47 protein-coding genes and 2 pseudogenes (2 of these 49 running past the window's edge) are annotated in these 57671 nt (G+C 64.9%); 16 read left to right on the forward strand and 33 right to left on the reverse strand.

The window, feature by feature from the left end; translation table 11 throughout:
• Together J2W94_RS10795 and J2W94_RS10800 are read right to left on the reverse strand one after the other, a co-directional pair.
• A protein-coding gene (locus J2W94_RS10795; RefSeq protein ID WP_430540600.1) for a YdcF family protein crosses the window boundary here: on the reverse strand, nt 1–521 show its 5' portion. The gene continues 106 nt to the left of window position 1, outside the view; only the first 521 of its 627 coding nucleotides appear in the window; it begins with the start codon at nt 519–521; the stop codon falls past the left edge of the window.
• Nucleotides 506–1465 (reverse strand): pyridoxal-phosphate dependent enzyme, encoded by a 960-nt coding sequence (locus tag J2W94_RS10800; protein WP_310093056.1) that lies wholly within the window; start codon nt 1463–1465, stop codon nt 506–508. Before J2W94_RS10800 ends, J2W94_RS10795 begins: the two co-directional genes overlap by 16 nt.
• 167 nt (nt 1466–1632) lie before the next feature.
• Here J2W94_RS10800 and J2W94_RS10805 point away from each other — a divergent pair, with 167 nt between their 5' ends.
• Entirely contained in the window at nt 1633–2244 is a 612-nt protein-coding gene (locus tag J2W94_RS10805; protein WP_310093058.1) for a hypothetical protein, read from the forward strand.
• 412 nt (nt 2245–2656) lie between these two features.
• Complete coding sequence (mnmG, locus tag J2W94_RS10810; RefSeq protein WP_310093060.1) at nt 2657–4546, forward strand: tRNA uridine-5-carboxymethylaminomethyl(34) synthesis enzyme MnmG; 1890 nt, start codon at nt 2657–2659, stop codon at nt 4544–4546.
• Nucleotides 4547–4670: 124 nt separating this feature from the next.
• On the opposite strand, the gene J2W94_RS10815 is transcribed toward mnmG, so the two are convergent.
• On the reverse strand, nt 4671–7022 hold the full coding sequence (locus tag J2W94_RS10815; RefSeq protein WP_310093061.1) for a Tex family protein: 2352 nt from the start codon (nt 7020–7022) through the stop codon (nt 4671–4673).
• Between the two features lie 264 nt (nt 7023–7286).
• Between J2W94_RS10815 and J2W94_RS10820 the strand changes: the two genes are divergently transcribed.
• Complete coding sequence (locus J2W94_RS10820; protein WP_310093063.1) at nt 7287–8579, forward strand: sialidase family protein; 1293 nt, start codon at nt 7287–7289, stop codon at nt 8577–8579.
• Between the two features lie 195 nt (nt 8580–8774).
• On the opposite strand, the gene J2W94_RS10825 is transcribed toward J2W94_RS10820, so the two are convergent.
• From J2W94_RS10825 to glyQ, 8 genes and pseudogenes are all read right to left on the reverse strand, one after another.
• Nucleotides 8775–9872: a winged helix DNA-binding domain-containing protein gene (locus tag J2W94_RS10825; RefSeq protein ID WP_310093066.1), complete on the reverse strand. Its 1098-nt coding sequence runs from the start codon at nt 9870–9872 to the stop codon at nt 8775–8777.
• Between the two features lie 18 nt (nt 9873–9890).
• Nucleotides 9891–13697, reverse strand: coding sequence for a translocation/assembly module TamB domain-containing protein (locus J2W94_RS10830; protein WP_430540601.1), 3807 nt, complete (start codon nt 13695–13697; stop codon nt 9891–9893).
• Between the two features lie 92 nt (nt 13698–13789).
• On the reverse strand, nt 13790–15601 hold the full coding sequence (locus J2W94_RS10835; RefSeq protein WP_310093070.1) for an autotransporter assembly complex protein TamA: 1812 nt from the start codon (nt 15599–15601) through the stop codon (nt 13790–13792).
• A 264-nt stretch (nt 15602–15865) separates the two neighbouring features.
• Nucleotides 15866–16276: pseudogene (locus tag J2W94_RS18180) on the reverse strand (DALR anticodon-binding domain-containing protein); the annotation flags it as partial.
• A gap of 12 nt (nt 16277–16288) precedes the next feature.
• A pseudogene (glyS, locus tag J2W94_RS10840) lies at nt 16289–18100 on the reverse strand (glycine--tRNA ligase subunit beta); the annotation flags it as partial.
• A 112-nt stretch (nt 18101–18212) separates the two neighbouring features.
• Nucleotides 18213–18578 carry a cupin domain-containing protein gene (locus J2W94_RS10845; protein ID WP_310093074.1) on the reverse strand — a complete coding sequence of 122 codons (366 nt, stop codon included), beginning with the start codon at nt 18576–18578 and terminating at the stop codon, nt 18213–18215.
• Complete coding sequence (locus tag J2W94_RS10850; RefSeq protein ID WP_310093077.1) at nt 18575–19216, reverse strand: glutathione S-transferase family protein; 642 nt, start codon at nt 19214–19216, stop codon at nt 18575–18577. The genes J2W94_RS10845 and J2W94_RS10850 overlap by 4 nt, the downstream gene beginning before the upstream one ends.
• Nucleotides 19213–20121 (reverse strand): glycine--tRNA ligase subunit alpha, encoded by a 909-nt coding sequence (gene glyQ, locus J2W94_RS10855; protein ID WP_310093079.1) that lies wholly within the window; start codon nt 20119–20121, stop codon nt 19213–19215. Before glyQ ends, J2W94_RS10850 begins: the two co-directional genes overlap by 4 nt.
• Before the next feature lie 86 nt (nt 20122–20207).
• On the opposite strand from glyQ, the gene J2W94_RS10860 reads away from it, so the two are divergent.
• Together J2W94_RS10860 and J2W94_RS10865 are read left to right on the forward strand one after the other, a co-directional pair.
• Nucleotides 20208–20933, forward strand: coding sequence for a glutamine amidotransferase (locus tag J2W94_RS10860; protein WP_310093081.1), 726 nt, complete (start codon nt 20208–20210; stop codon nt 20931–20933).
• Between the two features lie 51 nt (nt 20934–20984).
• Nucleotides 20985–21863 (forward strand): BPSS1780 family membrane protein, encoded by an 879-nt coding sequence (locus J2W94_RS10865; RefSeq protein WP_310093083.1) that lies wholly within the window; start codon nt 20985–20987, stop codon nt 21861–21863.
• A gap of 3 nt (nt 21864–21866) precedes the next feature.
• Here J2W94_RS10865 and tatC read toward each other — a convergent pair whose 3' ends face one another.
• From tatC to J2W94_RS10885, 4 genes are all read right to left on the reverse strand, one after another.
• Complete coding sequence (tatC, locus tag J2W94_RS10870) at nt 21867–22619, reverse strand: twin-arginine translocase subunit TatC (protein ID WP_310093085.1); 753 nt, start codon at nt 22617–22619, stop codon at nt 21867–21869.
• Nucleotides 22600–22995 carry a Sec-independent protein translocase protein TatB gene (tatB, locus tag J2W94_RS10875; RefSeq protein ID WP_310093087.1) on the reverse strand — a complete coding sequence of 132 codons (396 nt, stop codon included), beginning with the start codon at nt 22993–22995 and terminating at the stop codon, nt 22600–22602. Before tatB ends, tatC begins: the two co-directional genes overlap by 20 nt.
• Nucleotides 22996–23032: 37 nt before the next feature.
• Nucleotides 23033–23269, reverse strand: a complete 237-nt coding sequence (gene tatA, locus J2W94_RS10880) for a Sec-independent protein translocase subunit TatA (RefSeq protein ID WP_310093089.1) — start codon at nt 23267–23269, stop codon at nt 23033–23035.
• Nucleotides 23270–23363: 94 nt separating this feature from the next.
• Nucleotides 23364–24254, reverse strand: coding sequence for a lipid-binding SYLF domain-containing protein (locus tag J2W94_RS10885; protein WP_310093091.1), 891 nt, complete (start codon nt 24252–24254; stop codon nt 23364–23366).
• Between the two features lie 175 nt (nt 24255–24429).
• On the opposite strand from J2W94_RS10885, the gene hemH reads away from it, so the two are divergent.
• Together hemH and J2W94_RS10895 are read left to right on the forward strand one after the other, a co-directional pair.
• A complete protein-coding gene (hemH, locus tag J2W94_RS10890) occupies nt 24430–25410 on the forward strand; it encodes a ferrochelatase (RefSeq protein ID WP_310093093.1) in 981 nt (326 codons plus the stop codon).
• Nucleotides 25411–25420: 10 nt separating this feature from the next.
• Nucleotides 25421–26269, forward strand: a complete 849-nt coding sequence (locus J2W94_RS10895) for an alpha/beta fold hydrolase (protein WP_310093097.1) — start codon at nt 25421–25423, stop codon at nt 26267–26269.
• An 86-nt stretch (nt 26270–26355) separates the two neighbouring features.
• On the opposite strand, the gene J2W94_RS10900 is transcribed toward J2W94_RS10895, so the two are convergent.
• The 4 genes from J2W94_RS10900 to ttcA all read right to left on the reverse strand — a co-directional run bounded on the left by J2W94_RS10900 (nt 26356) and on the right by ttcA (nt 29660).
• Entirely contained in the window at nt 26356–26937 is a 582-nt protein-coding gene (locus J2W94_RS10900) for a hypothetical protein (RefSeq protein ID WP_310093099.1), read from the reverse strand.
• A gap of 83 nt (nt 26938–27020) precedes the next feature.
• On the reverse strand, nt 27021–27824 hold the full coding sequence (locus tag J2W94_RS10905) for a SprT family zinc-dependent metalloprotease (protein ID WP_310093101.1): 804 nt from the start codon (nt 27822–27824) through the stop codon (nt 27021–27023).
• A 40-nt stretch (nt 27825–27864) separates the two neighbouring features.
• Entirely contained in the window at nt 27865–28770 is a 906-nt protein-coding gene (locus J2W94_RS10910) for a recombination-associated protein RdgC (protein ID WP_310093103.1), read from the reverse strand.
• Nucleotides 28771–28826: 56 nt separating this feature from the next.
• Nucleotides 28827–29660 carry a tRNA 2-thiocytidine(32) synthetase TtcA gene (ttcA, locus tag J2W94_RS10915; protein WP_310093105.1) on the reverse strand — a complete coding sequence of 278 codons (834 nt, stop codon included), beginning with the start codon at nt 29658–29660 and terminating at the stop codon, nt 28827–28829.
• A gap of 67 nt (nt 29661–29727) precedes the next feature.
• On the opposite strand from ttcA, the gene J2W94_RS10920 reads away from it, so the two are divergent.
• Together J2W94_RS10920 and J2W94_RS10925 are read left to right on the forward strand one after the other, a co-directional pair.
• Complete coding sequence (locus J2W94_RS10920) at nt 29728–29934, forward strand: YdcH family protein (protein ID WP_310093107.1); 207 nt, start codon at nt 29728–29730, stop codon at nt 29932–29934.
• Between the two features lie 343 nt (nt 29935–30277).
• Nucleotides 30278–31012, forward strand: a complete 735-nt coding sequence (locus tag J2W94_RS10925; protein ID WP_310093109.1) for an N-acyl amino acid synthase FeeM domain-containing protein — start codon at nt 30278–30280, stop codon at nt 31010–31012.
• A gap of 174 nt (nt 31013–31186) precedes the next feature.
• Here the strand turns inward: J2W94_RS10925 and plsB are convergent, their stop codons facing one another.
• The 4 genes from plsB to J2W94_RS10945 all read right to left on the reverse strand — a co-directional run bounded on the left by plsB (nt 31187) and on the right by J2W94_RS10945 (nt 36847).
• Nucleotides 31187–33826 (reverse strand): glycerol-3-phosphate 1-O-acyltransferase PlsB, encoded by a 2640-nt coding sequence (gene plsB / locus J2W94_RS10930; RefSeq protein ID WP_430540586.1) that lies wholly within the window; start codon nt 33824–33826, stop codon nt 31187–31189.
• Between the two features lie 88 nt (nt 33827–33914).
• Nucleotides 33915–34901, reverse strand: a complete 987-nt coding sequence (locus J2W94_RS10935) for a hypothetical protein (protein ID WP_310093112.1) — start codon at nt 34899–34901, stop codon at nt 33915–33917.
• A gap of 309 nt (nt 34902–35210) precedes the next feature.
• Nucleotides 35211–35927 carry an orotidine-5'-phosphate decarboxylase gene (pyrF, locus tag J2W94_RS10940; RefSeq protein WP_310093114.1) on the reverse strand — a complete coding sequence of 239 codons (717 nt, stop codon included), beginning with the start codon at nt 35925–35927 and terminating at the stop codon, nt 35211–35213.
• Nucleotides 35924–36847: a 5'-nucleotidase, lipoprotein e(P4) family gene (locus tag J2W94_RS10945; protein WP_310093116.1), complete on the reverse strand. Its 924-nt coding sequence runs from the start codon at nt 36845–36847 to the stop codon at nt 35924–35926. The genes pyrF and J2W94_RS10945 overlap by 4 nt, the downstream gene beginning before the upstream one ends.
• A gap of 223 nt (nt 36848–37070) precedes the next feature.
• Between J2W94_RS10945 and J2W94_RS10950 the strand changes: the two genes are divergently transcribed.
• Entirely contained in the window at nt 37071–37739 is a 669-nt protein-coding gene (locus J2W94_RS10950) for a YceH family protein (RefSeq protein WP_310093118.1), read from the forward strand.
• Here J2W94_RS10950 and J2W94_RS10955 read toward each other — a convergent pair.
• From J2W94_RS10955 to J2W94_RS10965, 3 genes are read right to left on the reverse strand one after another with little or no spacing between them, the layout of a single operon-like run.
• Entirely contained in the window at nt 37736–38272 is a 537-nt protein-coding gene (locus J2W94_RS10955; protein WP_310093119.1) for a DinB family protein, read from the reverse strand. The two genes, J2W94_RS10950 and J2W94_RS10955, sit on opposite strands and share 4 nt — an antisense overlap.
• A 13-nt stretch (nt 38273–38285) precedes the next feature.
• The gene (locus tag J2W94_RS10960) at nt 38286–38672 is read right to left on the reverse strand and encodes a hypothetical protein (RefSeq protein ID WP_310093121.1); all 387 of its coding nucleotides are present in this window, start codon (nt 38670–38672) and stop codon (nt 38286–38288) included.
• A gap of 53 nt (nt 38673–38725) precedes the next feature.
• Nucleotides 38726–40711 (reverse strand): UvrD-helicase domain-containing protein, encoded by a 1986-nt coding sequence (locus J2W94_RS10965; protein ID WP_310093123.1) that lies wholly within the window; start codon nt 40709–40711, stop codon nt 38726–38728.
• 244 nt (nt 40712–40955) lie between these two features.
• On the opposite strand from J2W94_RS10965, the gene J2W94_RS10970 reads away from it, so the two are divergent.
• On the forward strand, nt 40956–41585 hold the full coding sequence (locus tag J2W94_RS10970; RefSeq protein WP_310093125.1) for a thymidine kinase: 630 nt from the start codon (nt 40956–40958) through the stop codon (nt 41583–41585).
• Between the two features lie 9 nt (nt 41586–41594).
• Here the strand turns inward: J2W94_RS10970 and J2W94_RS10975 are convergent, their stop codons facing one another.
• The 4 genes from J2W94_RS10975 to J2W94_RS10990 form a co-directional block, all read right to left on the reverse strand.
• Complete coding sequence (locus J2W94_RS10975; protein ID WP_310093127.1) at nt 41595–44390, reverse strand: serine/threonine-protein kinase; 2796 nt, start codon at nt 44388–44390, stop codon at nt 41595–41597.
• A gap of 24 nt (nt 44391–44414) precedes the next feature.
• A complete protein-coding gene (locus tag J2W94_RS10980; protein WP_310093129.1) occupies nt 44415–44981 on the reverse strand; it encodes an ECF-type sigma factor in 567 nt (188 codons plus the stop codon).
• Between the two features lie 68 nt (nt 44982–45049).
• Nucleotides 45050–45862 carry a bifunctional DNA-formamidopyrimidine glycosylase/DNA-(apurinic or apyrimidinic site) lyase gene (gene mutM, locus J2W94_RS10985; protein ID WP_310093131.1) on the reverse strand — a complete coding sequence of 271 codons (813 nt, stop codon included), beginning with the start codon at nt 45860–45862 and terminating at the stop codon, nt 45050–45052.
• Between the two features lie 159 nt (nt 45863–46021).
• The gene (locus J2W94_RS10990; protein WP_310093133.1) at nt 46022–46852 is read right to left on the reverse strand and encodes an ABC transporter ATP-binding protein; all 831 of its coding nucleotides are present in this window, start codon (nt 46850–46852) and stop codon (nt 46022–46024) included.
• Between the two features lie 148 nt (nt 46853–47000).
• On the opposite strand from J2W94_RS10990, the gene J2W94_RS10995 reads away from it, so the two are divergent.
• Nucleotides 47001–48203 carry a DesA family fatty acid desaturase gene (locus J2W94_RS10995; RefSeq protein ID WP_310093136.1) on the forward strand — a complete coding sequence of 401 codons (1203 nt, stop codon included), beginning with the start codon at nt 47001–47003 and terminating at the stop codon, nt 48201–48203.
• Nucleotides 48203–48532, forward strand: coding sequence for a hypothetical protein (locus J2W94_RS11000; RefSeq protein WP_310093138.1), 330 nt, complete (start codon nt 48203–48205; stop codon nt 48530–48532). The genes J2W94_RS10995 and J2W94_RS11000 overlap by 1 nt, the downstream gene beginning before the upstream one ends.
• A 221-nt stretch (nt 48533–48753) precedes the next feature.
• On the opposite strand, the gene J2W94_RS11005 is transcribed toward J2W94_RS11000, so the two are convergent.
• Both J2W94_RS11005 and J2W94_RS11010 read right to left on the reverse strand, forming a co-directional pair.
• Entirely contained in the window at nt 48754–50418 is a 1665-nt protein-coding gene (locus tag J2W94_RS11005) for an MFS transporter (protein ID WP_310093140.1), read from the reverse strand.
• Nucleotides 50419–50430: 12 nt separating this feature from the next.
• On the reverse strand, nt 50431–51807 hold the full coding sequence (locus tag J2W94_RS11010; protein WP_310093142.1) for a DcaP family trimeric outer membrane transporter: 1377 nt from the start codon (nt 51805–51807) through the stop codon (nt 50431–50433).
• Between the two features lie 265 nt (nt 51808–52072).
• Between J2W94_RS11010 and acs the strand changes: the two genes are divergently transcribed.
• The 3 genes from acs to J2W94_RS11025 all read left to right on the forward strand — a co-directional run bounded on the left by acs (nt 52073) and on the right by J2W94_RS11025 (nt 56089).
• Nucleotides 52073–54016: an acetate--CoA ligase gene (gene acs / locus J2W94_RS11015; protein WP_310093144.1), complete on the forward strand. Its 1944-nt coding sequence runs from the start codon at nt 52073–52075 to the stop codon at nt 54014–54016.
• Between the two features lie 170 nt (nt 54017–54186).
• Entirely contained in the window at nt 54187–54855 is a 669-nt protein-coding gene (locus J2W94_RS11020) for a response regulator transcription factor (RefSeq protein ID WP_310093146.1), read from the forward strand.
• Nucleotides 54856–55003: 148 nt separating this feature from the next.
• Nucleotides 55004–56089: a diguanylate cyclase gene (locus J2W94_RS11025; RefSeq protein WP_310093147.1), complete on the forward strand. Its 1086-nt coding sequence runs from the start codon at nt 55004–55006 to the stop codon at nt 56087–56089.
• A gap of 10 nt (nt 56090–56099) precedes the next feature.
• Here J2W94_RS11025 and J2W94_RS11030 read toward each other — a convergent pair whose 3' ends face one another.
• A protein-coding gene (locus tag J2W94_RS11030; RefSeq protein WP_310093149.1) for a PAS domain-containing hybrid sensor histidine kinase/response regulator crosses the window boundary here: on the reverse strand, nt 56100–57671 show its final stretch. The gene runs 1872 nt beyond the window's last position; 1572 of the gene's 3444 nt are visible here — the last part of the coding sequence; the start codon falls outside the window, past its right edge — the gene reads right to left on this strand; the stop codon is at nt 56100–56102.

Here is a 57671-nt window from a genome sequence, read left to right on the forward strand (position 1 = left end):
CCCAGCGCGTCGATGCCCATTTCGCGCGCCAACCGCAGCGCGCGCGCCATATGCAGTGGATCGCTGACGATGAGGGCGCGTTTGAATTTGTGCGCCTTCATCAGCGCCGCCGCCTGCTGCAGGTTTTGGCGGGTGGTGCGCGATTCGGTTTCGATCAGGATGGCCTGTGGCGGCACACCCCGTTTAAGAGCGTAGCTGCGCGCGACCTGCGATTCGGAAAAGCGGGCGCCGTTGCCGAAACCACCGGTGAAGATGAGCTGCTTGGCCAGGCCGCGCTGATACAGATCGATGCCGTGCCGGATCCGTTCCTTGAACACGGGCGAAGGATTCTTGTCGTAGGCGGCGGCGCCCAGGACGATGATCACATCGGCCGGCGCGGCCTGATCGCGTTCACCCACCCAAACGATGTAAGACGCCACTCCCACCAGCCAAAGCGCCAGCAACAGCAATAGACGCCAGGCCCAGCCCAGCACCCCACGGCGCTTGCGGTCTTGTCGGCGCCGGCTCACGCGCCGCTCCAGGGCAGCGCGTCCAGGTCGACGTTGCCCCCGGACAGCACCACGCCGACCCGCCGCCCGGCGAAGCGCGCCGGGTTTTGCAGCACCGCCGCCAGCGCGATGGCCGAGGAGGGTTCCACCAGCTGTTTGGTGGTCTGCCAGAGCAGACGCATCGCCTGCAGCGTGTCGGCATCGCGCACCGTCAGCACCTCCACCGCGTGTCGCCGCAGCAGTTCGAAATTCGGCTGTCCCACGGCGGTGCGCAGGCCGTCGCAAAAGGTGTCTGGAACGAAATCGGCGAGACGCTCGCCGGCGGCCAAGGAACGCGCGGTGTCGGCGGCGCCTTCCGGTTCGGCCAGCACCACCCGGCAATCCGGCAACAGTGCAGCCGTGGCGATCGCGGTGCCCGAGGCCAGACCGCCGCCGCCTACCGGCACCACCAGCACTTCCAGCGCTTCCACGGCATTGAGCAGTTCCAGCGCCGCGGTGCCTTGGCCCGCGATCACCCGCGCGTTGGTGTAGGGATGGACCAGGACCGCGCCGGTTTCGTGTTGCACCTGCAGGCACTTCTCTTCGCGCGCGGTGAGGTTGGCCGCGCAGTTGTGCACGATCGCGCCATAGCGTCTGATCGAGGCCAGCTTGGCGGCCACCGCGCCGTCCGGCACCACCACGTGGCAGGAGATGCCACGGGTTTGGGCGGCCAACGCTAGCGCGGCGCCATGATTGCCGGAGGAATGAGTGACCACTCCTGCGTGCGCCTCTGCCTCGGAAAGCGCCCATACCGCATTGCACGCGCCCCGGAACTTGAACGCGCCCACGCGTTGCAAATGCTCGGCCTTGAAGTGCAGCTGCGCCGACGCGAGCGCATCCAGCGAGCGCGAGCGCAGCACTGGGGTGACGTAAGCATGGGGGGAAATACGGGCGGCGGCGGCCAGAACGTCGTCGAAGCAAGGCAGGGAATCGGGCATACGCGAAAGATTAGCGTATTACCTCGCCGCTCCCGGCAGAACGACGGGGGTCGATTGCGCCGGTCGAGCATATGAATGGAACCCAGTGTGTCCAGTGATAGCCGGCCGAATTAAGCACCGATTCAATGCGGCAGGCAGATTCTGCCTGTATGAACCGGGGGTACACCATGAAACTGCGTCTGTTGACCGCACTCTTCGCCACCGCCGCGCTTAGCGGCTGCGCGACTTACGACTATGCCGGCGGCAGCGCACCCGGTGGCTATTACTACGGACGGCCTTCGACGGAGTACTACGGACCCTACGGCGGAAGCTACGGATACGGGTCGTATGGATACGGTTCGTACGGCTACGGCGGCGGCTATGGTTATGGGTACTCCCCGTACAACTATGGCTATTACGGCGGTTACTACCCGTATTACCCCTACCGTCCGCATCACCCGCGCCCACCGCGCCCGGACCACGACGACGACCGGCCGCCGAGCGAGGGCGGGCGTCCGCCTCCCTGGCGCCGTCCCGACGGTCGCTACCAGGATTCGGGCCAGGTGATGATTCCGCCGCGCAACGGCATTCCCCAGGTACCCAGCCAGCCTCAGGTCCGCAACGAAGGCGGCCGGTATCCAGGCATGCGGGTGCGGCCGGAAGGCGGCGAGCGGCCCCCGCGGATGTCGAATCCTTCGCAACCCCGTCCAATGGAAAGATCGCGGCCGATCGAGCGCACCCAACCCGCCCCGCGCGCCGAACGTCGCGACGGGGTAAGGACAAGAACCGAAGAACCCTGATCGTCGCCGCGGGTTGCCCCAACGCCGCAGGCTTGTCATGACCGGTTGACCGGTTGCGTCGCTTATTGACGTGATTGGAATGACAAGCCTCTATGTCGACGTCCGGTGGGGAAATCTGGATCCCCCCTGTTCCGGCCCTGCCGGGCGTCGGCGCTCACGCAAAAGCCCGGCCATGCCGGGCTTTTTGTTGGATTGGCCGCTGGATGCAAATAAAATGGGGCCGGTAGTCCCCCGACTACCGGCCCCGGCGCTCCCCCGCAGTGCACATGGCTGGCCCCTGTTCCAATTACCAGCCTGCGCCCCTGGTCGCTTGCCACGACGGGTGCAAGAGGGATATCGCAGAAACCGTGCCAACTTTTCGCCCCCGCCGGCCGCATTAGGTCGCCGGGCGCCGCAGTGCCAAACTGAGCCCATGAACGCTTCCTTCCACCACTACGACGTCATCGTCATCGGCGGCGGCCACGCCGGCACCGAAGCCGCCTTGGCGTCCGCGCGCGCCGGCGCGCGCACCCTGCTGCTCACCCACAACGTGGAAACCGTGGGTGCGATGAGCTGCAATCCGGCCATCGGCGGCATCGGCAAGGGTCATCTGGTCAAGGAAATCGACGCGCTGGGCGGAGTCATGGCGCACGCCGCCGATCTGGCCGGCATCCAGTGGCGCACGCTCAACGCTTCGAAGGGTCCGGCGGTGCGCGCGACGCGTTGCCAGGCCGATCGCTCGCTCTATCGCAGCGCCATCCGCCGCATCGTGGAAGCGCAGCCCAACCTGACGATCTTCCAGGCCGCGGTCGACGACCTGGTGATCGAGAACAATCGTGTGCGCGGCGCCGTCACCCAGACTGGTCTGCGTTTCGATGCGCCGTCGGTGGTGCTGACCGCGGGCACCTTTCTCGCCGGCAAGATCCACGTGGGCGAAACCCAGTACGCCGCCGGCCGCGCCGGCGATCCGCCCGCCACCGCGCTGGCGCACAAGCTGCGCGAAGGCCTGTTCGTCGTCGATCGCCTGAAGACCGGTACGCCGCCGCGGATCGATGGCCGCTCGCTCGACTATTCGGTGATGGAGGAACAGCCCGGCGACGATCCGCTGCCGGTGATGTCGTTCATCGGCGATGCCTTGCAGCATCCGCGTCAGGTCTCCTGCTGGATCACCCACACCAGCGAACGCACCCACGAACTCATCCGCAACGCGCTGCACCGTTCGCCGCTGTACAGCGGCCAGATAGAAGGCATCGGCCCCCGCTACTGCCCGTCCATCGAGGACAAGGTAGTGCGCTTCGCCGAGAAGGCCTCGCACCAGATCTTCGTCGAGCCCGAAGGCCTGGAGGTCGCCGAGATCTATCCCAACGGCATTTCCACCTCGTTGCCGTTCGATGTGCAATTGGAGCTGGTGCGCAGCATCCGCGGCATGGAACACGCGCACATCACCCGGCCAGGCTATGCCATCGAATACGACTTCTTCGATCCGCGCGGTTTGAAGTCCTCGCTGGAGACGAAGGCCGTCGCCGGCCTGTTCTTCGCCGGTCAGATCAACGGCACCACCGGTTACGAGGAAGCCGCCGCGCAGGGACTGATCGCCGGCCTCAACGCCGCGCGCCTGGTGCAACAGAAGGAAGCGTGGTGCCCGCGTCGCGACGAGGCCTACATCGGCGTACTCATCGACGACTTGATCACCCACGGCACCAAAGAGCCGTATCGCATGTTCACTTCTCGCGCGGAATACCGTCTGCAGCTGCGCGAGGACAATGCGGACTTGCGTCTGACCGAAATCGGCCGCGGCCTGGGCCTGGTCGACGAGCGGCGCTGGGCGAAATTCGCCGTCAAACGCGATGCGATCGCTCAGGAAACCGAACGTCTGCGTGCGGTCTGGGTTTCGCCGGGTAATGCGCTGGGTCGCGAGGTCGAAGCCACCTTGGGCGTGGCGGTCAGCCGCGAGACTACGGTGCTGGACATGATCAAGCGCCCGGAACTGGATTACGCCAAGCTGGTGTCGGTACCCTCGATCGGGCCGGGCGTGGAAGATGCCAAGGTCGCCGAGCAGGTGGAGATCGGCGTGAAGTACTCCGGCTATCTGGACCGCCAGCGCGAAGAGATCGAGCGCCAGCAGCGCAATGAGGACACCGCGATTCCCTCCGGCTTCGATTACGTCGGCGTGCGCGGCTTGTCCTTCGAGGTGCTGCAGAAGCTGGAGCGCGTGCAGCCGCAGACCATCGGTCAGGCGCAGCGCATTCCCGGCATGACGCCCGCGGCGATTTCGCTGTTGCTGGTGCACCTGACCCGCGCGCGCCGTAGCCGCGTGGCTTGAGCGCGTCATAGGAGCGTCGTAGGAGCGACGTAAGTCGCGACTGAAAAGGACGAAAACCTCGTCGCGCACGCAACGAAACCGAGCATTCGCGACTTACGTCGCTCCTACGCGCATCATCAGATTGTCAGGCGCCGCTTTTGGCCCGGGCGAACGCGGCTGCCAACGCGCTATTCGCGGGTTGCGGTTTGGTCGCCGGGCTCGCGGTCTTGCCTGGCCGACTCAGTATTCGAGTACGCGACGAATCCGCATCGCGCCGCTGATTGTCTTGCCCTGGCTTCACCACCGGCACGTCCTCCAATCGCCGCGTCAACGCGATCCGCTTGCGTGGGATGTCCACTTCCAGCACGCGCACCTTGACGATGTCGCCGGCCTTGACCACCTCGCGCGGATCTTTCACGTAGGTGTCCGACAGCGCCGAGATATGGACCAGGCCGTCCTGGTGCACGCCGATATCGACGAAGGCGCCGAACGCGGCCACGTTGGTGACCACGCCTTCCAGGATCATGCCGATCTTGAGATGCTTGAGGTCCTCCACGCCTTCGGCGAAGCGCGCGGCCTTGAACTCCGGACGCGGATCGCGGCCCGGCTTTTCCAGTTCCTTCAGGATGTCGCGCACGGTGGGCACGCCGAACTTCTCGTCGGTGAACGACTCGGGTTTCAATCCGCGCAGATAACCGGCATCGCCGATCAACTGTTTCACCGCGCGTCCGCTGTCCTTCGCGATACGCTCCACCACTGGATACGCTTCCGGATGCACCGAAGACGCGTCCAGCGGCTCATCGCCATCGGCGATGCGCAGGAAACCGGCGCATTGCTCGAAGGTCTTTTCGCCCAGACGCGGCACCTTCAGCAATTCGCGGCGGCGCTTGAACGGCCCGTTCTGGTCGCGATGCAGGACGATATTCTCGGCCACCGACGAAGACAGGCCGGACACGCGCGCCAGCAGGGCGGCCGATGCGGTGTTCACATGCACGCCGACCGCATTCACGCAGTCCTCCACGCGTGCGTCCAGCGCGCGCGCCATGCGATAGGGATCCACATCGTGCTGGTACTGACCTACGCCTATCGCCTTGGGTTCGATCTTCACCAGCTCGGCCAGCGGGTCCTGCAGGCGGCGCGCGATCGACACCGCTCCGCGCAGACTCACGTCCAACTCCGGAAATTCCTTCGCCGCCAGTTCCGAGGCGGAGTACACCGAGGCGCCGGCTTCGCTGACCACGATCTTCTGCAGCTTCAGTTCGGGATGCTTGGCGATCACTTCGCCGGCCAGCTTGTCGGTTTCGCGCGAGGCGGTGCCGTTGCCGATGGCGATCAGTTCCACGCCGTGCTGGACACATAATTTATGCAAAGAATGCAGCGACTGGTCCCACTGCTTGCGCGGTTCGTGCGGATAGATCGTGTCCGTCGCCACCAGCTTGCCGGTACGATCGACCACCGCGACCTTGACGCCGGTGCGGATGCCCGGATCCAGGCCCATCACCGTGCGTGCGCCGGCCGGCGCGGCCAGTAGAAGATCCTTGAGGTTGTCGCCGAAGATGGCGATCGCCTCGGCTTCCGCCTTCTCCCGCGCCTGGCCGAACAAGTCGAGCAGCAGGTGCAGATGCAGTTTGGCGCGCCAGGTCATGCGGCAGCTGTCCAGCAGCCAGCGGTCGGCGGCGCGGCCCTGGTCGCTGACGCCGGCATGCAGCGCCACGCGGCCGTCGCCATACAGATGGCCGGCTTCGGCGTCCTTGCCCGGGTCGAGATCGAGGTAGAGGATTTCTTCCTTGCGCGCGCGGAACAGCGCGAGCAGCCGATGCGAGGGGATCTTCGCCAGCGCTTCGCTGTGTTCGAAATAGTCGCGGTACTTCGCGCCGGCTTCTTCTTTGCCCTCGGCCACGCGCGCGCGGATCACGCCTGTTTCGCCCAACCAATTGCGCAGCTCTCCGACCAGCGCCGGATCCTCGCCCCAGCGTTCCATCAGGATCGCGCGCGCGCCATCGAGCGCGGCCTTGCCGTCGGCCACACCCTTGTCGGCGTCGACGAAACCGGCGGCGAAGGTTTCCGGCGCCTGGGTGGGATCGGCCAGCAGGCCATCGGCCAGCGGTTCCAGGCCGGCCTCGCGCGCGATCTGGGCGCGGGTGCGGCGCTTGGGCTTGTAGGGAAGGTACAGATCCTCCAGCCGCGCCTTGCTGTCCGCCGCTTCGATCTCGGCGCGCAATGCATCGCTCAGCTTGCCCTGTTCGTCGATGCTGGCCAGCACGGTGGCGCGGCGTTCTTCCAGTTCGCGCAGATAGGTCAGGCGCGTTTCCAGGTTACGCAACTGGGTGTCGTCCAGTCCGCCGGTGATTTCCTTGCGGTAGCGCGCGATGAACGGAACGCTGGCGCCCTCGTCCAGCAAGGCGATGGCAGCCAGGGCCTGCGCGGTCTGGGCGCCGATTTCCGCGGCGATGGTGCGGGCGATGTGCTGGGCGAGCTGCTTTGGAGTGTCCTTCATTACCTTATTCGAGTTCATGAGTGGCAGGCGCCGATTGTGGCGGTCGCGGCGCGCGGGGGAAACCCGTTGACAGGAAAAGCAATTGCAGGTTTCACAAACCACGATTGATGGCTTGGGGGTAGTGTGGGAGCGGCGTCCCGCCGCGAGCTTTCCTGTGAGTGCCTGTTTGTGCAAAAAAGCTCGCGGCGGGACGCCGCTCCCACCATCGGGGCTTGTCATGGTCCCTGAGTGGGGCGCAGCGACACGAGACGTTATGCTTCATCCATGCGCAACTACCTTGTACTTCTCCTCATCTTCCTCACCGCCTGCGACGGCGATCCCGTTGCGCAGGTATCGACAGCGCCGGCCGCGGCTACGCCTGTTCACCATGAGTTGTCGACATGGGAGCTGCCCGTGCAGGGGAATGCAGCGCAGTCCGATCTGGTGGTCGCGTCGGACGGACGCATGCTGTTGTCCTGGATCGAAACCGGAAGCCGAAGCGCGCATGCGCTGAGGTTCGCGACCTTCGATGGCAAGGCATGGAGCGAGCCGCAGGAAATCGCGCATGGCGACGACTGGTTCGTCAACTGGGCCGACACGCCGCACATCGCGGCCACGGAAGACGGCGCGCTGTGGGCGCACTGGCTGCGCCAATCGGCGAAGGCGGCATATGCCTACGATGTGGTGCTGTCGCGATCGGGCGACGGTGGGAAAACATGGTCGGCGCCGCTGACGGTCAACAGCGATGTAACGCCGACCGAACACGGTTTCGTCTCCCTGTGGCCGCACTCGCGCGATTCCCTCGGCATCGCCTGGCTGGATGGCCGCAACACGGCCGGTGAAGGGCATGGCGGCCATGACGCGCACGGCGGCGGCGCGATGACCTTGCGCGTAGCGAACCTCGATGCAGGCTTGAACAAATCCGCCGAAAGCGAGCTCGATTCGCGCACCTGCGATTGCTGCCAGACCGACGCGGCGATGACCGTGCGCGGACCGTTGATCGTTTATCGCGACCGCGATGGAGACGAGATCCGCGACATCGTCACCGCGCGTTTCGACAGCGGCGCATGGACCTTGCCGCGCAAAGTCCACGACGACCGCTGGAAGATGCCGGCATGTCCGGTCAACGGCCCGGCGGTCGTGGCGAGCGGAACGCAGGCGTGGGTCGCCTGGTACACGGCGGCTGGCGACATGCCGAAGGTGCGCATCGCCCGCTCGCAGGATGCCGGTGACAGTTTCTCCCCGCCTGTCGATCTGGATAGCGGATTGGAAGTGCAAGGCCGCGTCGGCGTCGCGGCCGATGGCGACGCCGTGTGGGTGAGCTGGTCGCGCGAAGACGCCGACGGGCAATCGCTATGGTTGGCGCGTTACAACGCAGGGCTCAGTAAGGAACTGCAACGCATCCAGGTGGCCAAGCTGCAGGGCAGGGGGCGCGCTACCGGCTTCGCGCAGCTGGTCGCGCGCGGGAATGACGCCTACCTGATCTGGACCGATATCGTGGAGGGCAAGCCGGCGCTGCGTGGAGCACGGGTGATCGCGAAGGAAAATCCGAACATGTCTCTGCCAGCAGGTAACTAGACTCCGTTCGTGGTGAGCCTGTCGAACCACGCCTTTCGTAGTGTGCTCGAAGTGCTTTTATCCGGAGAATGCCGCCAAGAGCGTGGTTCGACAGGCTCACCACGAACGGAGAGTCGGCCGTAGGGCGGGCATTGCCCGCCGCGTTTCCGCGCCGCGAAAAACGAGCAGGCGGGCAATGCCCGCCCTACGACTTTCTCAAGACTGTCGTTCCTCCGGCAGTTTCACCTGCACCGGCAAGCCCATGAAGTCACCATAACGGCGTGCGGCCCGGCTCAGGGAATTCAACTCTTTCTTGAGCAAAACGCGAAACGGACTCAACTCCACCGTCAAGCCGGCCTTGTCGACTTTGCGCTTCCAGGTGCCGACGATACGTCCCCCGACCACTATGCCGGCATTGAACAGACCATTGATGCCGATGACCTGCGGACTGAAACGCGCTTCCACCGCCTCGCTGCGGTCCTTGTAGGCGACCAGGTATTCGTCGAAAGACGGCAGTAGCTGCGGATCGTTCGCCAGATCGGAGGGCTCGGATTCCTTGCCCGAATGGAGATAGAGGCGGCCGCCGATGACTTCCTGGGCCAGGTCGTCCGCGGCCAGTTCGATGCCCAGTTGCACATCCTTGACCGTCAGCCCCGACCACCATGCGAAATCCTGCAGCGTGGCCGGACCATGACTGAGGAAATAGCGGCGCGCCAGTTCCATCAGCGCCTGCTCGCGCTCCAGCGCGCGGTGGGCGGGAATCCATTCGTCCAGCAGCACGAAGGTCGGCTGCTTGTCCGCGCGCGGACCCAGGCAGAGCAAACCTTCCTGGGCCAGTCGTCCGGTGATGTGGATGCCGCGCTGCCGCTCGGTAGCGATGCCGGCGCTATCGAGCGTCGCGTACACCTCGCTGCGCGTCAGCTTCTGTCCGTCCCGCAAGGCTTTCACCAGCACTTTGCGGCTGCGGGCGAGCACCGTCTCGTCCAGTTCGAACTCGCGCAGCAGTCGCGCCTTGTTGGCGGCGATCACGCGCGGCGTCATCAATGCCGACATCCAGCGCACGTCTTCGGCGGCGACGAAATGCAGCGTGCCGCGCATCGGCCAGGTGCGGACGATGCGGCGTTCGGCGATCGCCTGTTCCACCGATTCCAGAGTCGCGCCCTGCGTGCGCAAGCCGATGGCCCATAGCGCGGCCGCGTAATCCTGCGCCTGCATCGCGCCCAGCCAGGCAACGGCTTCGGCCGGCGATTCCAATTTCCCGCCGACGATGCGTTGCCGCCGCAGGCGCAGTTGCGCGATCCGGGAAATCTTCATCGTGCGCCCCGGACCGCCTTACTTTTCCTTGCGCCAGTTCAACGAGCCGCGTGTTTCCACCGTGCTCGATTCGATCTCCACATCGAAGCCCTTGCGCAGCAGGTACTTCAGCGTGATCGCCGATCCGCTGCCCACCATCGACACGCCGTAGCTCACGTAGAGTTTCGGCGACAGATACTTGCCCACGCCGAACACCGAGCCGCCCAGCGTGCGCGATTCCAGTACGCCCGCATCGTCCAGGCCGATCTTGGCGCCCAGTTGCGAGGCCAGCAGGCCGGCGCCGGCGCTGAGCGCGGTGGAGGCGGCGTTGATCTTCTGGCTTTCGTCGGTGCTGGCGGTGTTCAACGAGCGGCCCAGCACCAGATAGGCCAGCGCCGCCGATTCGTCCATCGACGGGTTCGACCAGATGGTGGCCTTGGGACTGCTGGCGCGGCCGGTGACGTCGATGCCGGCGGTGACGCCCGCGCTGACCACTTCGCGTTCGGCGCGGATGTTGATGCGTGGGTCGGAGACGGCGTTGTTGCTCCACACCAGCTCGCCACGCGTGATCCGCAGTTTCTGTCCATACGCGGTGTAGCGGCCGTCGACATCGAGCCGGCCGGTGGCGGCCATCTCGCGGCCCTGGCGCGAGCGCACGTTCATGGTGCCGGCGAGCGTGCCCTCGAGCCCATAGCCGTTGAGCTTCACCGCATCGCCCAGGGTGATGGCCATATCCAGATCCAGGCGCGAGCTGGGCAAGCGCTCGGGATCCGCCGGATCCAGCACCACCACGTCCTCGGAAACCGATACGCCGTCGTCGAGTTTTTCCACGTCGATGGTGGCCGAAGGCACCACCACCTTGCCGCGCACCTGGATGGTGTTGTTGGCGAAACCGACCTGCAGGTCGGGCGAGGCGACCGCCTGCAGTTCGGTGGTGTCGGAAATCAGGAAATCCTTGCCGCGGATGTTGAACTGCAAGGGCGAACCTTCCACCTTCCAGTCCAGCGTGCCGTCCACGCTCAAGGTGCCGCCGGTGACGGTGCCGCCGGTGGAGGACACCGATTTCAGCGTGCCGTCGATACGCGCGCTGCCATCGGCCTGGGCGTCCAGGTTGGCGACGCCGTCGGTCAGGGTGATGCCCAGCGACGGCAGTTCGCCCTTGAATTCGGTGAGCTGCGCATCGCCGCTCAGCGCCGGCGTTCCGCGCGTGCCGGCTAGGCCCACATGGCCCTGCAGCTTGCCGGTGGGACGCACCAGGTCCGGCGAAAACAGTTCCATCCAGAACAGGCGCGAGTTGTGGAAATAGATATCGCCTTTCAGCGGCGCGAATTCATCCCAGCCGGTGGCGACGGTGGCGTCGACGAAGCCGTCGCCCTTGAAGCCGGTGCCCAACCGGCCCTTGATGGTCTGCGGATTGAAGTCGGCGTCCAGGGTGAAGTTGTCGTAGCGCACGATCTCGCCGCGCGCGTTGTTGCCCAGCTTCAAGCCGCCATCGAGCGAGCTCAGGTGCACTTCGCCGACCCACGCCTTGCCGGCCGGCTTCACCGAAGCCTCCAGCTTGATGTCGCCGCGCAGAGTGAGCGGTCGCCCGTTGCTCGGCGGCAGCCACGGCTGCAGCAGGGTCAACGGCAGCGCATCGGCATGCACCTGTATTCCCTGTTTCGGCCAGTGGGCCTGCGCGCACAACGCGGCCTTAGCCTGTCCTGAGCCTGTCGAAGGGCCGCTGGCGGCCAGGCATGCCGGAGTCAGCGTGAATGCCGAACCGTTCTGCGCGTAGCGCGCGGCCTGCTGCAAACGCCAGCTGCTGCCCTTGGAAGGAGTGAGTTGCAATGCGTCCAGGCTGCCCTGCCAGTTGGCGCCGCGTTTCAACGCCGTGCCGGCGAGCGAAACCGAACCCATCGTATTGCTGGCATCGCCGTTGAACTGCAGGTTCTCGACCGCCCCACGCGCCTCCAGGCGCACGCTGTCCAGCACCATGCCGACATCGACCGCCGCGCCGCGCACCGCGAGCTCGCCGGCTCCTGAGCCTGTCGAAGGACCGGTCCAAGGCAGGCGTCCGCGCACGCTGAGCGCATCGGCGCTGTAGCCGCCCCACTTCAGGCCGGTGCCGGCAAGATCCGCATCCAGGTTGGGCGCATTGCGCGCGCCGGTCAGCTTCAAGGTGCCGGCGATGCTGCCGTTGGCATCCGGCAACAGATCGTCCAAGTGCAGCGGCTGCAGCTTGGCGTCGATATCGAGTTTGTCGCCGACCCTGCCCTTGGCTTCGACGCGACTGTTGCCGAGAGAGAGCGCCAGTTCGCCGTCGCCTTCATTGCCGCGTATCGCGAATTTTCCGCGGCCGTCCAGCTTGCGTCCACGCAAACTGCCGCCCAGCTTGGGCACGTCCAGGGTCGCATCGAAACCACCGGTCTCTCGCGCCTGGCCCTTGCTGGCGAGATCTCCGGACACATTGCCTTTCCAGTCGGCCAGGAAATAACCGGGATCGAAACCGGCGAGCTTGGCGGCCAGGTCCCAGCGCAGTGCGGGTTCCCAGCCCACGGTGCCGGTAGTGTCCAGGGTGCCGGTCGGCATCTTCGCCTGCAGCTTGTGCAGCACCAGCTGTTCGCTGTCGCCACGGCCGTCGAAGTCGACGGTCGCCTTCTGGTTTTCGCGCACCAGTGTGGCCTTGCCGATCGCCGCCCACGCCTTCATCTGGCCGGCGAAACCCAGATCCGCATCCGCCGCGATCTCACCTTCGACCGATTGGCCTGAGCCTGTCGAATGGCCGCCCCAGCGCAGTCCACGCGCGTTGGCCGAGAATTTGAACACCGGATTTTCCGGGTCTTTGAAATCGGCGCGCCCGCGCAGCGTCGTCAGTCCATCGAAGGCGCGCACCGCCAGCGGCTCCACGGTCAGCACTTCATCGGCGATGCGGATCTTCGACGGTTCGATCACGGCGACGAAATCGCCCTGGGCGATACGGCCCCGCAGATCGGCGCCGCCGCCGGCGCCGTTCGCTTTCAGGTCGAAGGCCAGCGGCATGCTGTCTTCGACGATTCCCAACAGCGCCAGATCCAGCGCTTCGGTCTTGCCGCTGAAGCTCCAGGTGGGATTCTCTTCGCCACGCACGCCCAGCGTCACTCGCACCGGCGCCGGCGCGTTGCCGGCCAGGCCCATATCCATGCTCTTGCGGTTGCCGCGCGCCACCAGTCCCAGCCTTGCGGGCGTGCGGCCCAGCGAGGCCGGGAACACCGCCGTCGCCACCAGATTGGTGGCGTAGCCGTCGCGCGGCTCGTAACCACCGTTGATGTCGATGCGCCCGCGATCGCTGTCGATCGCCAGCTTCTGCGCCTTGAAGTAGCCGTCGCCGATATCGATGCCGCCGCGCGCGCGCCGGATGTCGATCAAGGGCTGCGTGCTCTGGGTGATACGGAAACCGTCGATCCCCAGGGTGTCGGCCTGGATCGCGATCGGCATCTCGATCTGCGGCAGCAGTTCAGGCCAGGTCGGCAGTTCGAACGGCTCGTCGCTCTTGGGGATGTCCAGCGTCGCGTTGGTCACTTGCAAGGCATCCAGGCGCAAACGTTTGCCCAGCAACGGACGCAGGTCCGGATCCAGGTACACCCGCTCGGCGGTGAAATGGATTTTCTCGTAGCGGAAATCCACGCCGTACAGTGTCAGTGGTCCTGCCAGCGGTCCTTCCGCTTTTTTCCAGGTGAAGGAAGATCCGGCGGGCAGGCGCGCGATGATCTGGTTCAGCAGTACGTCGCGTCCGGCCACGGTCTGCACCAGCCAATACAGCGCGATGACAAGCAGGACCAGCATTACCACCGAAGCGATGCCGCTGCGGATCGCCAGCACGCGCATGCGTGCGCGACGCCGCGCGCGGAGTTCGGCGATGCGCGCCTCGTGTTCTTCGGGCGACACGTTGTCGGCGATTGGCTTGCGACGGAAGACCATCAGAATTCCGCTCCTATGCCCAGACCGATGGTGAAGGAGGAGTCGGGATCGTCCAATCCATGCGCCAGGTCGATGCGGACGGCGCCCACCGGCGATTTCCAGCGCACGCCCACGCCCACGCCGGTCCGCCAGTCGAAATCATTCCCGTTGTCGAACGCGCTGCCGCTGTCGACGAAAACCGCACCGCCCCAGCTGGCGTTGAAATAGTGCTCGTACTCGGCGCTGGCGGTCACCACGTTCTTGGCGCCGACAGAGAAATCGCCATTGTCCGTTTCCACACGCGGCCCGACTTCGCGGTACTGATAACCGCGGATGCTGCGGTCGCCACCGGCGTAGTAGCGCAGGCTGGGCGGCATGGAGTTGAGCGCGTCGGTGAAGGTATGGCCCAGTTCGCCACGCAGGATGAAGCGGTCGCTGGCGCCGACCGCCTTGAACCAGCGCGCCTGCGCATGCACCTGGGCGAAGTTGGCGTCCGAGCCCGCGCCTTCCAAACCGCCGCGCACGGTCAGTGAGCCTGCGATGCCCCGGCGCGGAAAAGAACGGTTGTCGACATCCACGTAATTGGCGGAAAGCTCGGGATAGGTGAAGGTCGCGTAGCGATAGTCGACCGGCGCCAGCGCGCCGCCGCCATCGTCGGCGAGGGAATAGGCCCAGCGTTCGCGCACGGTATTGAGCGAGGCGACGGCGGTCAGGTATTCGTTGATCTCGCCGCTGCGGCCGACGCTGAACTTCAGCAGCCGCGTGTCGATGTAGTCGGTCTGTTCGTCGTAGGCCTGGAGCGCGACGGTGTACCAGCCATCCAGCCACTTGAAGGCGGGGATGCGGTATTGGGTGACGAAGTTCTTGCGTTTCTGCGCATAGTCCAGCTGGGTGGACAATTTATGGCCACGTGAATTCACGTAGCGGCGCTCCAGGCCGAAGCGCACACCGGCGCCGCTCTCGGTGCCGTAGCTCACGCCGGTGGTATAGACGTCGCGCTTGGCCAGAGTGAGGTTGACGTCGATCGGTACGCGGCCGTCGACGGCATTCTCCGGCTTGGCCTGGATATCGATGTTGTTGAAGTAATCCAGCCCGGTCAGCGATTCGCGCAGGCGATCGAGTTTCCCTTGGTGGAAGTAGCTGCCTTCTTCCCAATACACCAGCTTGTCCAGCAACCCAGGCCGGAACTTGGTTTGATGGAAGGTGGTCGGCCCCATGTCGTAGCGGATGCCGCTGGCCCAGGTCAGGCCGATGTCGGCGGCATGCTCGGCGCGGGTGACCTCGACGCGGCGATGGACGAAATCGGCATCGAAATAGCCGCGATCGGCCAGCCGGCGCACGATCTGGGTCTTGCTGGTTTCGTAGGTCGTGTGGTCAAAGATGTCGCCGACCTGCGGACGGAACGCGGCCAGGTCTTCCTTGAGATAGCGGTCGCTGCCGCCCGCGCCCTGGATGCTCAGATCCGAGTGTCTGACGCGCATCGGTTCGCCCTTGTCCACTTGCACGACCACGGTGATGTGTTCGTTCTCTCCGCCCGGGCGCGCGGCGTCGACCGTGATCTCGGGGGAGTAGTAGCCGAACGGCTCCAGCGCCTCGCGGGCCTCGGCCTTGGCCTCGCTCATCAGGTATTCCAGCCGCGACTCGCCCTGGCGACGGCCGATGATGTCGTTCAGCGACAGCGCCACGTTGATGTTCTCGATCATCAGCGCTTCGGTTTCGTTGTCCTGATTCAGGCCCCGGATTTCCACCCTGTCGATGGTGGAGGCTGCGCGGGCCTGGCCGGAAACGGACAGCAGGACGGCAGCGGCGGCGAGTAGGGGGCGTGGTCGCATGGGTGCAGGATACCGGGCGAGCGCGGAATCGGGTTAACCAGGGGTGAGGTCGGCGGCACATTTGTGCGAGTGAGCCGGCATGAATACTCGCCACTGCATCCGGTATGCAGTGGAAGGCGGCATCATTCTTTTCGTCATCCCAGCGAACGCTGGGATCCATCTTGATCTTGCTCTTGCTCGCCAAGGGACGGAAGCAAACTCGCTTCGCTCGCTCCCCCTCATCCGCCCTACGGGCACCTTCTCCCACAAGGGGAGAAGGGTTTACTAGCTCGACAGATGCTCGATCGCCGCCACCGCACGGAAGCGGTCGGCCAAACGCTTGAGCAAGGCCAGACGATTGGCGCGGATCGCTGGCTCGTCCACATTCACCATCACGCTGTCGAAAAAGGCATCCACTTGCGGACGCAGCAGAGCCAGACGACTGAGGACGCTGATGTAGTCGTGATGATGCAGAGCTTCGTCGGTGTCGCCGATGGCCGCCTCCACCGCTTCGGCCAGCGCGCTCTCGACCGGATCGTTGAGCAGACCGCGGTCGATGGCGTGGGGAATCTCCACATCGGCCTTCTTCAGGATGTTGTTGATGCGCTTGTTGGCGGCGGCCAGCGCTTCGGCTTCCGGCAGCGCGGCGAACTGGCCGATGGCGTCGAGGCGGGTGTCGAAGTCGTAGAGCGAATGCGGACGCAGTTCGGCGACGGCGTTGAAGTGCGAGGCAGGTGCGCCCTTGTCGGCGTAGTAGCCGCGGAGGCGGTCGAGGATGAAGTCATAAAGGTCCGCGGCGATCGGAGCGGAGGTCATGAAGTGGATCTCATGACCCTTGTCCGCAAAATGCTTGCTGAGATGGGTCGAGATGAAATCATCTCCGCCCGTTCCAGTTTCAGTGGCAACGGAAACAGCCGTGCCCTTGAAGTGTTCCTTAATCTTGTCTGTCTGCGCGGGGGCGTTGGCGGCCAAGGCGAGAGAAGACTGCAACACGGAAGATGCCAGCAGGTTTGGCAAGTCCAGGTTGAAGCCGCTCTCGATGATCGTCCTCGCAAGCCCTAACGCGTTGCGCCTTAGTGCAAATGGGTCTTTGTTTCCTGTCGGCTTCAAACCCGCTGCGAAGCCACCAGCCAACGTATCCAGCCGCTCCGCAATCGCCAGCACCTTGCCGGTCGGTGACAGCGCAATGTCATCACCTGCGAAACGCGGTTGGTAAGACTCATCGATTGCCAGTGCTATCTCGCTAGATTCACCGGAAGCAGTGGCGTAATGCCGGCCTGCAATGCCCTGTAGTTCCGGAAACTCGTTGACCATGCGTGATTGCAGATCGTTCTTCGACAACTCCGCCGCACGGCGGGCCAGCACTGGATCGAAACCCAGCTCTTTCGCAATGGTCTCTGCCAACGCGGCGACGCGAGCCACCTTGTAGGCGACTGAACCCAGCTTGGCCTGATAGGTAACGGTCTTCAGGCCGTCGCCCATTGACACCAATCCCTGCTTCAAATCCTCATCGAAGAAGAACTTCGCATCCGAGAAACGCGGTCGTATCACACGCTCATAGCCCTTGCTGACTTCGCTCACATCCTGCGATTCGATATTCGCGATCCCGATGAAGTGCTCGGTCAGCTTGCCGCCGTCGTCCAGCACCGGGAAAAACTTCTGGTTGGCTTCCATGGTCGCGATCAGCGCTTCCTGCGGCACCGCCAGGAATTCCGGCTCGAAGCTGCACAACACCGCCGACGGCCATTCCACCAAACAGTTCACCTGTTCCAGGTTGTCTTCGGTGATGCGCGCCACGCCGCCGGCTTTGGTCGCGGTGTCCCGTACTTGCTGTTCGATACGCGCACGACGCTCATCGCTGTCGACCAGTACATGCGCGCCGCGCAGGGCGTCGATGTAGTCGCCCGGATTGTTCACCCACACCGATTTGTCGTGCTCGAAACGATGGCCACGGCTCATGCGGTCGCTGCGCACGCCCAGCACTTCCGCATCCACCACGTCCTTGCCCAGCAGCATCACCAGCCAGTGCACCGGCCGTGCGAAGGCGTAGTCGTGGTCGCCCCAGCGCATCGGCTTGGGAATCGGCATCGCCGCCAGCGATTCGCGCACGATGTCCGCCAGCAGATCGGCCGTCTTCGCGCCGGGTTTGTTGGAGCGATGCACGAAACGTTCGCCCTTGGCGTCGGTGGTGCGTTCCAGTTGCGACCAGTCGAGGCCGGCCTTGGCCGCGAAACCCTGCAGCGCCTTGGTCGGCTGGCCTTCCGCATCGAGCGCGATGTTGAGGTACGGGCCCAGCACTTCCGAACTCTGCTCCGGCTGCTCCGTCGACACGCCCGGCAGCAGCACGGCCAGGCGGCGCGGCGTGTACAGCGGTTTGGCGTTGGCGCGGTCGAAATCGATGCCGCGCTTCTGCAGCGCGTCGATGACGCCATCGAAGAACGCCTGGGCCAACCCGGGCAGGGCCTTGACCGGGAGTTCTTCGGTGCCGAGTTCGATCAGCAGGGGTTTCATTTCGCTCATATCGATAAAGCCTGTTTATGTTTCCTTCTCCCTGCGGGAGAAGGTGCCCGAAGGGCGGATGAGGGTACGGCGGAGTCAACGGAGTCCGAACCATCACGATTTCACCGGACCCTCACCCCAACCCCTCTCCCGGTGGGAGAGGGACTCTTGTGTGTTCACCACCCTCGGGGCCATAAAAGATCACCCAGGTGGCGAAGTCGTCGCTGAAATTCTCGAAACGGTGTTCGACGCCGGCGGGTACGAACAATAGTTCGCCGGGTTCGAAAGGCTTGCGCTGTCCGTCGTTGACGAACTCGCCGACTCCCGACACCACCACGTAGACCTCATCGCGCGTGTGCGGCGTCTGTGTGTCCTGACCAATGGGCCGGTACATCTCCACCGACAGCGAGCCATGCGTGAGCAGTTCCACGAAAGGCAGGTTGTCCTCGCGGCGGGCCAGCGCGGCCAAAGCGTGGTGGGGAGTCAGCCGTTCTTTCATGGCAGCGGTGCGGGAGTGGGCGCATCGAACGGCAGGTGGAATTGCCGGAACACCGGCAACGCCTCGCAGCGATCCACATGCGCCTGCAGCGCCGGATAGACGGAAAGATCCAGCGGCACCGCTTCGCGCAGGTAGGTGCCGTTGCAGCCGACGGTGATGTCGGCCAGCGTCATCGCATCGCCTACCAGCCATTGGCCGGCACGTTCGCCGCAATGCTTGTCCAGCGCGAACAGCGCGCCCTGCGCCTGCACCAGGCAGCGATCGGTCCAGGGTGCGTGGCGTTTTTCTTCCGGGCGGAACACGCGCTCGATCACCATCAGGATGCCCTTGTCGACGGCGCCGGTGGCCAGGCCGATCAGGCGCAGCGCCTGTCGCCGCGCGTCGCCGTCGCTGGGCAGCAGTGCGCGTTGCGGGCCGGCCAGCGTGTCCAGGTAATCCAGGATCAACGCGGATTCGGCCAGCACTTCGCCCGAGTCCAGCACCAGCGCCGGCACGCGGCCGATCGGGCTGTATTCGCGGATACGGTCGAAATCCTTGCCGACCGACCAACTGCGGTGCTCGAACGGCAGACCGAGCAAGGTCATGGCGATGGCGACGCGCCGCACGTAGGGCGAATCGAACATGCCGATCAGGATCATGCGCCGGCATCCTTCGCTGCGCGCAGCCCCGGGAAGCCGAGCTTCTCGCGCTGCGCGTAGTAGGCCTCGGCCACCGCCTGCGCCAGCTTGCGCACGCGCAGGATGTAGCGCTGGCGTTCGGTGACGGAAATCGCGCGGCGCGCGTCCAGCAGGTTGAAGCAGTGGCTGGCCTTGCATACCTGTTCGTAGGCCGGCAGCGGCAGGCCGGCTTCGACCAGCTTCACCGACTCGGCCTCGCAGGCGTCGAAACGATGGAACAGTTCGGCGACGTCGGCCACTTCGAAGTTGTAGGTGCTCTGCTCGACTTCGTTCTGGTGATAGACGTCGCCGTAGGTCACCACGCCCTGCGGACCTTCGGTCCAGACCAGATCGTAGACGTTATCCACGTTCTGCAGATACATGCACAGGCGTTCCAGGCCGTAGGTGATCTCGCCCAGCACCGGGCGGCATTCCAGACCGCCGGCCTGCTGGAAATAGGTGAACTGGGTGACTTCCATCCCGTTCAACCACACTTCCCAGCCCAGGCCCCAGGCACCGAGAGTCGGCGATTCCCAGTTGTCCTCGACGAAGCGCAGGTCGTGCACGCGCGGATCGATGCCCAGCGCCTTCAACGAATCCAGATACAGCTCCTGGATATTGTCGGGGTTGGGCTTCATCACCACCTGGTACTGGTAGTAATGCTGCAGGCGGTTGGGGTTTTCGCCGTAGCGACCATCGGTCGGGCGCCGGCAGGGCTGCACGTAGGCCGCGCTCCACGGCTCCGGGCCGAGGGCGCGCAGGAAGGTGGCGGGATGGAAGGTGCCGGCGCCGACTTCGATGTCGAGCGGCTGGATCAGCACGCAGCCCTGGGCCGCCCAGTAGGCGTTGAGGGTCTGGATTAATCCCTGGAACGTTGGACCTGTCATCGCTTTTTTATTGCACTGCGGAAAAGCGGGCTAGTATAAGGGGAAGCCCCTGATGCTCCTTAAGTTTTGCGCCTTTGGACGTTGCCGTGAAAGCCCCCTTCCTGATCGTCGAAACCGGCCAGCCGGCCCTGCGGCTTAGGCGATATGGCCGCTTTCCGCATTGGATCCGCGTGGCCGCCGGGCTGGAGGCCAGCGAAGCGGTGGTGGTGAACGTGGAGCGGGGCGACGCGCTGCCGCGGCGAGAGGGTTTCGCCGGGGTGATCGTCACCGGCTCGGCGGCCATGGTCACCGACAAGGCCGACTGGAGCGAACGCAGCGCCGACTGGCTGCGCGACGCCGCCCATGAAGGCATGTCGCTGCTGGGCATCTGCTACGGCCACCAGTTGCTGGCGCATGCGCTGGGCGGCGAAGTGGCCGACAACCCGGCCGGTCGCGAATCGGGCACAGTGCGCATCGATCTGCATCCGCCGGCCCAGGAAGATCCGCTGTTTTCCAGCATGCCGCTGACCTTCGCCGCCCATTCCACCCACGTGCAGACCGTATTGCGGCCGCCCGAAGGCGCCACCGTGCTGGCCAGATCGGAACAGGACGGTTGCCATGCCTTCCGCTGGCGCGACCGGGCCTGGGGCGTGCAGTTCCATCCCGAGTTCGCCACCCACCACATGCGCGGCTATGTCGCCTTTCGCGGCGAAGAGTTGAAGAAAGCCGGCCGCTGCCCGACCACCATCGCCCGCGACGTGACGGCGGCGCCGCAGGCGCGCAAACTATTGCGGCGCTTCGTCAAGCATGCGCGCGGTTTGCACGCACGCTGATTTCGCGGCGGCCCCCTTAAAAAATCCCCCAAGACCATCGGAAAACCCTGGATGTCGATTATCAACAAAGTGCCGGCCGGTGCCGGCGCGGAATGGCTGCTGGGCGCATTCGCGCTGATCCGCAAGGCGCCGCTGGCGCTGGGATTGCTGGGTGTGATCTGGGGGATGCTGTCGATGCTCGCGGTGCAGACGATGGCGCTCAACGTGACCTTCGGATTGCTTATGCAGCTCGCGCTGGCCTTGCTGGGCCCGTTGTTGTTCGCGGGCATGCTCTGGGCGGTGCGCGAGGTCGACGAAGGCCGTGCGGCCGCGCCTTCCCACCTGTTCCACGCGGTGCGCAGCGAATACGCCGCAAGCCTGCTGGCCACTTTGCTGCCGCAACTGATCGCCGCCCTAGTGTTGGGCATTCTGCTGGTGGCGATGATCGGTCCGAGCGACCTGCAGAAACTGGCCGACGTGGTGGCCAAACTGCAGGAAACGGCGCAGGCGGGCGGACAACCGGATCCGGAGCTGATGCGCGGCCTTCCTGTCGGCCGGTTGTTTTTGTGGTTGCTGATGTTGTTTGCCGCGGTGATCGCGATGAGCTTGGTCACTTTCGTGGCCGTACCCGATATTGTCTTCGGCGGCAACGGCGGGTTCGCCGCCATGCGCAACAGCTTTCGCGCCTGCGTGCAGAATCTGCCGGCGATGCTGGTGTTCTACGTGCTGCTGTTCATCGCGCTGTTCGCGCTCAGCATCGGTATCCAACTGCTGGCCATGGTGGTGCAGCTGGTGGCCGGACCGACCGTCGGAATGTGGGTAGCCAACTTGTTGCTGATGGCGGTGCTGATGCCGCTGATGGCCGGCGCCGTGTTTTACGCCTGGCGGCAGATGCTGGGTAGTAGCGAGACCGTGGATGCCGCCGCTATGTCGACGCACCTCGAAGCCTGATTCTTACAAGGATTCCTTGGTTTCGCGCGGGGTAATCCATTTCGACGCGATGATCCCGGCTTCGTACAGCAGGTACATCGGGATGGCGAGCAGCAACTGCGAGACGACATCCGGCGGCGTGATGACCGCCGCCAGTACGAAGATGCCGACCAGCGCGTAGCCGCGCGCTTCCTTCAACTGCGCCGGCGTCACCCAGCCCAGCAGCACCAGGATCACCAGCGCCACCGGCAGCTCGAAACTCGCGCCGAAGGCCAGGAAGATCACCAGCACGAAATCCAGATAGGCGCTGGCGTCCGGAGTGACCGAGATGACTTCCGGAGTGAAGTTGATCACGAACTTGAACAACGACGGCAGCACCAGAAAGTAGGCGAAGGCGCAGCCCGCGTAGAACAGGGTCACCGCCGAGGCTAGCAACGGAAGCGCCAGCCGCCGCTCGCGCTGATACAGGCCCGGCGCCACGAACGCCCACGCCTGGTACAGCAACCAGGGCGCGGAGACGAACAGCGCCACGAAGAACGCCAGCTTCACCGGCGCGATGAAACCGCCGGCCGGATCGGTCGCGATCATCGACTGCCCCACCGGCAGACGCGCGATCAACGGCTCGGCGATCCAGTTGTAGAGCTTGCTGGTGAAGGGCAGCAGCCCCAGCAGCACCACGAATACGCCGGCCAGCCCGCGCATCAGTCGCGTGCGCAGCTCGATCAGGTGGCTGAGCAGGCTGGATTCGGAATTGGACTCAGGCGTTTCGCGGTTCATCGCTCTCGCCTTCCTGCGGCTTCGATGGGGGCGCGGGCGCGGGTTCTTCGGAGACCGGCGCCGGCGCGGCGCCCGAACCATCCGGCTGCTGCACCGAAGCCCGCATCTGTTCGAACTCGCGCCGCGCTTCGGCGCCGCTGTCGCGGATTCTCTGCTCGGTGTCCTGCAGGGCCGACTGCGCATCGTGCAGGCTGCGCTTGAGTTCTTCGGCGGTCAGCTCGCGTTCCAATTCGTCTTTCACCGAATTCCACTGGGTGCGCGCACGGCGCACCCACATGCCGGCCATGCGCGTGACCTTGGGCAGCCGCTCGGGGCCGAGCACGATCAAGGCGATGATGGCGATGAAGAAAAGTTCGCCGCTGCTGATGCCGAACATGGCCGGGTCTAGCCTCTATAGGCCTGGGTCCGGGGAATCAACGCGCGTCGCGGTCGCGTTCCTTCGACTCGCCGGCTTCTGTGGAACGCGTTTCTTCGCTGCGCGACTGATCGCCCAGCTGGCCGTTGGGCTTGTCCTCGTCCTTCATGCCCTTCTTGAAGCCCTTGACCGCTTCGCCCAGATCCTGGCCGGCGTTGCGCAGGCGCTTGGTGCCGAAGACCAGCAGCACCACCACCAGCACGATGATCCAATGCCAGATGCTCAAACCGCCCATGATTATGTTCGCCGAATAGTGAGGGGGATCAGGATAACGCAGCTTGCGGGTCGGCGACTGCGAACAACTGCGAAAAGCCCGACCCGCAATCGGCTCATGGCGTGGTCGGAAGCGGTTCGCTGCGGATCTCGCCCTCGACTACGGGCTGGAAACCCTGCGGCTGGGCTTCGGTGGTCGTTGGCGCGGGTTCCGCCGGCTGAGTGGCCGACGATCCGGTGACGGTAACCGGCGCGGCCATCGGACCCGCCGGCTCGGACGGCTCGTCGCGGCGCGCGGCGCGGGCGATCGCGGTGGCTTCCTCCAGCTGGTCGCGGAAGCCGACCACGGCGTCGGAAGGAATCCCGGCGCGGCTTTCGAAAATGGCGCGCGGAGTGGCCGCGCTGCCGTACACTGCCACGTTGGCGTCGTCGTCGATCTGCAGCACCGCCCCATCCAGGGCCACGCCGGCGAACAGCCCGCGCGCGCGCGACCACGACCAGATCTCCGCCTTCAACTGGCCATCGGTGGAAGCCGAAGCGTTGCGGCCGACCGGACCGGCGGCCACGCCGGCATCGGCGCCCAGAGTGATCTTGCCGTTGACGATGTTTTCCAGATTGCGGTCGTTGCGGAACACCAACACCACATCGGAGGACTGCACACCGGCCTGGAAGCCGATGCTGCCGCCGGTGAGCTTGACGAACACCGGTTGCGACCAGCTGCCATCCGGATTCTTGACCGACATCAGCCCATGGCCGCGGCGCCCGCCGATGACCAGTCCGACCTTGAGCGTGTCGGGAATCACGACCACCGCGCGGCCTTCATCCAGCAGCTTGTCGGGAATGCCCTGTTCGGGAATCTTCTGGATTTCGCTGAGCACGCGCACCGCATCGTTGGCGCGCTTGTCCTCTTCGGTGCCGGCCAAGGCCTGGCCTGCGAATACGCTCACTGCCAGCAGCAGGGCAAGGCGCGGAAGACGCGATCCTATGAGGGGACGAAAGGCAGACATGGAAGACTCCGGGAGGTGGATGCAGAGGCGAGGTTGTGCAGCAGGAAGGCGCGCTAACGCCTTGATAGTGCAGCCCCGAAAACCCGAGCCTAGTCGCGACATGGTGAATCCTCGATGAGTTTTCCGGTCGCTCGCCGTCGGCTCGTGCGCGCGACCCTTCTGTCATCATGTGGCGATGCCAGAAACGCTGCACAGTCCGCCCCACAGCCCGCCACGGATCGCCCTGGTGGTCGCCAATCTCGGCACCCCGGATGCGCCGACGGCCAAGGCGGTGCGGCGGTATCTGGCCGAATTCCTGCACGATCACCGCGTGGTCCAGCTGAGCCGTTGGATCTGGTGTCCCGTATTGCATTTCCTGATCCTGCCGCTGCGCGGTCCCAAGGCGACAAAAAAATACGCAGCCATCTGGTTGCCGGAAGGTTCGCCGCTGGCCGTCTACACCCAGCGCCTGGCGACGGCGATTCAGTCGCGATTGCCCGCCTGGCGGGTACTGCCGGCGATGCGCTACGGCAACCCGGCGTTGAAACGAGTGCTGCGGGAGTTGCATGAGGAAGGCTTCGAGAAAGTGGTGGTCCTGCCGCTGTATCCGCAGTACTCCACCACCACCACCGCGTCCATCGAAGATGTGGTGGCCAGCGAGTCGAAAGGGCTCTCGGTGAGCCTGGTCGAGGACTATTCGACCGACCCGCGCTGGATCGCCGCGGTCGTCGATTCCATCCGCAGTTGGCGCGCGCGGCACGACGCCGGCGAGCATTTGTTGTTCTCCTTCCATGGCCTGCCGCAACGCATCGCGGACAACGGCGACCCGTATCCGCAGCGCTGCGCGGCCAGCGTGCAGGCGATCGCCACCGCGCTGGGGCTAGCGCCAACCGAGTGGACGCTGACCTTCCAGTCCCGTTTCGGCAAGGAGCGCTGGCTGGCGCCGGCCACCGATAAGGTGCTGGACGAACTGGCCGCGCGCGGTCTGCGTCGGGTCGACGTAGTCTGTCCTGGCTTCGCCGTCGACTGTCTGGAAACCCTGGAAGAAGTAGCGATGCAGTTCGCCGAAGGTTTCGCGGCAAAGGGCGGCGAACTCCGCTACATCCCTTGCCTCAACGAGTCCGATGCACATGCCGAAGCGCTAGCAGCACTGGCCCAGCGCGCAGCGCAGGGATGAGGGCCCAGGGATGAACCTAGAGGAGATCGGCTTCGATATTCCGTTCGGACGCATCGCCGGCTTGCGTAGCGGAACCACGGGCGGTCCGAAAGTATTGGCGCTGCACGGCTGGCTGGACAATGCGGCCAGCTTTCTGCCGCTGGCGTCCCAGTTGCCGGCATTGGACTTGGTGATGTTGGATTTACCGGGTCACGGCCGCAGCGGACATCTGGGACCGGGCGCGGACTACAACCTGCTGGTGACGCTGAACGCAGTGCTGGATGTCGTCGACGCGCTGGGCTGGGAACGCTTCGCGCTGCTCGGACACTCCATGGGCGCGGGCATCGGCAGCATTCTGGCGGCATCGCTACCGCAACGGGTCGAACGGCTGGTCGCCATCGAAGCGCTGGGCGCGTTGGCCGAAGCGCCCGAACGCACCGCGCAGCGGCTGCGGGACGGAGTGGCCGCTGCGCGGGCGCTGCCGGCGAAGAAGTTGCGCGTATTCCCCGATCTCGGCGCACCGGTGCGCGCGCGCATGCAGGCCAATCAGCTCAGCGAAGCGAGTGCGCGGTTGCTGGTGGAGCGGGGCGTGACGGCGGTGGACGGCGGCTTCGTCTGGAGCAGCGACCCACGCCTGACCCTGCCCGCATTGCAGCGCATGACCGAAGCGCAGGTGCGCGCGTTGATTGCGGCGATCGACTGCCCCGTGCGGGTGATTTTCGCCGATCCGGCGCAGACCTATTTGCCGGAACCTTTGCGCAGCGAACGCGCCGCCTTGTTGCCGCAGGGCGAGCTGACGGTACTGCCGGGAATCCATCACCTGCACATGGAAGCGCCAGTCGAAGTGGCGCACGCCATCGGCGGATTCTTCGGCCCCTAGATCACCGGTTTAGTAAGTCGGGGCTACGCCCCCGACGCGCGCACAAGGGGGTCGTGCGTCGGGGGCGTAGCCCCGACCTACCGGGATCAGTTTCCCCGGCTGGCCTGCTGGAATGTCCGCACCAGATCCAGGTCCTGCTTGCGGATCGGCGCGCCGCTTTCTTTCCACCAGCCCCGGATCAGGCTTTCCAATTCCGGGTCGGCCTGGGCGGCGCGCACCAGCGAAGCGATCTCCTCGGCGCAGACAGGACTTTCGTCCTCACGCACGTACTTGGCCAGATCGCCCGTCTGGGGATCCATCATGCCGGCCAGCAGAACGCAGCCCACCAACAGACCGGCGAAGCTCACGCAGAATCCCGACAACAGCAGGAACTGCTGGCTAAGTAGGTTGCCCGCCACGCTGACGGCGATACCGGCCGCAATCAAACCGATCGCCAGCAGGCCGTGCATCGGCCGACCGGCGCTAAGGGCTGCCCTGCGGCGGTCGCGCGCCAGCAGATGAAGGTGTTCCTGGGTAATGCCCGCGCGGCCGCGCAGGGCGGCGCGCGCGGCGATGAGCTCGCGGGATTCCTGCTTGAGGCTCTGCAGCGGCACGGACCAGTAAGGCTTGCTCGTCGCCGGCGACGACCGAACGCGATCCATCCAATGGCTGTTGGCATTCACGGACATGCTGATATCCCCGATAAGAACCGTGCGCTAAAGCACGATTATTGCGGGAGGAAATCCCATTCCCTGTTCGCCAAACCGCAACCTCAGGTTGCGTCCGTTGCCTGTCCCGACAACAACGCGCGCAGGCTCCCCTTCAATTTGCGGCCTTCGGCATGGAAGTATTCGCGTTCGCCGCGCCAGGCCGGGAAACGCGCCTCCACTTCGCGCCAGAAGTTGCGGGAATGGTCGGCATGGAGCAGATGGCACAGCTCATGCACCAGCACGTACTCGAATGCGGATTCCCGGCCCAGCACCAGCGCCAGGTCCAGCGCCAGCGAACCGTCCGGGCTCAACGAACCCCATTGCGACGACATCACCTTCAGGCGCAGACGCGTCGGCGCGCGCGGCAGCGAGGGCAGGTACTTGGGCAGCCAGCGGCCGATATCCGTGCGCGCTTCGGCCTCGTAGAACTCGCGCAGCGCGCGCCGCAGGGTGGCGTCGCTGGCACGCGCGGGCGCGTGGAAATGGAGAGCGTGTTCGCTGAGGGAAAGCCGGGCGTAACGCCCTTCATGCCAGAGCAGCGGAACCGATTCGCCACGCAGCGGCAGCGCGGCGGTCGTTTCGCGGACCAGCAGCGGAAGCGTGTCGTGGCTGGTGTAGATCTCGAGCTGCGCCAGCAGCCACTGACGGTGCTCCAGCAGGAATCGGTCGCCGGACACCAGGCTGGCGCGCGCCGGCAGGGTCAGGCGCGCGCCGCGTTCGTCCACGCTGAGTTTGATGCGCTTGGCGCGAGGATCGCGGACGCGCTTGATGTCGACCCGTTGCCCCTGTTCCAGGGTCAGCGTCACCACGTCGCGCTCCAGCGTTTGCGGGCGCGAAGAGATCAGACGGCGGAGCAGACTCTGCATGCCTGCAGGATAGCGTCGCGGAGGTGAACGTTGCGACCCATCAGGCCTCGGCCTTGCTCAATTTCAAGGCCGTCTCCAGCACCGCGAACAGGCGCTTCACTTCGCCGCTCATCAGCGCGAAGCGCGCATCCAGCTCCGCGCGCAGGTCCTCGCGTTCAGTGTTCTCCAACTGGTCCACCGCGCCGTCCAGGAACTTGAGCTTGCGGATGATCAGGTCCTCGCCGAGCACGAAGGACAGGTGGTCGTCCAACGTCAGCGCCAGCTTGGTGACCTGCTTGCCTGCTTCCAGGTGCTTGGCGATCTCATCGCTCTGCAGGTCCTGGTTCTGGCACTTGACCACGGCGCCGCCGTCCATCGCGTCCTTCATCTCGCATTCCTCGCCCAGGGCCAGGCCTTCGGGCAGCGGTTCGCCGGCGATCCAGCCGGTCAGGATCGAGCGCGGAGCCACTTCCGCGTTCAACGGCAACGCGGGAAAGCTGCCCATCGCGTGGCGGATCTCGGAAACCACGTTTTCCGCGCTCTTGCGCGAAGAGCTGTCCACGGCGACGAAGCCGTGCTGCAGGTCCAGCAGCGCATCGGTGCGCGACGGCCGCACGAAGGCGCGCGGCAGCAATTCGTGCACCAAATCCTCTTTGATGCGTTTGCGGGTGCGTCCGCCGGGCTTGCGGCCTTCCTTCTGCTCGATCTCGGCCAGCTTCTTGCCCAGCAGATCGTTGACCACCGCGGCCGGCAGCAGCCGGTCTTCGCCGCCGACGGTCAGCCAGATGGAATCGCCGATGCGGTGCGAGAGTTCTTCGGAATCGCGGCCGAACGGCGAGACGAAGCCGCGTGAGGAGAGTTCGAGGGCGCCGACCGGCTTGAGCGGGACTTCGGCGATGAGGTTGTCGAGCTGGGAGAAATCGAGAGTGGTGGGGAAGCGGAACAGGGTCAGGTTGCGAAAGAACATCGAATATCCGGGAAATAGTGCGAAAAGGAAAAATCAGTTTTCTTTGACTGCGTATGTCACTGCGGGCGGCCCAAGCCAAGGAAATCGAACAGCTTCGGGTCAGCCAGCTGCGAGGCTTCCACCCGTCCCAGCGCGCGCGCTATCTGATCGATGCGCCCGGGCGTTTCGGCCTCCCACGCCGCCATCATCTTCTGCACTTGCTTGCGCTGCAGGTTGTCTTGCGAACCGCACAGGTCGCAGGGAATGATCGGAAAGGCCATGGCCTGCGCATGCAGGGCGATTTCCGCCTCGCTGACATAGGCCAGCGGGCGGATCACCACATGTCGCCCGTCGTCGCTGAGCAGCTTGGGCGGCATGGCGCTGAGTTTGGCGTGGAAGAACAGATTGAGGAAGAACGTGGCCACCCTGTCGTCGCGGTGATGGCCCAGCGCTATTTTCGTGAAGCCGTGGGCCGCGGCATGCGCGTACAGCGCGCCGCGCCGCAGCCGCGAGCACAAGGAACACATCGTGCGGCCTTCCGGAATCACCCGGCTGACCACCGAATAGGTGTCTTGCTCGATGATCTGGAAGGGCACGTCCAGGCTGCGCAGGTAATCGGGCAGCACGCCGGCGTCGTAGCCGGGCTGCTTCTGGTCCAGGTGCACGGCCACCAGCTCGAACGGCACCGGCGCCCTTTTCTGCAGTTGCAGCAGGATGTCCAGCAGGGTGTAGCTGTCCTTGCCGCCAGACAGGCAAACCATGACCCTGTCGCCGGCTTCGATCATGCCGTAGTCGGCGATGGCCTGGCCGACTTGCCGGCGCAGATGCAGCGCGCGCTTGCCATCCGCCCCTGCCGCAAGACGGGGGGCGGGATCGCGTAGTGGGGAAGGAAGGGGGCTGACGGCGGTCATCGACTGCGCCATTGTACCGGCCGCGTTCGCGGTGACGGGCGCCTCGCCTGCGGTGTACGCTGGCTGCGTGGAACCCCTGAGCCTTTCCGAAATCACCCGGCGCGTGTCCGAGCTTAAGCTCGAGCACCGCAATCTCGACGCCGAAATCGATCGCCTGATCGCCGATATCCAGGCCGACGAACTGTCCATCAAGCGCCTGAAGAAGCGCAAATTGTGGTTGAAGGACTGCATCTCGCGGCTGGAAAGCGCGCTGATCCCGGACGAGCCGGCGTAAAGGCCCCGCTCTGCCTCCTCCCTTGCGAAGCAGGGGAGGATTGAGGAGGGGTGCTTTTGATCTTGAGCTGGCTTGCTTCTGCTCTTGATGCTCATGCGCTGCGCCAAGAGCAACCCTCCCCTGCGCTACGCGCAAGGGAGGGGACGAACCCGCGGCTCGCTCCCCTCCCCGCCGTTGCTCTTACTGACGCGATGCGTCACTACCGGCTTTGCCAGCGCAATGGCGACTGCCGATAACCGGCCAGACAGGGAAGACACGCGGTCAAAACACGCTTTCCGGGGTTGGCCCGATGTTTGCGTAACTGTGAACAGAAGCTCGTTTTCTTCTGTTTCCAGGATTTGCAGTGAATGACCACGTGGCACCTATTCCTACGCTGACCGCCGGCTACGACCTTGCCGGCCGCGAGCTGCCGCGCGCGCCGAGGTCGTCGCGGGGCGGCGAGCCCTTGCGGGTGCGGCGCATCCAGCCGGGGGAGCCGCTGGGCGATGTGCAGAGACTGCGCCGCGAGGTGTATTTCCAGGAGCAGGGAAAGAACGACAAGCAGCACAGCCGGCGCGTCTCGGACGGACTGGATACCAGCGGCACGGTCGTGGTGGTGGAGGAAGGCCGACTGGCGGTCGCCACCCTGCGCCTGCACGACTTCGGCTCCCCGGCGGTCCAGGTCGAATACGGCAGCCTGTTCCAGATCGACCGTTTCGCGCGCACCTGGCCGCTGGAGCGGGTGGCGGTGTGCACCCGTTTCGCGGTGCAGGCCGAGCGGCGCGCCAAGGCCGTGGTCGATGCGCTGGTGGAGGAAACCTACCACCATGCCCACGAACACGGCATCCAGTTCGGCCTGATCGCCTGCCAACCCTTCCTGCACGGCGTGTTCGAACATTACGGTTTCCGCGAATACCTGCCGCCAGTAGTGCTGCCTTCCGGCTTGGCCCTGCTGCGCATGGGGCTGGTGGTCGACGCGGCCGTGTTGTTGCGCGAATGCGATTCGCCGTTGTTGCCGCTGGTGCGCAACCCGGTCGCGGGCAATGCCGCGCAAGGGTGGCTGACGCGCACGTTCCCGGAAAAGAGTTCCGCGCTTTAGATTAGATAAGCGTCCCTGTTTTGCCCCCTCCCTTGCGAAGCAGGGGAGGGCTGGGGAGGGGTGCCTTTGATTTTGGTTTTGCTTTTGATACTTGGCTGCAACCCGCGAAAAGCACCCCTCCCCAACCCTCCCCTGCGCTGCGCGCAAGGGAGGGGGCAGAGCACGCGACGGCGTTCAGTCCTGCGCCGCGGCCTCGACCTCGACTTCGGGCTTCGCCGCTTCCGGACTCACCCGCTCGATGGTGTGGCGCAGCTCCCGGCCCAGGATCACCTTGGCGTCCTTGGCCCAGGCGTCGAGGCGTTCGTCGAACATCAGCTTGCTGTTCTCGTCCGGCCACACCAGCTTCAGTTCGCGCAACTTCTGGATGAAGCCGCGGAACAGGGTCTTGTCGAAGAATTCCGGCGCCGCCGGCGCGTACAGCAGGCTCAGACGCTGCGCCGACTGCTGGCACAGGCTTTCCAGTTCCGCCGCGCCCAGTACGCCCGGGCCGTTCTTCACCAGCACGCTGATGGCGATGTAGTAGCGCTCGAACGCCTGCTGCAGGGAGTGGCCGATGGCGCGCAGGCGGAACACTTCGTCGGTCTGGCCGGCGTTGCGTTGCAGGATGCCGCCGTCGTCCTCGTTCACCTGCTCCAGCAGACCCTCGCGCACGAATACGTCGATGGTCCGGTCGATGCGTTCGGCGAATTCGTCCTCGCTCCACGGCAGGAACAGTTCGGCCTGCAGGAACGGATACAGCGAACGTCCCAGCTTCATCACCCGCCCGCGGACCATGCGCCGGTTGGTCTGGAAACAGCAGGCGATCCAAGCCGCGGCGGTGAACAGGTGCAATACGTTATTGCGGTAGTAGCTCATCAGCACCGCGGTGTCTTCGCTGACCACGTCCAGCACGTCGCCCAACGGATGCTTGATGCGTTGCAGGACGTTGATGTCCAAGCCGTGGGCGATAATGCGTTCGGGCGTATGCGGGGTAACGGTGACGCGGTCCGAATACGGCATCTCCACCAGCAGCGTCTTGCACAGCTCGATCTGCGCGACCAGGTCGGCTTCGCCCATCGCATGCTTGGGTGTGGACAGCAAGGCGAGCGCCAGCAGGTTGATCGGATTGACGTCGGCGGCGGCGTTGATGCGCACGTTGATCTGATCGGCCAGCGCGTCGATGGTGTCCGACAGCCACGCGGGCTTGTCTTCTTCGCCCAGCGCTTCGCCATTCCATTCCGGCGCATGCTTGGCCAGCACCTCGCTGAGCGGAATGGCCTCGCCGAAATTCACCACCACCTGGCCGTAGTTCTGCCGCAGCACTTTGGGGATGCCCCACAGCAGCGCCCAGATGGATTCCTTTTCCTTGGGCCGGCCGCTGAGTTCGTCCAGGTAGCTGTTGCCCTCCAGCAGCTTCTCGTAGCCGATGTACACCGGCTGGAACAGCACCGGCTTCTTCGGCTGGCGCAGGAACGCGCGCACCGTCATCGAGATCATGCCGCCCTTGGGCTGCAGCAGCCGGCCGGTGCGCGAACGCCCGCCTTCGATGAAATATTCCAGCGAATAGCCGCCCGATACCAACTGCGCCACGTACTCGGTGAACACCGCCGAGTACAGCGGATTGCCGCGGAAACTGCGGCGCATGAAGAACGCGCCGCCCTTGCGCAGCAGGGTGCCGATCACCGGCAGATTGAGGTTGATGCCGGCGGCGATGTGCGGCGGCACGATGCCGCGTTCGTACAGCAGGTACGACAACAACAGATAGTCCATGTGGCTGCGATGACAGGGCACATAAACCACTTCGTGGCCGGGCGCCGCTTCTTTGAACTTGTCCAGGTGATGGACCAGCACGCCGTCGTAGATGCGGTTCCACACATGGGTCAGCAGGAAGCTGGCCGAACGCACTACCGGGTTGGAATAGTCGGCGGCGACTTCCCAGGCGTAGGCATGGGCTTTCTTCCACGCGTCCTCGGGCTTGATGTTGTCGCGCTTGGCCTGGGTGGCGATGGCCTCGCGCACCGGCTCTGCGGCCAGCACCTGGTCCACCAGCAGGCGACGGGTGGACAGGTCGGGGCCGATCACCGCTTCGCGGATGCGATGGAAGTGGGTGCGCAGCACGCGCGAGAGTTTGCGCACGGTGCGTTCGGGCGGCAGGTCCTCGGCGATGCTTTCGCGGATGGAGACCGGTGCGGCGAAACGCACGATGGTGTCGCGGCCGTTCAACAGGATCGCCAGCAGGCGGCGAAAGCGCCCCACGATGGCCCAGTTTTCCGAGAACAGCACCGAGAACCAGCCGCTGGCCTTGTCCGGCGAGCGACCGACGAAGATCGACACCGGCACCAGCTGCACGTCCAGCTCCGGATTGGCGCGATGGGCCTGCAGCAGGCGGGCGAGCGAACCGGAGTGGGTCTTGGTGCTGCCGGGCTCGGGGGCAGTCAACACACCCAGCGCGGGCGCGCCGGCATTGCGTCGCGACAGCGCCACATAGGCGCGCTTGCGGCCCAGCGGATCGCCGGGCAGCGGGGAGAGCGGCGAGGGCATGCCCGCATCGCGGCAAGCGCGGTCCAGGATCAGGGCGTTGGACAGTCCGTAATCCTCCAGCACATAGCAGACCGGGCGGCCGTCCATGTACTGGCGCGGATCTTCCGGCTCGATGCTGGGCGTGAGCCAGGGATCGGCCAGCTTGCTCATCAGGTTGGCCCAGAGCGGGCGTTTGGCCGGGCGCGCGGTAGGACGTGGGCCCGCAGAGAAGGGCTCCAGCGGCGGTTTGGGCTCTGGTGCAGGCTCGGACGGCGGCGGTGCGTCCGGAAACGGCAGGGGGTTTTGTTCAGGCATCGGCGACATTATGGCCTAGCGACCTGCCAACGCCATCGCGTCTGCATGTGGGAGCGGCGGGTGGGAGCGGCGTCCCGCGGCGAGCTTTCTAGTGGATCCGCGCGAAGAGCTCGCGGCGGGACGCCGCTCCCACCGCCGCTCCCGCAGATCCGGATGCTGGAGGCGGTACCTGGGCGCCAGGACCGATCTGCGATTCGGAGGCTTCTTCCGCCGGTGGGGCCAGCGCCTGCTCCGCATGGCGCAGGTAGTCGGTCAGATACCAGCGGCCCGCCCGCCGCTCCAGGCTGACCACAGTATCGATTTCGCGGTCGTCCAGCTTGCCGTCGCCCAGTGTGTAGTGGACGCGGACGCGCGCTTGGTCGCCCTTTTGTTCCACTACCTCGGTGCGCAGCTCGGAAAAGCTTCGGTCCAGAGACAGGCCATAGCCGGCCAGCAGTGTCTTGGCCTGGGCGAAAAACGGCGACAACCGCTGCAAGCTTCCGGTCATTCCGGCGGCGCGGAAACTTTCCTCATCGGTCAGCCCGGTCTTGCGCGCGGCGGCGACCAACGGCGGAATCGCCGCCAGGCCGCGCCTGGAATCCGACAACGGCGCCTTCTGCGCCCATTCGCTCAGGGCTTGGATCATCTGCGCGTAGTGCGCGCGCTCCTCATCGGTGAACACGCCTTCGCGCTTGACGTACTGCACGCCGAACAGGCCCAGCGAGCGCGCCGCATCCTTCAGGTCCTTGTCCTGATTGGCGAAGTTGCGCTTGAAGGCCTGCTGCAGCTGGCGTTCCGAATCCGGCGCCGCCAACGCCGACAACATAGGTTCCAACTGGTCGTCCAGCGGCAGCTCGGTCAGCGGCCAGCGACTGCGTCCTTCGCGCCAGGCGGTTTCCAAACGCGCGTAGTCGGCGGGCGGGACCGCAGCCCGGGCGAAGCCGGCAAGATCGTTTTCGTGCAGGCGCTGGACCAGCTGTTGGACCGCGCCAGCAGGTCCGCTGGTGGCCGGCCGCGGTGCGGCCGGCTCTTGCTCGCACGCAGCCAGCAGCAGCAAGCCGCACAACGGCAAGGCAAGCAAAATCCATCTGGACATGCTGGATATGGGCAGGCGCGACGGCATAAGCAGGGGTTCCCCGAACCAGCCGCATCTTGCTTTCTCCCCCCGCCACCGGCAAGCACCGGTTTCACGCTGCTGAAGTCTGTTGGCTTGGCAGCGCCTTCGAGCAAGCATAAAAAAGAGGCCATGCTTTCTCGCGAAAGCAGAGGGCCTCTAAAACCGGCCGAAGCCGGAGACATTGTTGTGGCACATTTCCGGCCGAAACCGGACGCGGCCATGTTAAATCCCGTTAACAGTTAATGCAATGCTTTAATTAAAAGCATGTAATTATCTGATTTATATAAATTAAATGGTCGTAATCTCGGCCTGAATCGCTTCCGCGGCGGCGCGCGGATCGCTCGCCTTGCTGATTGGGCGTCCGACCACGATGGCGTCGGCGCCGCGCTGGAAGGCTTCGGCCACGCCGACGGTACGTTTCTGGTCGTCGCCGACCGGGCCGCCAGGACGGATACCGGGACAGACGATGGAGAAGCCGGGGCCGCAGGCGGCGCGGATCACACCTGCTTCCTGCCCCGAGGCAATGACTCCATCGATCCCGGAAGCCTGGGCAGAAAGAGCCCGTTGAACGACGATGTCGGCCGGTTCGCCGGAAATGCCCATCTGTTGCAGGTCCTTACCATCCATGGAAGTCAGCACGGTGACGGCGAGCAGGCGCAAGTCGCCGCTGCGGGCCTCGGCCGCCGCCTGCATCATCCCGGCATGCCAGCCGTGGACGGTGGCGAAGGTGACCGGCCAGCGCGACAGGCCCCCGATCACCCCGGCCACCGTGGCCGGGATATCGAAGAACTTGAGGTCGACGAAGATTCGCTTGTCCCGGCGCGCCAGTTCGTCCAGTACGGTGAAGTAATCGCCGGAGGCCAGCAGCTCCATGCCGATCTTGTAGAAGCTCACCGAATCCCCCAACCGGTCCACCCAGGCCAGCGCCTGCTCCCGATCAGGCGCATCCAGCGCGAAGATCAGGCGTTCGCGCTGACCGAGCTGCAATTTGTCGCGGCCGCTCATGGCGCGTAGTCCAGCGCATCGCGCTTGGCCTGGCGACGCGCTTCCTTCGGCTGCGCCCATTCGTTGTTGAACAGGGCCGGTTCCCACGAACCGTAAGTGGGATTAGGCAGCATCCACCAGCGTTCGCCGAACCAGTCGTTGTATTCGTCGTACAACCGGTCGCGGTCCTGGCGGGTGTTGGACACCACCTGCACGAAATCGCCGATCTGATCGCCGAACTGCATCAACACCCGGTATTTCTGTCCGGCCAGCTTGCGCCGGCAGTTCTTCTCGCTGCCGTTCTGCTCGCAATCCTTGACGAAGGTGCCCAGGCCCAGGAACACGCTGTCGTCGGCTACCGGCAGGCCTGCGGCCTTGAGGTTGGCCAAGGTGGCTTCCTTCAGATGCTCAGCACGATTGGAGATGTAGAGGAGGGTCACGCCCTTGGCATTGGCGGCTTTGGCGAAATCGACCACGCCTGGCACCGGCTTGGCTTTCTTTTCCGCCACCCACTGCGCCCAGGTGACTTCGTCGTAGTCCGCGCCGTCGCGGATCAGCCGCGCCTGGTAGGGCGAGTTGTCCAGCACGGTCTCGTCCACGTCCATCACCACCGCCGGCTTCAGGCCGCTGGCGCGGCTTTCATCCAGCGTGTATCCGCGCTCTTCCGGCACCAGCGCATCCCAGTTCTTTTCCTTCAATGCCTTGTCCAAATGGTCGGCGGCGGCGCGATAGGTCTGCTCGCTGAGGGCCTTGTACTCCACCGAGGTCTGTACCCAGGCCACGGCGTTGAGGTTGTCGTGGGCGGGATTCGATGCGGCGGGCGCAGTCGCGGGAGTGGGCGATTCGGCCGGTGCCGCCGGCGCTGCGGCGGCTGGCGTCTCGACGCGCTTGCAGGCGGACAGGGTCAGAGCGGTGCAGACGGCAAGGACGAGCAGGCGCATGGAGTGCGTTCGATCAGGCGGCGATCCGCGAAGTTTACCGGTTGCCGATGACAACCACCCGCAGCGGACTGTCGTGGGAGAAGGTTGTCGTGGGAGCGGCCTCCGGCCGCGAGCGCTTGCTTCAAGTCCCTTGAGCCCGACAGGAAAATCAAAAGCTCGCGGCCGGAGGCCGCTCCCACGTTCCCTCCGTTATTCTTGTCCGCTGTTCGAAGGAGGCATACCCATGGATACGACCGACCAAGCTTCCGCCCTGGTGCTAACCGCAGCCGAGGCGCGCGTCCTTGGCTGCCTGATCGAGAAAGAAGCCACCACGCCCGATGCTTATCCGCTGACCGTCAACGCGGCGCAGGTGGCGGCGAACCAGAAAACCGCGCGCGATCCGGTGATGGCGTTGAACGTGGGCGATGTGAACCACGCGCTGCGTCAGTTGGAGCAGAAGGGGTTGGCCAAGCAGGTGTTCTCCTCGCGTGCCGAACGTTACGAGCACCGCGCCGATAAGGCCTTGGACCTGTCCAAGCAGCAGCTCACACTGGTGGGCGTATTGCTGTTGCGCGGTCCGCAGACCGTGCACGAACTGCTCGCGCGCAGCGAGCGCCTGGCGTCGTTCAACGATGCCGAGGACGTACGCCATCACCTGGATCGGCTGATCCAGCGCCAGCCTGCACTGGTCCAGCAGATTCCGCGCGGTCCCGGCCAGCGCGAGGACCGGTACGTGCATCTGCTGAGCGGGGCGATCGACGTGGCGGCGGTGACGGCGCGCATCGCTTCTTCTTCATCCTCGTCCGAGGCGTCTTCACCCGCGCTGGAGGCGCGAGTGCAGGCGCTGGAGAACGAAGTGGCGGAGTTGCGCGCGGCGGTGGCGGCGCTGACCGGCAGAACCGATCAGGCTTAGGTTTCGTCCGCAAGCAGCGCGCGCAGATCGGTTTCCCCCACGTCGACGCCCGCCTGGGAAAGCAGCGTGGTCACCTGACCCCGATGATGGGTCTGGTGGTTGAAGAAATGCATGGCCAAGCCGGCGAAGCGCTTGCGAAAACGGTCGCCGCGCGTGTTGGCGTATTCCAGCACGTGCTCGAGATGTTCGGCCTGCAGAGCGTTGGCCCAGGCCACTATCACTCCGTCCAACCAGACGCGCTGCTCGCGCAATCGTGCGAAGTCCTGGTAAAGCGGCTGGTCGAGCGCGGTGGGAGTCTCGATGCCCTGCAGGCCGTCCAGCGCCGTATTCGCAGTGGGCAGTCGGGTGAAGCGCTTGAGCCAGATCAGGTCGGCCACCATCAGATGATTGAGGGTTCCCATGACCGACCCGAAGAATGCGCCGCGCTCCGCGGTAAGTTCCTGCGCCGGCAAGCGCGAAGCCGCAGCGTAGACTTTTTCGTTCATCCAGCGGTTGTAGTCCGCCATCTTCCGCATGTACTCGCAGGTGACCATGGCGATAGTCCGATCAGGCCGGACGCTTGCTGCTGCGCATGAGCAGCAAGCTTCCCAGCAAACTTCCCACCAGCGAACAACCCAGGCCCAGAGCGAGGGCGATCGCGATTTCGAACGGCCACAAGTTGTGCGTGGTGGCATCGGCCGCGACGTCCACGACGATCCGCACCAACACCGCCGTCGGAACGGCGGCGGCGATCAGCAGCCACACTTTCCAGAATCGCGCCAATCCGAAAGCGCGCGCCATCAACGCGACCACGGCGATGGCGACCAAGCCGGGCCCGTACAGGGAATCGGGTAGCGACACCTGCGCATAAGGCAGCTGCCAATAACGGAAACCCACGCCGACGAAGGCGATGAGGAAAGCGATCAGCAACCAGGCGGGACTGGATCGGGTCATGGATCGGCTCGGCTTCGGGATTGCCAGGGCAAGCCTAACGCCACAGGCACGGGTCAGTCGAACAACGCCTGGATCGCCGCCAGTCCGGCGCTCGCACGTTCCTTCTTGCTGGCCGCATCGGCTTCCGGATCGGCGCCGTCGCGCTGCAGTTCCGATTGCGGCAATTCGTCCAGAAAGCGGCTGGGTTTCAGGCGCACCTTTTCGCGGAACCTGCGCGTCTCGCGGCTGTGGCTGAGGTACAGACCCTGCTTGGCGCGGGTGATGCCCACATACATCAGACGGCGCTCCTCGGCCAGATTGCCTTCCTCCACGCTCATCTCGTGCGGCAAGGTGCCGTCCTCGCAGCCGACGATGAAGACATAGCGGAACTCAAGCCCCTTGGCCGCATGCAGGCTCATCAGCCGCACCTGATTGCCGCCGTCGTCCTTGTCGTTGCGCGAAAGCAGCGCCAGCTGCGCGGCCAGATCGCCGGCGTTGCCGCGACCCTCGCTTCTATGGGTATGTTCGAACCAGTCCGCCAGTTCATCCAGATTGGCGCGTCGACGCGCGAACGAAGCATCGTCCTTGCATTGCGCGCGGATCTCGGCGAGCAGACCGGAGCGTTCGCTCAGCCTCCGCACCAGCTCGGCGGCGGACAGCTGCGCCGAATAGGCGCGCAGGTCGCGCAGGATGTCGTTGAACGCGCTCAGTCCGTTGGCCGCGCGCGGCGGCAGCGCTTTCAACGCGCCCATCGATTCGGCGGCGCGCGACATCGGCAGGTGCGCGTGTTGCGCCATCTCCGCCAGCTTGGCAAGCGAAGTCGCGCCCACTTCGCGCTTGGGCGACTGCACCGCGCGCAGGAACGCCGCGTCGTCGTCGGGATTGACCACCAGCCGCAGCCATGACAGCGCGTCCTTCACTTCCTGACGTTCCAGAAACGCGGTACCGCCGGTCAGGTGGTAGGGAATGCGCAGCAGCTGCATCGCCTTTTCCAGCGGACGCGACTGGTGGTTGCCGCGGAACAGGATGCAGAAGTCGGTCCAGGCCGCATCGCGCGCGGTGTGCAGGTAGGAGATCTCGGCCGCGACCTTTTCCGCCTCGTGCTCGTTGTCGCGGCATTCCCATACACGGATGCGGTCGCCATCGGGCTGATCGCTCCACAACTTCTTGGGGTGCTCGTGCGGATTGTTGGCGATCAGGGTGTTGGCCGCGCGCAGCACGCGATTGCTGCAGCGGTAGTTCTGCTCCAGCTTGATCACCTGCAGCGCCGGATAGTCGCGCGCCATCTGCATCAGGTTGTCGGGATTGGCGCCACGCCAGGCGTAGATGCTCTGGTCGTCGTCGCCCACGCAGGTGAAGTCGCCGCGCGGGCCGGCCAGCACCTTCAGCAGGCGGTACTGTGCGTCGTTGGTGTCCTGGCATTCGTCCACCAGCAGGTAACCGATGCGCTCGCGCCAAGCGGCGGCGATTTCCGCATCGTGCTCCAGCACCTGCACCGGCAGACGGATCAGATCGTCGAAATCGACCGCATTGAAAGTGGTCAGGCGCGCCTGGTAACGCGCGTACAGCTTGGCCGCCTCCTGCTCGCGCGTGGCCTTGGACGCGGCCAGCGCTTCCTCGGGGGAAAGGCCGGCGTTCTTGGCGCGCGAGATCAGGTTCTTGGCCGCTTCCACCGCGTCGTTCTTCGCGCCGGGCATCAGATCCTTGATCTGCGCGTTGCTGTCGTCGGCGTCGAAGATCGAGAAACCGCGCTTCAGGCCGACCGAAGCGTGCTCGATCTGCAGGAAACGCAAGCCCAGCGCGTGGAAAGTGCAGATTGTCAGGCCTTCGGCCGCATCGCCCCTCAGCCGCTTGCCCAGGCGCTCACGCATTTCCTTGGCGGCCTTGTTGGTGAAGGTGATCGCGGCGATGCGTTTGGCCGGCATACGCCCGGAGGTGACCAGATGCGCGATCTTCTCGATGATGACGCGGGTCTTGCCGCTGCCGGCGCCGGCCAGCACCAGCAGGGGACCGTCGCAGTGCCGGACTGCGTCGCGTTGGGGTTGATTGAGGGAGTTCATGGAGGCGCGCATTGTAGCGGCGACGCCGGACTTGCGCTTCTGTTCTTGCTCGTCATTCCAGCGAAAGCTGGGATCCATTTTGATTTTGCTGTTGTTTTTCGACCACGGGCAAGGCAACAGCAAAATGGATCCCAGCTTTCGCTGGAATGACGGCAAAAGAAGGTACGCTTTCCCCGATTCCCGATTCCCGATTCCCGATTCCCGATTCCCGATTCCCGATTCCCGATTCCCGATTCCCGATCTTATGGCCAAGCTCTATTTCTACTATTCGGCGATGAACGCCGGCAAGACCACCACCTTGTTGCAATCGGCGCACAACTATCGCGAGCGCGGCATGCGCGTGGCGATCCTGACGCCCAAACTGGACCATCGCGCTGGCAGCGGGGTGGTGGCGTCGCGCATCGGTTTGAGCGCGGAAGGAGTGGCGTTCGACCGCGATGCGGATCTGGAGCTTTTGGTCGCCCGCGATATCGAGGCCAACGGCAAGCTCGATTGCGTGCTGGTGGACGAAGCCCAGTTCCTGACCCGTAGCCAAGTCTGGCAGTTGAGCGAGGTGGTGGACCAGCTGCGCATTCCGGTGCTGTGCTACGGGCTGCGCACGGATTTTCGGGGCGAGCTGTTCGAAGGCAGCCAGTACCTGCTGGCATGGGCCGATGAACTGACCGAAATAAAGACCATCTGCCACACCGGCAAGAAAGCCACCATGACCGTGCGCGTGGATGAGCAGGGGCATGCGCTGCAGGAAGGACCGCAGGTCGAAATAGGCGGCAACGAGCGCTACGTGTCGGTCAGCCGTGCCGAATACAAGAAGATCGCCCGCGGCGAGGGCCGCATCGATCCGTTGCAGACGCCATTCCCTTTTCCCAAGGAATAGCTCTTTCCGTCACTGGCATGCTGCGCGGATCGCCAGCGCTTCGCGGGTGATCACGCCACCGTCCGGACGGGCGCTGCGCAGCTCATCGACCAGCGCATCCAGATCGCGCCGCGCGCGTTCGCGCTCGCCGTCGCGGCAACGGATTTCGGCGGCATAGGCGCGTGCGCTCCAGTGCAGTTTGGGAATCTCGCTGTCCGTGCCCGGATGCATGGCCAATGCCTGCAGCGCCTTGAGCGCGGCGGCGCTCTGGCCGATGCGTGCCTGATGGCGGGCCATCGACAATTGCGCGAACAGCGTGCGCGGGTGTTCGGGTCCCAATCCCACCCGGGTGAGTTTGACTGCGCGGTCGAAGTAGACGCTGGCCTGGTCCAGCTTGCCCTGGCTGGCGAGCACTTCGCCGATCATGCGGTCGGCTTCGCCGACCGATGAGTCGCTAGCGCCGTATTGCTTGGCCCGCAGTTCACGCGATTCCAGCAGGGCCTTGAGCGCCTCGTCCTCGCGCCCTGCGCCATGCAGCACCATTCCATAATTGAACAGGCCGCCATTGAGGTTCTGCGAACCGGCCGCGCCGCGCCAGATACGCACCGCTTCGGCCACATCGGCGATCGCCTGGTCCGTACGTCCCAACTCGAAGGCGATCACGCCGCGGGTGTTCAACGCCAATCCGGTTTCGCGGTGGTTGGGTCCCAGCGCGTTCAAGGTCATCAGATACAGCGGTTCGATCTGCTGCTCGGCTGCGACGTAGTATTCCTGGTCGACTTGGATGGCGACCAGCAAGCGCCGGATGGTCAACGTGACCGGATGCTGCGGGCCATGGACTTCCTCGGCGATGGCCAGGGCCTGGCGGAAGCTGGCGCGCGCCAGGTCGGTGTTGCCCTTCGCACGGAACAGGCGTCCGCGGCTGACTTCGACCTCGACGGCCAGGGCGTTACGCACGCCGACATGTTTGCGCAAGTGCTTCAAGGCGGCGTCGTAGCCCGCCAGCGCATCGTCGGTACGTCCCAGATCGTTGTCGATCAGGGCAAGGTCGTACAAGTTCTCCGCGACCCCGGTCTCGTCCTTCAGTTCGCGGCGCAGTGCGAGGGACCGCTCGTAGAGCTGTTGCGCCGTCTGGCGTTCGCCCATCAGGCGTCGGCAGCGACCGTACTGGGACAGGAAGTCGGCTTGTTGCGCCGGTTGCGCGCGGATGCCCGGAACCAGCGATTCGAACGGCGCCATGACCTGCAGGCATTCCTTGGTGCGATCGAGCAAGCGCAAGGTGCGGCCATGCTGGGTCACCGCTTCCAGGCGCAGCCCGGCCGAGGCCGAATCCGTCTGCTCCAACAGGACCCCTTGGCGCTCGAGCAGCGTCAATGCCTCCTGATAGTCGCCCAGGCCGATGCGCAAGCGCGCGATTACGCCCAGCAGCTCCGCGCGCGCCAGGGGCTGGTCGGCCAGCTCCCGTTCGCCACGGCGCTCGCCCGCCAGCAGCAGCTTGCGCGCATCGAAGATGTTGCCCTGCTGGGCCACGCCGGCGTTGTCGAACAATCCGATCACGAAATCCTGCATGGCCTGGGCGCGTGCGGTTTCGCGCATGGCCTGGCGGCTTTGCCAGACGCTGGCCGCGAGCGCCAGCACGAGCACCGAAGTGATCAGGGCGCCGACCGCCAGTCCCCAACGATGGCGCGAAACGTATTTGTTCAACCGGTAACTCACGCTTTGCGGCCGGGCCAGCACCGGCCTGCCCTGCAGGTGCCTTTGCAGATCCTGCGAAAGCGCTTCGACCGAGGCATAGCGATGCTCGGGCAACTTCGCCAGAGCCTTGAGCGCGATGTTGTCCAAATCGCCGCTGAGCCGCCGCGCCTGGCGTCTGGCGTTGTGAACGGGACCGCCGTCGGTGGAGCGTTGCGAGGCCAGCGACGGCTTCAGCGGTTCCACCGCGAGAATGGCCTGCTCCCATTCGGCATCGGTCTGCCGGCGCAGGCGATAAGGTTTGGTGCCCGCCAACAGCTCGTACAGCACCACGCCCAGCGAATACACGTCGGTCATGGTGGTGACCAGTTCGCCGCGCACCTGTTCCGGAGCGGCGTAGTGCAGGGTGAACGATCGCACTTCGGTCCGCGGGTGCACCGGCGCGGGCTCGTTGTCGTCCAGCAACTTGGCGATGCCGAAGTCGAGCAGACGCACTTCGCCGGTGGGCGTGACCAGGATGTTGGACGGCTTGAGGTCGCGATGGACGATCAGATTGGCATGCGCGTGACTGACCGCGTCGCAGACCTGCAGGAACAGCTTCAGCCGCGTATCCACCGACAGGCCATGCGCCTGGCAATAGTCGGTGATCGGAATGCCCTGCACATATTCCAGGGCCAGGTAGGGTTGCCCTTCGCTGCCGATGCCGGCATCCAGCAAGCGCGCGATGTTGGGATGGGCCAGTCGGGCCAGGATCTCGCGTTCCCGGCTGAAGCGCAGTCGCAGGTTGGGATCGGCCAGGCCGGGCCGCAACAGTTTCAGCGCGACTTTGCGCTCGTACAGGCCGTCGGCGCGCGAAGCCAGCCAGACCATGCCCATACCGCCTTCACCCAGCACCGATTCCATTCGGTACGGCCCCACCAACGTGCCCGTCTGCGGCTGACCCGGCTTGTCCAGCAGCGGCTCGGCCATGAAGTCGCCGCTATCGTCTTCCAGCGCCAGCAGTTTTTCCAAGTCGTCGGCGAGTTCGGGTTCCTGCGCCCTCAGAATCTGCAGCTGTGCGGCACGCGCGCCGGCCCCGAGCTCGAGCAGCACGTCGAGCAGCGGAGACAGGCGTTGCCAGCGCTCGGCGTCCATAAGCGAGGTTGACCGAAGCCGGGGTCAGTCGTCCTGCATCGCCGCCAGCAGGAACAGCCTCGCCTTCTGCCAGTCGCGGCGGATGCTGCGTTCGGAGCGTTGCTGCAATTCGGCGATTTCCAGTTCGGACAGGCCGGCGAAGTAGCGCATTTCCACCACCTGCGCCAGGCGTTCGTCGGCCGCGGAAAGCTTGTCCAGCGCGTCGTTGAGCGCCAACATGTCCTCATCCAGGCGCAGCGGGCCTTCGACGTCTTCGGGAATTTCGGCCACGCGCTTGAGGTCGCCGCCGCGTTTGCGCGCCAGCCGGTTGCGCGCGTAGTCCACCACCACGCTGCGCATCGACGAGGCCGCATAGGCGAAGAAATGCGCACGGTCGTCGAACTTGGCGTTGCTGCTGCTGCCGATCAGCTTGAGGTAGGACTCGTGCACCAGCGCGGTGGCATCGAGCGTATAGCCGTGCTGGCCCGACAGCTGGCGCCGGGCCATGGTGTGGAGTTCCTGGTAGAGCGTGGACAGCACATGGTCCAGCGCGGCCCGGTCGCCGTGGCGCGCCGAGTCCAGCCATACGGTGATATCTGCTGCGTCCGCCATCGTCATTCCCCAAGAATGCAGGGACGGAATATAGCCCCAAACGCCCTGCCGGGCGTGAGCGCAGGTGCTCAGCGCTGGCAGTGGCCGCACCAGACGCTGGCGCGCTGGCCGATGTTGGCGAATTTCAACGGACGCCCGCAAGTGGGGCAAGGCTGCCCGCCGCGTCCGTAGGCGGAGAGCTCCTGTTCGAAGTAACCCGGGGCGCCATCGGGACTGATGAAGTCGCGCAGGGTGGTGCCGCCGCGGGTGATGGCGTAGGCCAGAATATCCTTCACCGCTGCGGCAAGGGCCGCATAACGCTCGCGCGAGACTTTGCCGGCGGCGCGCAGGGGCGAGATGCCGGCGCGGAACAGGCTCTCGGCCGCATAGATGTTGCCCACGCCCACCACCACGCCCTGGTCCATCAGAAAGGTCTTCACCGGCGCCTTGCGGTTGCGGCTGCGCGCGAACAGGTAATCGCCATCGAACTCGTCGGCCAGCGGTTCGGGCCCCAGCGCGCGCAGCAGTTCGTGGGTTTCCCCGGCCGGCTGCCACAGCAGGCTGCCGAAGCGACGCGGGTCGTTGAAGCGCATCACCCGGCCGGAACTGAGTTGCAGGTCGACATGGTCGTGCGCGCCGATCGGGGTGCTGGCCGGCAACACCCGCAGGCTGCCGGTCATGCCCAGATGCAGCAACGCGCTGCCCGCTGCGGTGTCCAGCAGCAGGTATTTGGCGCGACGACGCACCGCGTCGATGCGCTGGCCGGGCAGCACGCTTTCGATCTCTTTGGGAATCGGCCAGCGCAGATCCGGCCTGCGCAGCACCACGCCACGGATGCGCTTGCCTTCCAGGTGCGGCGCCAGACCGCGGCGGGTGGTTTCGACTTCGGGGAGTTCGGGCATGGGATTGGGTGGGAAATGGGGAATGAAATGAAAAACCGAGTTCGTCATTCCAGCGAACGCTGGAATCCATTTTGACTTTCGCCTCTTAACATGGGCCTCGGAAGCAAAAAATCAAAATGGATCCCAGCGTTCGCTGGGATGACGATGCAGTTGTTCCGTTTATAAACTCGAAGCGAAATACCGCTCGCCTTCACACCGCACCTGCAACGCCCCACCAAACACCGCGGACAGGTTCTCCGAAGTCAGCGTACCGGCGCGATCGCCATCGGCGTAGACGCTGCCCGCCCGCAACAGGATCACCCGATCGATCTCGGGAACGATTTCCTCGATGTGATGGGTCACCAGCACCAGAGTGATGTCCTGCTGCGCCAGGGTGCGCATCAACTGCAGAAAATCGCGCTGCGCCACCAGGTCAAGCCCGGCGGTGGGTTCGTCCAGCAGCAAGGCCTGCGGTCGGTGGACCAGCGCGCGCGCGATCAGCACCCGGCGCATCTCGCCGGTGGAAAGCTCGGCCACCCTCCGCGAGGTCAACGCCGAGGCATGCACCTGCGCCAACGCCTGGTTCATCCGCTCGCGCATGTCGTCGGTTACCCGGCTGTCCGGCGGCAACATGAGAGAGGCGAAGAAGCCGGTGAGCACCGCTTCGGACACGACCAGATCGGGCATGTCCAGCAGATCGCGGGTCAGGTCGCCGGTCACCACGCCCAGGCGCGTGCGCAGGTCGTTCACGTTCCAGCGGTCCTGTCCCATCACCTTCACCGGCGACTCGCCTTCGCGCGCCAGCGGGTACAGCTCGCGGTTGATCAGCTTGATGAAGCTGGATTTGCCGCAGCCGTTGGGGCCCAGCAGCACGGTGTGCTGGCCGGCCACGATACGCAGCGACAGCGCGTGCAGAACCGCCGCGTCGCCACGGACCACGGTGGCGCGGTCCAGTTCGATCAGCGGTGTGGAAGCGGCATCCGGGGCGGGCCCGGCGGAAGGGAGGGGCATGGGGGCTGTGATGAAAATCCGAAAAGCGGAAGGCAACGCCGCGAATGAACACCATACGCCGCCGATGGGTGAAGTTTGCCGCAACTGCCCCCATCATTGTGGTGTCGCCGCCGGATCCACCGGGGCCCCTCTTGCTGGAGCGCTCGCAATGCCCGATTTCCTGTTCGACTTCCTGTCCGGAGGCCTGCTGGGGTTGGGCTGGCTGGGAATGTTGGGAGTGCTGCTGGCGTTCACCCAGCTGACCATTTTCTCGGTCACCTTGTACCTGCACCGCAGCCAGGCGCACCGCGGGGTGGATTTCCATCCCCTGGTCAGCCATTTCTTCCGTTTCTGGACTTGGCTCACCACTTCCATGATCACCAAGGAGTGGATGGCGATCCATCGCAAGCACCACGCCAAGGTGGAAACCGAGGAAGATCCGCACAGCCCGCAGTTCAAGGGCATCGGCAATGTGTTCTGGCGCGGCGTCGAGTTGTACCGGGAAGCGCGCTGGCAGCGCACCGACATCGAGCAGTACGGCAAGGGCGCGCCGGACGACTGGATCGAACGCCATCTCTACACCGCGCACCCCACCGCTGGTCCGATCGCACTGCTGTTCGTGAATTCGATGCTGTTCGGCATACCCGGCATCGCGCTATGGGCCATCCAGATGGCTTGGATCCCGTTCTGGGCCGCAGGCGTGGTCAACGGCCTGGGGCATTGGTGGGGCTACCGCAATTTCGAATCGGCCGACACCTCCACCAACCTGACCCCGTGGGGCGTGTGGATCGGCGGGGAGGAACTGCACAACAACCACCATGCGTTCCCCAGCTCGGCGCGCTTCTCGATGCGGCGCTGGGAAGTGGATATCGGCTGGATCGCGATCAAGGCGATGGAAGCGGTGGGCCTGGCCAAAGTGCTGCGGGTCGCGCCCACCCTGGACATCCGTCCGAATATTTCCGTGCCCGATGGCGATACGTTGAAAGCCTTGTTGTCGCATCGCTTCCTGGCCATGACCGATTACCAACGCAACGTGCTGAAACCCGCGTTGAAAGAAGAAGCGCGCCTTGCCGGCGAGAAGCTGCGCAGGCTGTTGCCGCGCCGGTTGCGCAAGGGCCTGGCCGACGACGGCCGCTGGTTGAAACCGGAAGCGCGCGAACAGCTGCACAACTGGGTTTCGCAACGTCCCCGGATCCAGGCGCTGATCGAACACCGCGCGCGCCTGGCCGCAGTGCTGGAAGCGCGCACGAACGACGCGTCCGAACGCTTGAAGCAGTTGCAGGCCTGGTGCCATGAAGCGGAGGCCAGCGGCATCCGTGTGCTGCAGGACTATTCGATGCGGCTGAAGGGTTACGCGCTGGCCGCGCATTGATGAATCGTTTCGGTTTCGTTGTTCTGGCGTTGTTGCCGTGCGTGGCGCAGGCGCAGGTCAATGCGACCAGTGATTACCTTGCGCGCATGGACAGCGATGGCGACGGCCGCGTCAGCCAGATCGAATACCTGGACTGGATGAGCTACGCCTTCGATGCGCGTGACGGAAACCGCGACGGTGTGCTGACCGCGGACGAGCTGCCCGGCGGCAAGGGTCAGGCCATCACCCGCGCGCAGCATCGCGAGCGCCTGGCCGCCACGTTCAACAAACAGGACGTCAACCGTGATGGCCATCTGAGCGCCAGAGAGCTCGCCGCACCGCCGCAGTAATGCGGGGCCGGAGAAAAAGGTTCTTCTCCCGACCGAGGGGAAGAGTGTAGGGCGGGCACTGCCCGCCAACCTTTGCGCCAGGAGCGGCGGGCAGTGCCCGCCCCCGTATCTAGTACGGGGCAGGCTCTACAGAGCGCTTGGCTTTGCGGAAAAAAAAGCGCCGACCCTTTCGGATCGGCGCTGAGTACTCCGGACCGGGTCCGGCGACGCAGGGGTAATGTTTACTTGGTGATATCGACGTCCTTGGTTTCCGGCAGGAACAGCGTGCCGATCACCAGGGTCATCGCCGCGATCACGATCGGATACCACAAGCCCTGATAGATATTGCCGCTGGCCACCACCATCGCGAAGGCGATGGTAGGCAGGAAGCCGCCGAACCAGCCATTGCCGATGTGGTACGGAAGCGACATGGACGTGTAGCGGATCTTGGTGGGGAACAGCTCCACCAGCCATGCCGCGATCGGACCATAGACCATGGTTACGTAGATGACGAGGATGGTCAGCAGCAATAGCACCATCGGTTTGTTGATGCGCGCAGGATCGGCCTTTTCCGGATAGCCGGCGGTGGTCAGGTCGGCCTTCAGCGCCTTGCCGAAATCTTCCGTCTTGGTCTTGAACGCCGCAGGATCCAGACCGGCGCCTTCGAATGCTTCGACCTTGGCCGTTCCGACGTTGATATGCGCAATGGTGCCGGCGGATGCGTCCTGATTGGAGTAGCTGATGCCCGCTTTGGCCAGTGCGGCCTTGGCGATATCGCAGCTGTTGGTGAATACCTTCTTGCCCACCGGGTCGAACTGGAAGCTGCAGGCCGCCGGATCGGCGACTACCACTACTGGGCTGGTCGCTACCGCTTCCTCCATCGCTGGATTGCCGTAGTGCGTGAGCCCCTTGAAGATCGGGAAGAAGGTCAGCGCGGCGATCAGGCAGCCGCCGAGAATGATCGGCTTACGCCCGATCTTGTCCGACCACCAGCCGAAAAAGATGAAGAACGGCGTGCCGATGATCAGGCTGCCCGCGATCAGCAGGTTGGCCGTGGTGGCGTCGATCTTCAGAGTCTGGGTCAGGAAGAACAACGCGTAGAACTGGCCAGCATACCAGACCACGGCCTGGCCGGCGGTGGCGCCAAGCAGGGCCAGCAGCGCGATCTTGCCGTTCTTGGAGAAGAAGCTCTCGGTGATTGGCGCCTTGGAGGTCTTGCCCTGATCCTTCATTTCCTGGAACAGCGGCGATTCGCTCAGTTGCAGTCGAATCCACACCGACACGCCCAGCAGCACCACCGACACCAGGAACGGAATCCGCCAGCCCCAGGCTTCGAACGCCTCCGTGCCCAGGAAGTAGCGACAGCCCAGGATCACCAGCAACGACAGGAACAGGCCCAGGGTCGCGGTGGTCTGGATGAAGCTGGTGTAGAAGCCACGCTTGCCGTTCGGCGCGTGCTCGGCAACGTAGGTGGCTGCGCCACCGTATTCGCCGCCCAGGGCCAGGCCTTGCAGCAGGCGCAAACCGATCAGGATCACCGGCGCCGCAACGCCGATGCTGGCGTAACTCGGCAAGATGCCCACCAGGAACGTCGACAGGCCCATGATCACGATGGTGATCAGGAACGTGTACTTGCGGCCGATCATGTCGCCGATGCGGCCGAATACCAACGCGCCGAACGGACGCACCGCGAAACCCGCGGCGAAGGCGAGCAACGCGAAGATGAAGGCGCTGGCCGGATTCAACGCCGAGAAGAACTGCTTGGCGATGATCGCGGCGAGCGATCCGTACAGATAGAAGTCGTACCACTCGAACACTGTGCCCAGGCTCGAGGCGAAAATGACTTTCTTGTGGCCTGCGGTGAGCGGCTTGCCCGCCGGCAGTGCGCCATTTGCTGTCGTTGACATATCGTTTCCCCGTTAGAAGCTGTATTTGACGTGGGTGTGGATGCGCCGCAGATCGCCTTCGCGATCGTCCTCCAGCGCGCGCTGGCCGAAGATGAGTTCGGCGCCGATATCCAGTTTCGGGAACGGCGAATAGATCAAGTTGGCGTGATACGACTGCGCGCGTTCGGTCACGCCGTAGCCGGTGATGGCCTTGTCGTTATCGAACATCGCCGCCGAATACATCAGGTTGCTGCGCAGTTTGGGCGAGAACACATGGCGCCAGGCGACGAAACCGCCGTAGCCATCCAGCGCGTTGAGTTCGCCATTGGCGTCCACCACCACATCGCTGCCCAGGCCGAAGGCCAGGTAACGGCCGATGCCGCTGCCGGCGTTGACCGCGTAGCGGAGGTCGTCGCTCTTGCCCAGGTTGAACTTGCCCGACACGCTGACCGCACCGCCGGTTTCGGTCTCATCCAGATACTTGAACTGGCGCACCAGCCCGGCGACGGTGAAATGGCCCCAGTCGCCCTTGGTGATCCAGCGCGCGGTGATGTCCGGGGCCACGTTGTCCCCGCTGTTGAAGCGCGCGCCGTTGTTGAGATAAGGGGTGATGGTGGTCTGCGGGTTTTCCGCCGAGAACGACCACGGTCCCTTGGTGTAACGCAACTGGGCCTGGCGCACGAAGATGGTGCCGTCGGTGGTGCCGACGAAGTCCACCGCGTCCGGCAACGCCGCCACGTCCTGGAAGTTGGACCAAGTCTGGCCGGCCAGCCAGTTGTTCCAGCTCACGTAGGCCTGGCGCAGCGAAACCGCATAGGTATTGGTCGCCGTTTCGTTGCCGGCCAGCGCGTTGCTGCCGCCGCCGAACATATCGGCTTCGATATACGCCTTGATCTTGTCGCCCTTGTCGGTGGTGTGGTCGGCGCTGAACCAGAAGCGCGAGAACTGCGCGTGGTAGTCGGTGTACGGATCGCCGCCGTCGGCGGTGGGGCCGCCGACCGGAATGCTGCTGGGCAGATAGAACAGGCGTCCCGACGAACCATCGGCGATGCGTCCGTCGCTGGTATCGGTGTACATGCCGTCCATCTTGATGAATCCGCCGTAGGTGAACGACGTTCCAGGATTGGCGCCCGGCATGATCGGGCCGGTCTGGATGCGCGGCTTGCCATCGGCCGGCGCCGATTGCGCGGTCTTGACCTCGGTGATCTGGGTCTGGGTTTCGGCGATCGCCGTCTGTTGCTGCTGCTGCGAAGACAGCAAGGCCTGGACCTGCTGTTCCAGCTGGGCGATGCGTGCTTCGAGTTCCTTTTCCTTCGCCGTTTCGGCGAAAGCCATGCCCGGCGCGATCAGCGCGACGAACAGTGCCGCGGCCAACGGACGGCGCGACATCGATGCGATGCGTTTGCTCATTATCCCTCTCCCGATAATGCGTGATGGGCCGCGCAGAGCGCACGGTTGCGCCGCAGACTGCGCGCCGCCATCGGCCGCGCCTATTCGCCATTAGTCGAAAGCGGCCGCATGAATGGCGGCCTATGCGCACGGATACGACGATGGTCTAATGACGTTGCTGCATCGCGTCATCGGCGAATGCGTCAGACTGAAGCCGATTGCTCCATTACCATCCTGTCCATCACCATCAAGAGCGCTTGCAGCACTGGTCTGCAGGGAGGGGCCCATGTCCGATCTTTATCCCGTCAACCCGGAATTCGCCGCCAAGGCGCGCATCGACCGCAACGGCTACGAACGCGACTACCGCGCATCCATCGAAGACCCGGAAAAATTCTGGGGACAGGCCGCGACCCGGCTCGACTGGTTCAAGCCGCCGACCCAGATCAAGGACGTCAGCTACGACCTGAAGGATTTCCATATCCGCTGGTTCGCCGATGGCGAATTGAACGCCAGCGTCAACTGCCTGGATCGGCAGCTGGCGACGCGCGGCGACAAGACCGCATTGCTGTTCGAACCCGACAGCCCCGACAGTCCGTCCTATGACGTCAGCTATCGAGAGCTGTACGAACGCGTCTGCCGGCTCGGCAACGCGCTGCGCAACCTGGGCGTGCAGAAAGGCGACCGGGTCACTATCTACCTGCCGATGATCCCCGATGCCGCGGTGGCGATGTTGGCCTGCGCTCGTATCGGCGCCATCCACTCGGTGGTGTTCGGCGGCTTCGCTCCCAATTCCATCGCCGACCGCGTCGCCGACTGCGCCAGCAAGCTCATCATCACCGCGGACGAAGGCCTGCGCGGCGGCAAGAAGGTGCCGCTGAAAGCGAATGTGGACGCGGCATTGAAACTGCCCGGCACCAGCACGGTGGAAACCGTGCTGGTAGTGCGCCATACCGGCGGCGCGGTGGACATGCAGATGCCGCGCGACCGCTGGTTCGATGCCGTAGTCGAGGGCCAGCCGGCCGAATGCGAACCCGAGCGGATGAATGCGGAAGATCCGCTGTTCATCCTCTACACCTCCGGTTCCACCGGCAAGCCGAAAGGCGTGTTGCATACCACCGGCGGCTATCTGCTGTTCGCCAGTTATACCCATGAAGCCGTGTTCGACTTGCGCGAAGACGACATCTACTGGTGCACCGCCGACGTGGGCTGGGTCACCGGCCACAGCTACATCGTCTACGGGCCGCTGGCCAACGGCGCCACCGCGGTGATGTTCGAAGGCGTGCCCAACTACCCGAACGTGTCGCGCTTCTGGGAGGTGATCGACAAGCACCGGGTCACGATCTTCTACACGGCGCCGACCGCGATTCGCGCGCTGATGCGCGAAGGCGAAGCGCCGGTGAAGAAGACCTCGCGCAGTTCGCTGCGCCTGCTCGGCAGCGTCGGCGAACCGATCAACCCCGAAGCCTGGCGCTGGTACTACGAAGTCGTAGGCGATTCGCGCTGCCCCATCGTCGACACCTGGTGGCAGACCGAAACCGGCGGCATCCTGATCACCCCGCTGGCCGGCGCCATCGACCTCAAGCCCGGTTCGGCCACGCTGCCTTTCTTCGGCGTGCGTCCGGCGCTGGTCGACGCCAATGGCGAATTCCTGGAAGGCGCAGCGGAGGGCAACCTGGTGCTGCTCGATTCCTGGCCCGGGCAGATGCGCAGCGTCTATGGAGACCATCCACGTTTCATAGACACCTATTTCCGCACTTATCCGGGTACCTATTTCACCGGCGACGGCTGCCGTCGCGACGAAGACGGTTACTACTGGATCACCGGTCGCGTCGACGATGTGATCAACGTCAGCGGCCACCGTATCGGCACCGCCGAAGTGGAAAGCGCATTGGTTTCGCATCCGAAGGTGGCCGAGGCCGCCGTGGTCGGCTTCCCGCACGACATCAAGGGCCAGGGCATCTACGCCTACGTCACCTTGATCGCGGGCGAAGCCCAGACCGACGAACTGCAGAAAGAGCTGGTGGCCTGGGTGCGCAAGGAGATCGGACCGATCGCCTCGCCCGATCATCTGCAATGGGCGCCAGGTCTGCCGAAAACGCGTTCGGGCAAGATCATGCGCCGCATCCTGCGCAAGATCGCCGAGAACGCGCCGGATCAGCTGGGCGATACCTCCACGCTGGCCGATCCTTCGGTGGTGGAATCCTTGGTGGCAGAGCGCAAGGTGAAATAGACCTTGAAGATGCGATCCGCTACGACCCTTCCGTCGTCATCCCAGCGAATGCTGGGATCCATCTTTATTTTGACTTTGTGTCGGTCGAAACAAGCGAAGATCAAAATGGATCTCAGCATTCGCTGGGATGACGATGCAAGGGAATCGACTCAGCGGATTTGCAAAAGCCCATGACTACCCTGCTCATCGCCGACGACCATCCGTTGTTCCGCGAAGCCCTGCGCGGCGCGGTGCAGCGGGTGATGCCGGGAGTGAAGCTGCACGAAGCCGACAGCGTCGATGCACTCTATGCGTTGGTCGATGCGCATCCCGATGCCGATCTGCTGCTGATGGATCTCAACATGCCGGGCGCGCAGGGCTTCAACGCTTTGGTGCATTTGCGCGTCCTGCATCCGCAGCTGCCGGTGGTGGTGGTGTCGGCGCGCGAGGAGCCCAGCGTGATGCGCCGTGCGCTGGATCACGGCGCCTTGGGTTTCATTCCCAAATCGGCCGCATCGGAAACGATCGGCGAAGCGATCGGCCTGGTGTTGGAGGGCGAACGCTGGGCGCCGCCGGAAGCGCTCGCCGCGCCCGGTATCGGCCGCGACGAATACGAGGTGGCCCAGCGCCTACGCGAGCTCACTCCGCAGCAGTTCCGGGTCCTGCAGATGTTGGGCGCGGGCCGTTTGAACAAACAGATCGCCTACGATCTGGGCGTGTCCGAAGCCACCATCAAAGCGCACGTCACTGCGGTCCTGCGTAAACTGGGCGTCACCAACCGCACTCAGGCCGTGTTGATGGCCGGGCGCCTGTCAGTCGATCCCGAGGCCATGGTGCTGCCGCCGGAAGAGCAGGACTGAACGCGCCTCTCGCTGTACATCGGCGGGCGTACGGCGGACGTGGAAATGCAGCGCTGGTCACAGATCGCACCTGAGTTGCCTGCTTGGCCGCGCTACGATGGTGCGATGGGGCCCGCTTGGTGCGTGCCGGCTTTCCGGATAGGCGGTGATGGACAGCGATCGTGGTGAATCCCGCCGCACCAGCTTCGGCAGACGCCTGTACCCGATGCGCGCCGTCGGGCTGGCGATCGGCGTGCTGTGCGTGGCCGCGGTCATGCAGGAGCACGGCGCCGCCCCTTGGTTATGGGCGTTGTTGGTGTTCGACGGCCTGGTTTGGCCGCACCTGGCTTACGTGCATGTCCTGCGCAGCCGCGACCCGATTCAGGCCGAATACCGCAACTTGCTGACCGACGCGGCGTTCGGCGGCTTCTGGATCGCGGTGATGGCCTTCGACACCCTGCCCAGCGTACTGCTGGCGGTGATGTTGACCATGGACAAGGTGATCGTCGGCGGCCGCCGCTTCGGCGCCAAGAACCTGGCGCTGATGGCGTTGACGTGTCTGGTCAGCAGCGCCTTCATGGGTTTCCGCTTCGAGCCGTACACCACTTTCCGCACCATGCTGGCCTGCCTGCCGTTGCTGATCGTGTATCCGCTGGCGATCGGCGCGGCCAGCCGTCTGCTGGCGCAGCAGACGCTGCGCCAGAAACGCATGTTCGAGAAGACCTCGCGCTTCGACGCCGCCACCGGCCTGATGAACCGGCAGCAATGGCAGTACGCGGCCAACGTGGAGTTCAACCGCTTCGTGCGTGCGGGGCGGCCGGCCGTGCTGATCATGATCGACATCGATTACTTCAAGCAGATCAACGACGGCTACGGCCATACCGTGGGCGACGCGGTGATCGAGGAATTCGCGCGCCTGATGAAAGCCTGCCTGCGCGACATGGACACCGGCGGACGTTACGGCGGCGACGAGTTCGGCATCGTCATGCCCGAAACCCGCTGGGAAGAAGCCATCGTCGCCGCCGAACGCCTGCGCAGGCAGGTCGCGGCCTATGTGTTTCCCGGCATCGATCTCAGATGCACCGTCAGCATCGGCCTGTCCGAAATCAATCATTCGATCGCCAACGTGACCGACTGGATCAGCGCCGCGGACGCCGCCCTGTACGCAGCCAAGCGCAAGGGCCGCGACTGCATCGAAGTGGCGAAAATTCCGCAGCGTTCGCCTTACGCCGCGCGCTCCCGGGTCGACGCCTAGCGAACGCCGCTCACACCGCGAGCGTCTGGTGGTGCGCAGCCAGGAACGCCCGCAACGAGGCTGGTTTCACCGGTTTGGTCAGCAGCCGGTAACCACGATCGCGCGCGCGTTGCTTGAGCTCGTCGCGGCCGTCGGCGGTCAGCAGCGCGCCGGTGATCGGCGTCGCGCTGGCGGTCCGCAGAGCGTCCAGGGTTTCCAGACCATCCATCCGGTCGTGGAGGTGGTAGTCGACCAGCATCACCGCCGGCGCCTGATCGATCTTCTGCAAGGCCTCGTCCACGGTGGCCGCCGTGATCACTTCCACCTGCCAGCGACCCAGCAGCGCGCGCATGCCATCCAAGATTTCCTGGTCGTTGTCCACGCACAGCACGCGCAACCCCGCCAGGGAATCCGGGGCGCGCAGCGAGGGTGCGGTCTCAAGAACGGCGTCGGCAGCGGCTGCCGCGCGCGGCACCGTGATCGAGAACATGCTGCCGCGGCCGACCCGGCTGCGCGCGTCCAGGTCGTGGCCGAGCAGGCGCGAGATGCGTTGGCAGATGGATAGCCCCAACCCCAGTCCCTGTTCGCCCCAGTCGAAGGGCTGCGGATAGCGATGGAATTCGTCGAAGATCTGGCGCATGTGGTGCTCGGGAATGCCGGGGCCGGTATCCCAGACCTGCAGTTCCAGGTTCTGTCCGCGCAGGCGGATGCCCAGCACGATGCGGCCGCTTCGGGTGTAGCGCAGCGCATTGGCGATGAAGTTCTGCAGCACGCGGCGCAGTAGCCGGCGATCGCTGCGTACAGGTCGCGCAGAGGCGTGCACCCGCAGATCGAGACCGCGACCGGCGGCGACCGGCACGTATTGCGAAGCGAGTTCGCGCAACAGCGCGCCGGCGTCGAAATCGCTGATCTCGGTGTGCATGCCCCCCGCATCCAGGCGCGAGACATCCAGCAGGCCGTCCAGCAGCTCCTCCGCTGCGCGCAAGGAAGCGTCGACACGCTCGGCCAAGTGGCGTTGTTCGGCCGGTTCGTCGCTGTCGCGCAGCGCCGAGGTGAACAGCCGCGCCGCGTTCAGCGGCTGCAGCACGTCGTGGCTGATCGCGGCCAGGAAGCGCGTCTTCGACTGTTGCGCGGCCTCGGCTTCGCGCCCGCGGTCGGCCACGCGTTGCTCCAGATTCTCGTTGGCTTCCAGCAATGCGTTCTCGGCGCGCTTGAAGTCGGTGATGTCGTTGTAGCTGGTGACGTAACCACCACCCGGTAGCGCCTGGCCGCGCATCTCGATCACGCTGCCGTCGCTGCGCACGCGTTCGAAGATGTGCGGCGAACCGACGCGCATATAGCTGATGCGCTTGGCGATCTGTTCTTCCAGCTCGCCGCCGCCCAGCTCGCCGCGTTCGGCGTTGTAGCGGATCAAATCGGCCACCGGACGACCCACGTAGAGCATGCCTTGCGGATAGCCGAACATCACCTGGTAGCGGCGGTTCCAGGCCACCAGACGCATGTCCGGATCGACCACGCTCACGCCCGAACTGATGTTTTCCAGGGTGGTGGAAAGGATCTCGCGATTGAAGCGCAGCTCCTGTCCGGCCTCATCCAGCACCGC

This window comes from Pseudoxanthomonas sacheonensis (genome assembly GCF_031455975.1).
Classification (GTDB): domain Bacteria; phylum Pseudomonadota; class Gammaproteobacteria; order Xanthomonadales; family Xanthomonadaceae; genus Pseudoxanthomonas_A; species Pseudoxanthomonas_A sacheonensis_A.

Coding starts and splice junctions, on each gene's coding strand:
- J2W94_RS10835 (WP_310093070.1), bottom strand. CDS start 15,601: ATGCGACCACGCCCCCTACTCGCCGCCGCTGCCGTCCTGCTGTCCGTT.
- J2W94_RS10935 (WP_310093112.1), bottom strand. CDS start 34,901: ATGTCCAGATGGATTTTGCTTGCCTTGCCGTTGTGCGGCTTGCTGCTG.
- J2W94_RS10885 (WP_310093091.1), bottom strand. CDS start 24,254: ATGTCTGCCTTTCGTCCCCTCATAGGATCGCGTCTTCCGCGCCTTGCC.
- mnmG (WP_310093060.1), top strand. CDS start 2,657: ATGAACGCTTCCTTCCACCACTACGACGTCATCGTCATCGGCGGCGGC.
- J2W94_RS10805 (WP_310093058.1), top strand. CDS start 1,633: ATGAAACTGCGTCTGTTGACCGCACTCTTCGCCACCGCCGCGCTTAGC.
- J2W94_RS10850 (WP_310093077.1), bottom strand. CDS start 19,216: ATGATCCTGATCGGCATGTTCGATTCGCCCTACGTGCGGCGCGTCGCC.
- acs (WP_310093144.1), top strand. CDS start 52,073: ATGTCCGATCTTTATCCCGTCAACCCGGAATTCGCCGCCAAGGCGCGC.
- J2W94_RS10815 (WP_310093061.1), bottom strand. CDS start 7,022: ATGAAGGACACTCCAAAGCAGCTCGCCCAGCACATCGCCCGCACCATC.
- J2W94_RS10975 (WP_310093127.1), bottom strand. CDS start 44,390: ATGGACGCCGAGCGCTGGCAACGCCTGTCTCCGCTGCTCGACGTGCTG.
- J2W94_RS10830 (WP_430540601.1), bottom strand. CDS start 13,697: ATGCGCGTGCTGGCGATCCGCAGCGGCATCGCTTCGGTGGTAATGCTG.
- J2W94_RS10845 (WP_310093074.1), bottom strand. CDS start 18,578: ATGAAAGAACGGCTGACTCCCCACCACGCTTTGGCCGCGCTGGCCCGC.
- tatC (WP_310093085.1), bottom strand. CDS start 22,619: ATGAACCGCGAAACGCCTGAGTCCAATTCCGAATCCAGCCTGCTCAGC.
- ttcA (WP_310093105.1), bottom strand. CDS start 29,660: ATGACCGCCGTCAGCCCCCTTCCTTCCCCACTACGCGATCCCGCCCCC.
- tatA (WP_310093089.1), bottom strand. CDS start 23,269: ATGGGCGGTTTGAGCATCTGGCATTGGATCATCGTGCTGGTGGTGGTG.
- J2W94_RS10905 (WP_310093101.1), bottom strand. CDS start 27,824: ATGCAGAGTCTGCTCCGCCGTCTGATCTCTTCGCGCCCGCAAACGCTG.
- J2W94_RS10945 (WP_310093116.1), bottom strand. CDS start 36,847: ATGCGCCTGCTCGTCCTTGCCGTCTGCACCGCTCTGACCCTGTCCGCC.
- plsB (WP_430540586.1), bottom strand. CDS start 33,826: ATGCCTGAACAAAACCCCCTGCCGTTTCCGGACGCACCGCCGCCGTCC.
- J2W94_RS10960 (WP_310093121.1), bottom strand. CDS start 38,672: ATGACCCGATCCAGTCCCGCCTGGTTGCTGATCGCTTTCCTCATCGCC.
- J2W94_RS10800 (WP_310093056.1), bottom strand. CDS start 1,465: ATGCCCGATTCCCTGCCTTGCTTCGACGACGTTCTGGCCGCCGCCGCC.
- pyrF (WP_310093114.1), bottom strand. CDS start 35,927: ATGAGCGGCCGCGACAAATTGCAGCTCGGTCAGCGCGAACGCCTGATC.
- J2W94_RS10825 (WP_310093066.1), bottom strand. CDS start 9,872: ATGAAGATTTCCCGGATCGCGCAACTGCGCCTGCGGCGGCAACGCATC.
- J2W94_RS10970 (WP_310093125.1), top strand. CDS start 40,956: ATGGCCAAGCTCTATTTCTACTATTCGGCGATGAACGCCGGCAAGACC.
- J2W94_RS10950 (WP_310093118.1), top strand. CDS start 37,071: ATGGATACGACCGACCAAGCTTCCGCCCTGGTGCTAACCGCAGCCGAG.
- J2W94_RS11010 (WP_310093142.1), bottom strand. CDS start 51,807: ATGAGCAAACGCATCGCATCGATGTCGCGCCGTCCGTTGGCCGCGGCA.
- J2W94_RS11005 (WP_310093140.1), bottom strand. CDS start 50,418: ATGTCAACGACAGCAAATGGCGCACTGCCGGCGGGCAAGCCGCTCACC.
- J2W94_RS10865 (WP_310093083.1), top strand. CDS start 20,985: ATGTCGATTATCAACAAAGTGCCGGCCGGTGCCGGCGCGGAATGGCTG.
- hemH (WP_310093093.1), top strand. CDS start 24,430: ATGCCAGAAACGCTGCACAGTCCGCCCCACAGCCCGCCACGGATCGCC.
- mutM (WP_310093131.1), bottom strand. CDS start 45,862: ATGCCCGAACTCCCCGAAGTCGAAACCACCCGCCGCGGTCTGGCGCCG.
- J2W94_RS10910 (WP_310093103.1), bottom strand. CDS start 28,770: ATGTTCTTTCGCAACCTGACCCTGTTCCGCTTCCCCACCACTCTCGAT.
- J2W94_RS10895 (WP_310093097.1), top strand. CDS start 25,421: ATGAACCTAGAGGAGATCGGCTTCGATATTCCGTTCGGACGCATCGCC.
- J2W94_RS10820 (WP_310093063.1), top strand. CDS start 7,287: ATGCGCAACTACCTTGTACTTCTCCTCATCTTCCTCACCGCCTGCGAC.
- J2W94_RS10990 (WP_310093133.1), bottom strand. CDS start 46,852: ATGCCCCTCCCTTCCGCCGGGCCCGCCCCGGATGCCGCTTCCACACCG.
- J2W94_RS10980 (WP_310093129.1), bottom strand. CDS start 44,981: ATGGCGGACGCAGCAGATATCACCGTATGGCTGGACTCGGCGCGCCAC.
- J2W94_RS11025 (WP_310093147.1), top strand. CDS start 55,004: ATGGACAGCGATCGTGGTGAATCCCGCCGCACCAGCTTCGGCAGACGC.
- J2W94_RS10995 (WP_310093136.1), top strand. CDS start 47,001: ATGCCCGATTTCCTGTTCGACTTCCTGTCCGGAGGCCTGCTGGGGTTG.
- J2W94_RS10955 (WP_310093119.1), bottom strand. CDS start 38,272: ATGGTCACCTGCGAGTACATGCGGAAGATGGCGGACTACAACCGCTGG.
- J2W94_RS11020 (WP_310093146.1), top strand. CDS start 54,187: ATGACTACCCTGCTCATCGCCGACGACCATCCGTTGTTCCGCGAAGCC.
- glyQ (WP_310093079.1), bottom strand. CDS start 20,121: ATGACAGGTCCAACGTTCCAGGGATTAATCCAGACCCTCAACGCCTAC.
- J2W94_RS11000 (WP_310093138.1), top strand. CDS start 48,203: ATGAATCGTTTCGGTTTCGTTGTTCTGGCGTTGTTGCCGTGCGTGGCG.
- tatB (WP_310093087.1), bottom strand. CDS start 22,995: ATGTTCGGCATCAGCAGCGGCGAACTTTTCTTCATCGCCATCATCGCC.
- J2W94_RS10900 (WP_310093099.1), bottom strand. CDS start 26,937: ATGTCCGTGAATGCCAACAGCCATTGGATGGATCGCGTTCGGTCGTCG.
- J2W94_RS10965 (WP_310093123.1), bottom strand. CDS start 40,711: ATGAACTCCCTCAATCAACCCCAACGCGACGCAGTCCGGCACTGCGAC.